The 57,671-nt window shown below is 57.8% G+C and carries 50 protein-coding genes and 3 pseudogenes (2 of these 53 cut by a window edge); 32 read left to right on the plus strand and 21 right to left on the minus strand.

The genetic code is table 11. The annotated features are described in order from the left end of the window. The 6 genes in view from TU86_RS16700 to pelG are tightly spaced (at most 34 nt apart) and all read left to right on the plus strand, a layout consistent with a single transcriptional unit that may run on beyond the window. Positions 1-3,362 carry the 3' portion of a tetratricopeptide repeat protein gene (locus tag TU86_RS16700; protein WP_048365430.1) on the plus strand. The gene continues 250 nt to the left of window position 1, outside the view, so only the last 3,362 of its 3,612 coding nucleotides appear in the window; its start codon lies beyond the left edge, outside the window; the stop codon is at positions 3,360-3,362. Between the two features lie 34 nt (positions 3,363-3,396). Continuing rightward, positions 3,397-3,915 (plus strand): hypothetical protein, encoded by a 519-nt coding sequence (locus tag TU86_RS16705; protein WP_048365431.1) that lies wholly within the window; start codon positions 3,397-3,399, stop codon positions 3,913-3,915. Positions 3,916-3,920: 5 nt separating this feature from the next. Beyond that, positions 3,921-5,285, plus strand: a complete 1,365-nt coding sequence (locus TU86_RS16710) for a PelD GGDEF domain-containing protein (RefSeq protein ID WP_048365546.1) — start codon at positions 3,921-3,923, stop codon at positions 5,283-5,285. Continuing rightward, positions 5,263-6,249: a transporter gene (locus TU86_RS16715; protein WP_048365432.1), complete on the plus strand. Its 987-nt coding sequence runs from the start codon at positions 5,263-5,265 to the stop codon at positions 6,247-6,249. The genes TU86_RS16710 and TU86_RS16715 overlap by 23 nt, the downstream gene beginning before the upstream one ends. Beyond that, positions 6,246-7,763, plus strand: a complete 1,518-nt coding sequence (pelF, locus tag TU86_RS16720) for a GT4 family glycosyltransferase PelF (RefSeq protein WP_048365433.1) — start codon at positions 6,246-6,248, stop codon at positions 7,761-7,763. The genes TU86_RS16715 and pelF overlap by 4 nt, the downstream gene beginning before the upstream one ends. Next, entirely contained in the window at positions 7,764-9,134 is a 1,371-nt protein-coding gene (gene pelG, locus TU86_RS16725; protein ID WP_048365434.1) for an exopolysaccharide Pel transporter PelG, read from the plus strand. It abuts the gene before it with no gap. A gap of 24 nt (positions 9,135-9,158) precedes the next feature. On the opposite strand, the gene TU86_RS16730 is transcribed toward pelG, so the two are convergent. The 4 genes from TU86_RS16730 to TU86_RS16745 form a co-directional block, all read right to left on the minus strand. Further along, complete coding sequence (locus TU86_RS16730; protein ID WP_048365435.1) at positions 9,159-10,256, minus strand: GGDEF domain-containing protein; 1,098 nt, start codon at positions 10,254-10,256, stop codon at positions 9,159-9,161. A gap of 167 nt (positions 10,257-10,423) precedes the next feature. Next, on the minus strand, positions 10,424-11,143 hold the full coding sequence (locus TU86_RS16735) for an HPP family protein (RefSeq protein WP_048365436.1): 720 nt from the start codon (positions 11,141-11,143) through the stop codon (positions 10,424-10,426). 203 nt (positions 11,144-11,346) lie between these two features. Continuing rightward, positions 11,347-11,643, minus strand: coding sequence for a type VI secretion system contractile sheath small subunit (locus TU86_RS16740; RefSeq protein ID WP_053076044.1), 297 nt, complete (start codon positions 11,641-11,643; stop codon positions 11,347-11,349). Between the two features lie 482 nt (positions 11,644-12,125). Beyond that, positions 12,126-13,046, minus strand: a complete 921-nt coding sequence (locus tag TU86_RS16745) for a MurR/RpiR family transcriptional regulator (protein ID WP_048365437.1) — start codon at positions 13,044-13,046, stop codon at positions 12,126-12,128. Positions 13,047-13,337: 291 nt separating this feature from the next. On the opposite strand from TU86_RS16745, the gene TU86_RS16750 reads away from it, so the two are divergent. From TU86_RS16750 to TU86_RS16795, 10 genes are all read left to right on the plus strand, one after another. Continuing rightward, positions 13,338-15,275: a bifunctional 5-dehydro-2-deoxygluconokinase/5-dehydro-2-deoxyphosphogluconate aldolase gene (locus TU86_RS16750; RefSeq protein WP_048365438.1), complete on the plus strand. Its 1,938-nt coding sequence runs from the start codon at positions 13,338-13,340 to the stop codon at positions 15,273-15,275. 79 nt (positions 15,276-15,354) lie between these two features. Beyond that, positions 15,355-16,248 carry a myo-inosose-2 dehydratase gene (gene iolE / locus TU86_RS16755; RefSeq protein ID WP_048365439.1) on the plus strand — a complete coding sequence of 298 codons (894 nt, stop codon included), beginning with the start codon at positions 15,355-15,357 and terminating at the stop codon, positions 16,246-16,248. After that, positions 16,245-17,054 carry a 5-deoxy-glucuronate isomerase gene (gene iolB / locus TU86_RS16760; RefSeq protein ID WP_048365440.1) on the plus strand — a complete coding sequence of 270 codons (810 nt, stop codon included), beginning with the start codon at positions 16,245-16,247 and terminating at the stop codon, positions 17,052-17,054. Before iolE ends, iolB begins: the two co-directional genes overlap by 4 nt. A 21-nt stretch (positions 17,055-17,075) precedes the next feature. Then, positions 17,076-18,578 carry a CoA-acylating methylmalonate-semialdehyde dehydrogenase gene (locus TU86_RS16765; RefSeq protein ID WP_048365441.1) on the plus strand — a complete coding sequence of 501 codons (1,503 nt, stop codon included), beginning with the start codon at positions 17,076-17,078 and terminating at the stop codon, positions 18,576-18,578. A gap of 48 nt (positions 18,579-18,626) precedes the next feature. After that, positions 18,627-20,564: a 3D-(3,5/4)-trihydroxycyclohexane-1,2-dione acylhydrolase (decyclizing) gene (gene iolD, locus TU86_RS16770; protein WP_048365442.1), complete on the plus strand. Its 1,938-nt coding sequence runs from the start codon at positions 18,627-18,629 to the stop codon at positions 20,562-20,564. A 38-nt stretch (positions 20,565-20,602) separates the two neighbouring features. Continuing rightward, positions 20,603-21,628: a bifunctional inositol 2-dehydrogenase/D-chiro-inositol 1-dehydrogenase gene (gene iolG, locus TU86_RS16775; protein ID WP_048365443.1), complete on the plus strand. Its 1,026-nt coding sequence runs from the start codon at positions 20,603-20,605 to the stop codon at positions 21,626-21,628. 81 nt (positions 21,629-21,709) lie between these two features. Then, entirely contained in the window at positions 21,710-22,744 is a 1,035-nt protein-coding gene (locus TU86_RS16780) for a Gfo/Idh/MocA family protein (protein WP_048365444.1), read from the plus strand. 125 nt (positions 22,745-22,869) lie between these two features. Then, a complete protein-coding gene (locus tag TU86_RS16785; protein ID WP_048365445.1) occupies positions 22,870-23,796 on the plus strand; it encodes a sugar ABC transporter substrate-binding protein in 927 nt (308 codons plus the stop codon). A gap of 92 nt (positions 23,797-23,888) precedes the next feature. Then, the gene (locus tag TU86_RS16790) at positions 23,889-25,454 is read left to right on the plus strand and encodes a sugar ABC transporter ATP-binding protein (protein ID WP_048365446.1); all 1,566 of its coding nucleotides are present in this window, start codon (positions 23,889-23,891) and stop codon (positions 25,452-25,454) included. Positions 25,455-25,516: 62 nt separating this feature from the next. Continuing rightward, positions 25,517-26,539, plus strand: a complete 1,023-nt coding sequence (locus tag TU86_RS16795) for an ABC transporter permease (RefSeq protein ID WP_048365447.1) — start codon at positions 25,517-25,519, stop codon at positions 26,537-26,539. Positions 26,540-26,593: 54 nt separating this feature from the next. Here TU86_RS16795 and TU86_RS16800 read toward each other — a convergent pair whose 3' ends face one another. Then, positions 26,594-30,448, minus strand: a complete 3,855-nt coding sequence (locus TU86_RS16800; RefSeq protein ID WP_157395915.1) for a hypothetical protein — start codon at positions 30,446-30,448, stop codon at positions 26,594-26,596. Between the two features lie 400 nt (positions 30,449-30,848). Here TU86_RS16800 and TU86_RS16805 point away from each other — a divergent pair, with 400 nt between their 5' ends. From TU86_RS16805 to TU86_RS16815, 3 genes are all read left to right on the plus strand, one after another. After that, positions 30,849-31,253, plus strand: coding sequence for a TraR/DksA family transcriptional regulator (locus TU86_RS16805; RefSeq protein WP_047274833.1), 405 nt, complete (start codon positions 30,849-30,851; stop codon positions 31,251-31,253). A gap of 182 nt (positions 31,254-31,435) precedes the next feature. Continuing rightward, on the plus strand, positions 31,436-32,782 hold the full coding sequence (locus TU86_RS16810) for a phospholipase effector Tle1 domain-containing protein (RefSeq protein ID WP_048365449.1): 1,347 nt from the start codon (positions 31,436-31,438) through the stop codon (positions 32,780-32,782). A gap of 126 nt (positions 32,783-32,908) precedes the next feature. Next, the gene (locus TU86_RS16815) at positions 32,909-33,118 is read left to right on the plus strand and encodes a hypothetical protein (protein ID WP_048365450.1); all 210 of its coding nucleotides are present in this window, start codon (positions 32,909-32,911) and stop codon (positions 33,116-33,118) included. On the opposite strand, the gene TU86_RS16820 is transcribed toward TU86_RS16815, so the two are convergent. The 4 genes from TU86_RS16820 to TU86_RS22935 form a co-directional block, all read right to left on the minus strand. Continuing rightward, positions 33,115-33,351 (minus strand): DUF2789 domain-containing protein, encoded by a 237-nt coding sequence (locus TU86_RS16820; RefSeq protein ID WP_048365451.1) that lies wholly within the window; start codon positions 33,349-33,351, stop codon positions 33,115-33,117. The genes TU86_RS16815 and TU86_RS16820 overlap by 4 nt on opposite strands. A 95-nt stretch (positions 33,352-33,446) precedes the next feature. After that, complete coding sequence (locus TU86_RS16825) at positions 33,447-33,836, minus strand: hypothetical protein (RefSeq protein ID WP_048365452.1); 390 nt, start codon at positions 33,834-33,836, stop codon at positions 33,447-33,449. Positions 33,837-33,915: 79 nt separating this feature from the next. Beyond that, on the minus strand, positions 33,916-34,146 hold the full coding sequence (locus TU86_RS16830) for a hypothetical protein (RefSeq protein WP_048365453.1): 231 nt from the start codon (positions 34,144-34,146) through the stop codon (positions 33,916-33,918). Between the two features lie 133 nt (positions 34,147-34,279). Then, a complete protein-coding gene (locus tag TU86_RS22935; RefSeq protein ID WP_125828527.1) occupies positions 34,280-34,555 on the minus strand; it encodes a hypothetical protein in 276 nt (91 codons plus the stop codon). Positions 34,556-34,951: 396 nt separating this feature from the next. On the opposite strand from TU86_RS22935, the gene TU86_RS16840 reads away from it, so the two are divergent. Beyond that, positions 34,952-35,422 carry a hypothetical protein gene (locus TU86_RS16840; RefSeq protein WP_048365548.1) on the plus strand — a complete coding sequence of 157 codons (471 nt, stop codon included), beginning with the start codon at positions 34,952-34,954 and terminating at the stop codon, positions 35,420-35,422. Further along, positions 35,419-35,640: a hypothetical protein gene (locus TU86_RS16845; protein ID WP_193387785.1), complete on the plus strand. Its 222-nt coding sequence runs from the start codon at positions 35,419-35,421 to the stop codon at positions 35,638-35,640. Before TU86_RS16840 ends, TU86_RS16845 begins: the two co-directional genes overlap by 4 nt. A 132-nt stretch (positions 35,641-35,772) precedes the next feature. Here the strand turns inward: TU86_RS16845 and TU86_RS16850 are convergent, their stop codons facing one another. The 5 genes from TU86_RS16850 to TU86_RS16870 all read right to left on the minus strand — a co-directional run bounded on the left by TU86_RS16850 (position 35,773) and on the right by TU86_RS16870 (position 41,477). Further along, positions 35,773-36,264 carry a CS1 type fimbrial major subunit gene (locus tag TU86_RS16850; RefSeq protein WP_048365456.1) on the minus strand — a complete coding sequence of 164 codons (492 nt, stop codon included), beginning with the start codon at positions 36,262-36,264 and terminating at the stop codon, positions 35,773-35,775. Then, a complete protein-coding gene (locus TU86_RS16855) occupies positions 36,264-37,004 on the minus strand; it encodes a pilus assembly protein (protein ID WP_048365457.1) in 741 nt (246 codons plus the stop codon). The genes TU86_RS16850 and TU86_RS16855 overlap by 1 nt, the downstream gene beginning before the upstream one ends. Before the next feature lie 35 nt (positions 37,005-37,039). After that, positions 37,040-38,353, minus strand: a complete 1,314-nt coding sequence (locus TU86_RS16860) for a hypothetical protein (RefSeq protein ID WP_239658806.1) — start codon at positions 38,351-38,353, stop codon at positions 37,040-37,042. A 5-nt stretch (positions 38,354-38,358) separates the two neighbouring features. After that, the gene (locus TU86_RS16865) at positions 38,359-40,884 is read right to left on the minus strand and encodes a TcfC E-set like domain-containing protein (RefSeq protein ID WP_048365458.1); all 2,526 of its coding nucleotides are present in this window, start codon (positions 40,882-40,884) and stop codon (positions 38,359-38,361) included. A 92-nt stretch (positions 40,885-40,976) separates the two neighbouring features. Continuing rightward, positions 40,977-41,477 carry a CS1 type fimbrial major subunit gene (locus TU86_RS16870; protein WP_048365459.1) on the minus strand — a complete coding sequence of 167 codons (501 nt, stop codon included), beginning with the start codon at positions 41,475-41,477 and terminating at the stop codon, positions 40,977-40,979. 556 nt (positions 41,478-42,033) lie between these two features. On the opposite strand from TU86_RS16870, the gene TU86_RS16875 reads away from it, so the two are divergent. The 6 genes and pseudogenes from TU86_RS16875 to TU86_RS16895 all read left to right on the plus strand — a co-directional run bounded on the left by TU86_RS16875 (position 42,034) and on the right by TU86_RS16895 (position 46,598). Continuing rightward, a complete protein-coding gene (locus TU86_RS16875; protein WP_048365460.1) occupies positions 42,034-42,567 on the plus strand; it encodes a PadR family transcriptional regulator in 534 nt (177 codons plus the stop codon). A 167-nt stretch (positions 42,568-42,734) separates the two neighbouring features. Further along, a pseudogene (locus tag TU86_RS23020) lies at positions 42,735-42,890 on the plus strand (enoyl-CoA hydratase family protein); the annotation flags it as partial. Next, positions 42,882-43,499: pseudogene (locus tag TU86_RS23160) on the plus strand (thiolase family protein); the annotation flags it as partial. The pseudogenes TU86_RS23020 and TU86_RS23160, both read left to right, overlap by 9 nt. A gap of 59 nt (positions 43,500-43,558) precedes the next feature. Next, positions 43,559-44,914, plus strand: coding sequence for an MATE family efflux transporter (locus TU86_RS16885; RefSeq protein WP_048365461.1), 1,356 nt, complete (start codon positions 43,559-43,561; stop codon positions 44,912-44,914). 407 nt (positions 44,915-45,321) lie between these two features. Continuing rightward, positions 45,322-45,510: pseudogene (locus TU86_RS23585) on the plus strand (3-ketosteroid-9-alpha-hydroxylase); the annotation flags it as partial. Positions 45,511-45,584: 74 nt separating this feature from the next. Beyond that, entirely contained in the window at positions 45,585-46,598 is a 1,014-nt protein-coding gene (locus TU86_RS16895; protein ID WP_048365463.1) for an AraC family transcriptional regulator, read from the plus strand. Between the two features lie 53 nt (positions 46,599-46,651). On the opposite strand, the gene TU86_RS16900 is transcribed toward TU86_RS16895, so the two are convergent. The 4 genes from TU86_RS16900 to TU86_RS16915 form a co-directional block, all read right to left on the minus strand. Further along, positions 46,652-48,193, minus strand: a complete 1,542-nt coding sequence (locus TU86_RS16900) for a SulP family inorganic anion transporter (RefSeq protein WP_048365464.1) — start codon at positions 48,191-48,193, stop codon at positions 46,652-46,654. An 83-nt stretch (positions 48,194-48,276) separates the two neighbouring features. Then, on the minus strand, positions 48,277-49,005 hold the full coding sequence (locus TU86_RS16905) for a carbonic anhydrase (RefSeq protein WP_048365550.1): 729 nt from the start codon (positions 49,003-49,005) through the stop codon (positions 48,277-48,279). A gap of 231 nt (positions 49,006-49,236) precedes the next feature. After that, complete coding sequence (locus TU86_RS16910) at positions 49,237-50,292, minus strand: permease (protein WP_048365465.1); 1,056 nt, start codon at positions 50,290-50,292, stop codon at positions 49,237-49,239. A gap of 110 nt (positions 50,293-50,402) precedes the next feature. Further along, complete coding sequence (locus tag TU86_RS16915; protein ID WP_048365466.1) at positions 50,403-51,179, minus strand: IclR family transcriptional regulator; 777 nt, start codon at positions 51,177-51,179, stop codon at positions 50,403-50,405. A gap of 173 nt (positions 51,180-51,352) precedes the next feature. Between TU86_RS16915 and TU86_RS16920 the strand changes: the two genes are divergently transcribed. From TU86_RS16920 to TU86_RS16935, 4 genes are read left to right on the plus strand one after another with little or no spacing between them, the layout of a single operon-like run. Further along, on the plus strand, positions 51,353-52,120 hold the full coding sequence (locus TU86_RS16920; RefSeq protein WP_048365467.1) for an ABC transporter substrate-binding protein: 768 nt from the start codon (positions 51,353-51,355) through the stop codon (positions 52,118-52,120). Between the two features lie 59 nt (positions 52,121-52,179). Continuing rightward, positions 52,180-52,836 carry an amino acid ABC transporter permease gene (locus tag TU86_RS16925; RefSeq protein ID WP_048365468.1) on the plus strand — a complete coding sequence of 219 codons (657 nt, stop codon included), beginning with the start codon at positions 52,180-52,182 and terminating at the stop codon, positions 52,834-52,836. Beyond that, entirely contained in the window at positions 52,833-53,579 is a 747-nt protein-coding gene (locus tag TU86_RS16930) for an amino acid ABC transporter ATP-binding protein (protein WP_048365469.1), read from the plus strand. The genes TU86_RS16925 and TU86_RS16930 overlap by 4 nt, the downstream gene beginning before the upstream one ends. Continuing rightward, on the plus strand, positions 53,576-54,865 hold the full coding sequence (locus TU86_RS16935; RefSeq protein ID WP_048365470.1) for an NAD(P)/FAD-dependent oxidoreductase: 1,290 nt from the start codon (positions 53,576-53,578) through the stop codon (positions 54,863-54,865). Before TU86_RS16930 ends, TU86_RS16935 begins: the two co-directional genes overlap by 4 nt. Positions 54,866-54,919: 54 nt before the next feature. On the opposite strand, the gene TU86_RS16940 is transcribed toward TU86_RS16935, so the two are convergent. Both TU86_RS16940 and TU86_RS16945 read right to left on the minus strand, forming a co-directional pair. Continuing rightward, positions 54,920-55,144, minus strand: coding sequence for a YgdI/YgdR family lipoprotein (locus TU86_RS16940; RefSeq protein ID WP_048365471.1), 225 nt, complete (start codon positions 55,142-55,144; stop codon positions 54,920-54,922). Between the two features lie 31 nt (positions 55,145-55,175). Beyond that, positions 55,176-56,078 carry a LysR substrate-binding domain-containing protein gene (locus TU86_RS16945; RefSeq protein ID WP_048365472.1) on the minus strand — a complete coding sequence of 301 codons (903 nt, stop codon included), beginning with the start codon at positions 56,076-56,078 and terminating at the stop codon, positions 55,176-55,178. 193 nt (positions 56,079-56,271) lie between these two features. Between TU86_RS16945 and TU86_RS16950 the strand changes: the two genes are divergently transcribed. Beyond that, positions 56,272-57,207: a DMT family transporter gene (locus TU86_RS16950; protein WP_048365473.1), complete on the plus strand. Its 936-nt coding sequence runs from the start codon at positions 56,272-56,274 to the stop codon at positions 57,205-57,207. Here the strand turns inward: TU86_RS16950 and TU86_RS16955 are convergent, their stop codons facing one another. Next, a protein-coding gene (locus tag TU86_RS16955; RefSeq protein WP_048365474.1) for a histidine phosphatase family protein crosses the window boundary here: on the minus strand, positions 57,208-57,671 show its 3' portion. It continues 202 nt past the right edge of the window; the window shows 464 of its 666 coding nt (coding positions 203-666); its start codon lies off the right edge, out of view; its stop codon occupies positions 57,208-57,210.

The raw sequence follows: 57,671 nt of genomic DNA on the forward strand, positions 1-57,671 counted from the left end.
CACGCAAACACCTCAACCAGTGGCCGCACCCCAATACGACCGTCGCGCAGCTCTATGCATTGCACCTCGATGCGCTGGACTTGCCCCAAGGCGGTGATCAGGCCGCGCGCACGGCGTTGGTCGAGCGCTTGAGCCTGCTGGACCGCAGTCAATTGACGGTGCCTGCACTGGAGCGCATGGCCGACTTGCTATTAGTGCTGCAAGCCCCGGCGTTGGCGGGCCAGTGTTATGCCGAGCTGGCCAGTCGCGACCCTGAGCAACGCCTTAAGTGGCTCAGCGCTGCTGCGCAGTGGTTGATGGCAGGCGAGCAACCTGGGCGGGCGGCGGACCTGTACCTGCAACTGGCAGCGGTCAGTAGCGCGCCCGAGCAGCATAAGCGCTACCTGCGCCAAGCCTTTGATGCCCTGATTGCGGCGGATCGGGGCGGCGAAGCGGCGGTGTTGCTGAGCAAGGCCGTGGCGCTACTCAACGACCCGCAAAGCGACCCGCAATGGCTGGAGCACGGCGTTGAAACGGCCATCGCCCACGACCAGCTGCACGAGGCAGAAACTCTGATCCAGCAGTGGCGCACCCTGCAACCGGGCAATCGTGAAGCGCTGCGCAAAGAGTTCAAATTACGCCTGGCCTTTGGTGATCAGGAGGGCGCTTGGGCGGTGGGCCAGGAGTTATTGCAGAGCGAAACCGGCGATGCGGCGTTTTTGGCGCAGATGGCCCAGCTTGGCGAGTGGAAGGGTGACACCTACCAGGCGCTGGACTATTGGATGGCCTATCTCGAACTGCAAGACGACCCCACGGCGTATGAGCATGCGTGGCGTTTGTCGATTCAGCTGTTTGATTTCGATCACGGCATTCCATTGCTCACCCGGCTGCTGGAGACGCGCCGCCTCAGCGATGGCGAACTGGATGCGCTGGTGTTCGCTCACGAGCAGCGCGGTACGCCGCAATTGGCCGAAGCGGTGTTGCGGGCGAGTTTGCAAAAATACCCCAAGCAACGTCTGGCCTGGATGCGTCTGAGTCAAAACCTGGAGAACACCGAACAATACCCGGCCAAGACGCGGGTCATGCAAGACATGGCGCGGCACTTTCCAATCACCGTCGCCGAGCGCGTGGACTGGGCCAGTACCCACTTGAGGTTCTTTGACAACCAAGGGGCATGGCAGGTGCTGGACATCGACAATCAACACATCGATGACGCCGAGTATTGGGACCTGCGCGCCGCCTTGGCCTGGGAGCTTGAGCGCGACGATGACTTGCAGCCCGCACTCGAAAGGCTGTTGGCGATCAAAGGCTCGTTGAGCTACGGCGAAGAAGAGCAATTGGCCAACCTGTACCGCAAGCGTGACCCGGTCAAGGCGCTGGCCTTGATGGTTGCCAGTTGGCACACCACCCACAACCCGCAACGACTGGTCGTGGCTTTGCAGGTGGCGCAAGAACTACAGGATTGGGCGCAAGTCAGTGCGTTACTCGACAGCGCCAAGGCATGGCCCAAGGCTGATGCTCAAGAGCAGGTGCTGGCCGCCCGGGCCGGGCTGGCCGTGCATGAAAAGCGCTTCGCTGATGCCGAGCGCCTGCTCAAACAAGGGCTGGCGCGCTACAACGATGACAACCTGTTTCGTGAGCGCCTGTTGTGGCTGTACATCGATCAGGGCCGCACGGCCGATATGGCGCCGTTGCTGCAACAGTGGCGGGCCCGGGCGCGCAACGACAACCTGCTGTGGCTGCCGTTTGCCAGTGCCAGCCAGATGGTCGGGCGTACCCGCGAGTCGCTGGCCTGGTACCGCCTGTACCTCAAAGCCAACCCGCAGGACTGGCTGGTGCAAGCCGGGTATGCCGATGCGTTGGAGGCCGCAGGTTCACTGGAAGCGGCTCAGCGGTTGCGCCTGAAGCTGACGCGCACCGCCGACCTGCAACCGGGCGTGGAATCTACCCAGCGTTACGCGATGTGGCTACGGCTGTTGGCCAGCAGCTATTCATCACGGCTGGCACAAAGTCAGGCTTTGCAGTGGCAAGACGGTTCGCCAGCCATGTTGCAGCTGTGGTTCGAACGCCTGCTGGCGCGCCTGGACGAAACCAATCAAGGCGCACAGAAAAACGACTGGCTGGCCTGGGCCCGTCGCCAAGGCTTGAAGGTCGACCGTTTTGAGTTGATCCAACAAGCGCTGCGTGACCGCAATCGCGACATGCTCAAGCAACTGCTGGCCAGCGGCGAGCTGGACCCGGCGCAGCAGGTCGAAGCCCTCAGCCAATTGGGCCAGGGCGCTCGTGCCTTGGGCGTGAGCCTGTCGGCGCTGGGCGATCAACAACCCGCGGTGATTGGCGAGCAGTTGCGCCGTCAGGCCGTTGAAATGCTCGACCGCACGCCGCAGGGCATTCAGTTGGCGTGGGAGGGCAAGGATTTCGGCGGGCTGGACGTGTCGGGGCCGCAACTGACGGTTGCGCGCCACCTCAATGACGACTGGTACGCCAGCCTGGTGCTCGGTCAGGGACGCTACAACAGCGATCAGTTGCGCGACGGTGAATTGGGTCAGGAACGTAATGCGTTGCTGACCTTGCAACGCCAACTCGATAACGGGCGCTACAGCCTGATTGCCGACATCAGTACCCGCAAGGACCACAACCGTAACGGGTTGGGCTTGAGCCGTGCCTGGCAGTTGAGTGCCACCGATGAGATCGAAACCGGCGTCGACTGGCATCGTCAGAGTGACGACACCGGGCTGATGCGCGCACTGGGCCAGCATGATGGCGTTTGGCTCAAAGGCCAGCACGGCTTTTCGGCCCGCGACCAATTGAGCTGGACACTGTCGCACAACCGCTTCTCGACCCGTGCGGGCGATGCGCTGGGGTCGGGGCAGGAAGCCAAGCTTGAGTTCGCCCACACCCTTGAGTTTGAAGGGCCGAACTGGGTGGTGCGCGCGGGCGCCGATTATCAACGCAACGCCCTTAAAAGCGGCGAGCTGAATGACCTCAATGCCTTCCTCAAACCGGTTTATGAGCAAGAGCCGGTCGAGGATGACGATGGCCGGGTGATCGGTGCTCAGGCTGTCGATGTGACAGCGCCGCTGACCGCCAGCGATTTGCTGCAAGCGCGCTATGGCCAAGTGTATGTGGGCAGTTCGTGGCGGCGTGGCATGCCGGGCGCACTGAACCGCACCCAACCGCAATACACCTGGCTGGTGGACGTGACGGCCGGTTGGCAGTGGGTCGATAAAACCTTCAATTACGGCATCGACACCGGGATCGGCATGGTGCTGTTGGGCGATGACGAGTTGGCACTCAAAGTCGGATACCAGTCCTCACCGCAAGGTGGCGCGGGGGCGGGCGGCACGCTGGGCGTGAGCTACGGCTTGCGTTTTGGACGCTGAACAATCAATGACAACGAATACGTGGAGAAACACTATGCAAGCAATCCGTAACCTGACGCTGGTACTGAGTGTGATGCTCATGGCCGGGTGCAGCAGCTTCACCGGCAAAACCAGCCCGGCACTTTCACGCGATGCGCAGTGGGGCATCGTGCCGTTAGTTAACTATTCGCAAACCCCGCAAGCCGGGGAGCGCAGCGAGCAAATCCTGCTCAGCGTATTGAGCAGCAAAGGCTTGCAGCCTCAGGTGTACCCGGCCAGCGTGCAGGGCGAACAGGCGTTGCTGGATGACAATGAGCGGTTGAACAGCGCGTTGGAATGGGCGCGTCAGCAAAAACTCGATTATGTGGTCGCGGGCAGCGTCGAGGAGTGGCAGTACAAGAACGGTCTGGATGGCGAGCCAGCGGTGGGCATCAGCCTGCGCGTGATCGAACCCGCCACCGGCCGTGTGCTGTGGAGCAAAAGCGGCGCGCGTGCGGGTTGGTCGCGTGAAAGCCTGGCCGGTTCAGCACAGAAAGTGCTGAACAAACTGGTCGGTGGCCTGCGGGTCGAGTAACGATGATGAATTCCCCCCATATGGATTTCAGCCTGGCGCCCCGGGCCAAGGGTCCGGCCTCGTGGATCGAAACCGTGCTGGTCAGTGCGCTGGCCCTTGGCCTTGGCCTGTGGCTGACGCCTGATGACCCGCTGCAATTGCGCGGCGATTTTCCCTGGCCGTTGCTCGCGCCGCTGCTGATCGGTGTGCGCTATGGCTTTGTGCGCGGGCTGGTCAGCGCGTGTTTGGTGGTGATGACGTTTTTTGTCCTGCGCCAACAAGGCTGGCCGGTATACGCCGACATTTCGCCGTCATTCATTGTCGGCATTCTGGTGTGCACGATGGTAGTGGGCGAGGTGCGCGACTTGTGGGACCGGCGCCTGCAACGCTTGCAAATGGCCAACAATTACCGGCAATACCGGCTCGACGAGTTCACTCGCCATCATCAGGTGCTGCGCGTGTCCCATGACCGTCTGGAACAGCGCGTGGCGGGTAGCGATCAAAGCCTGCGCAGTTCGCTGCTGGGCCTGCGTGAACGCCTGCGCAGCTTGCAAGGCACGCACGACCCGTTGACGGCCATGGCCGAGCCGATCCTGGCAATCGCGGGGCAGTACGGTTCGTTGCGCGTGGCGGGCCTGTATCGGGTTGACGCGCAACGTTTGGTCATCGACCAGCCGCTGGCGACCCTGGGGGTGATGGGGCACTTGCCGATCCATGACCCGTTGATCACGTTATGCCTGGCGCGCAACGAGTTGGTCAGCGTGCGCAGCAACCTCACCGATAACGGTGAGCAGAGTGAGTTCTCCTCGTTGCAGGTGTGTGTGCCGCTGATGGACACCGAAGGTCGGCTGCTGGCTATTTTGGCGGTGCGCCAAATGCCGTTCTTTGCGTTTCAGGAGCGCACGCTCAGCCTGTTGGCGCTTTTGGCAGGGCACATTGCCGATTTGTTGAGCAGTGATGCGCACAGCTTGAAACTGCCCGATGCCGATGCGCAGCATTTCGCGCAGCAACTCAAACGTTCCTTGATCGATGTGCAACAGCATGACCTGTCGGCCTGTTTGTACTTTTTCGAATGGAGCGAACCCAATCCTGAACTGCTCGGGCTGTTCGAGCGTAGCCAGCGCGGGCTTGACCTGCAATTGAGCGTGCGTAATCAGCGCGATCACGAGGGGTTGCTGGTGTTGCTGCCGTTGACCAGCAGCGACGGTGCGCAAGGCTATCTGAGCCGCCTGGGTACGTTGGTGCATGAACACTTTGGTCAAGAGCACACCCTGCACAGTCTGGGCGTGCGCGTGTTGCCGTACACCCTGACGCCTGTCAGCGAGCGTGGCGGTTTGCGTAATTTCCTGTTCAACGAGTGTGGTCTGAATGATCAGCAAATGGCTATTTAGCCTTGGCGTAATACTGGAGGCCAGCGGCTGGTCCAGCCTGTGGCTTGACTTGCCGGCGGGGCAGGCGTTTGCGTTGTATACGCTGGTGCACGCAACGGCCAGCGGTCTGCTGTGTGCCGGGGTGTGGATGCTGTTACCGGCGCGCTATCGCAGCCCATTGCCCTGGAGCCCGTTGTTTCTGTTTTCACTGGTGTTTTTTATCCCGGTGATCGGGGCGCTGGGCGTCGCCTGTGTGATATTCCCGGCGCTGTACTTGCCGCGCCCGCGTGATCAGCAAGCGTGGCAGGCGTTGGGTATCCCGAAGCTGCCGTTTCGCTCGCAGCCGCTGCATTCGCCGATTTTTCGCGACGGCGGGCTACAGGATGTCCTGCGCCATGCACCGGACCCGGACCTGCGGCTGTCCGCCTTGCTGACCACGCGGCGGATGCCGGGTAAAGAGGCCATTCCAATGCTCAAATTGGCGCTGGCCGATCCCAGCGATGATGTGCGCTTGTTGGCGTACTCGATGCTCGACAAGCAGGAAAACGACATCAACCAGCGGATTCAGGCCGACCTCAAACAGTTAGCTGGCGCCAAACCTCCAGCGACTGGCGCCTTGCACGCCACGCTGGCGCGCTGGTATTGGGAACTGGCGTATCTGGGGCTGGCGCAGGGCAGTGTGCTGGAGCACGTATTGCGCCAAGCCTGCGAGCATGCCGAACAAGGCTTGCGCGAAGGTGAGGGGGGCGAGTTGCACCTGCTGGCGGGGCGTATCGCGCTGGAAATGGACTTGCTGACCCCTGCGCAGGCCCACCTGGATGCGGCTGAGAAAGCAGGCATCGATGCCACCTTGTTGATTCCTTTTCACGCCGAAATTGCTTTCAGGGCCGGGCACTACCACCAAATACCCCCGCTGCTGGCCGCGTTGCCCGCCGACGTGTTGCGTCGTCCCCCGTTTGCCGATTTGGCCAGGTGCTGGTTATGAACCCCTCTCAAAACGAAACGCCAGTGGCGGATGTCTGCTTGCTGCTTGAAGGCACTTGGCCGTATGTGCGCGGCGGGGTCTCAAGCTGGATTCATCAGATGTTGTTGGGTTTGCCCGACGTGACCTTTTCAGTGCTGTTCATCGGTGGGCAGCGCACGGCGTACAGCCGCCGCAATTACGACATTCCGCCCAACGTGGTGTACATCAAAGAAGTTTTTCTGGAAGAGGCGTGGCAAGGCCGCCCTGCGGGTAAAACTGACCACCAGGACATCGCCCCCGAGCTGGCCAATCTGTACCGGTTTTTACATCATCCCGACCCACCCACTGTCGCCCAAGGTGAGCAATTGCTCGATGCGTTGGCGCAAGACCGTCTGAGCCTGGCTGACGTGCTGCGCAGTCGCGCCAGTTGGGAGACCTTGAGCGCGGGTTATCTCAAGCACTGTGGCGACCCTTCGTTCGTGAACTACTTCTGGACCCTGCGCTCGATGCAGTCACCGTTGTTGATGCTGGCTGAAGCCGCACGCGACATGCCGCGCGCCAAGGTGTTGCACGCTATCTCAACCGGCTACGCGGGGCTGGTGGGCTGCATCCTCAAGCAACGCTGGGGGTGCCGTTATTTGCTCAGCGAGCACGGCATTTACACCAAGGAACGCAAGATCGATCTGGCGCAGGCCAGCTGGATCGCCGAAAGCAGCGAGCAGGCGCTCAATGGCAGCCTGGAAGCGGGTACCGGCTATATGCGTACGTTGTGGATTCGTTTTTTCGAACGCATCGGTCGGTTGGTGTATGACCATGCCGACAACATCATCGCGCTGTATGACGGCAACCGTCAGCGCCAGATCAAAGACGGGGCGCAAGCCGTGCGCACGCAGGTGATCCCCAACGGCATCGACCTGCCCAAGTGGACCGCCGCGCTGCAAGCCCGCCCAGAAGGGATGCTGCCGGTGGTGGGGTTAATCGGCCGTGTGGTGCCGATCAAAGACGTGAAAACCTTTATCCGCGCCATGCGCGGCGTAGTCAGCGCGATGCCTGATGTACAGGGCTGGATCGTCGGTCCCGAAGAAGAAGACCCGACCTACGTCAGTGAGTGCCGCAGCCTGGTGGCCAGCTTGGGGCTGGAAGACAACGTTCTTTTTCTGGGTTTTCAAAGCATTCAAAACATCCTGCCGCAGTTGGGGCTGATGGTGCTGACCTCGATCAGTGAAGCGCAACCGCTGGTGATCCTGGAAGCATGGGCAGCAGGCATTCCGGTGATTTCCAGCGACGTGGGGTCGTGCCGTGAGCTGATCGAAGGCGGTGTGGCTGAGGACCGCGATCTGGGGCTGGGTGGGGAAGTGGTGGCGATTGCCGATCCGCAGGCTACCTCGCAGGCCATTCTGGGCCTGTTGCGCAGCCCCGGGCGTTGGCAGGCGGCGCAGGCCAGCGGCTTGCAGCGGGTGCATCGCTATTACGGAGAAAACCTGATGTTCGAACGTTATCGCGCGCTGTATCGCGCAGCTATGGAGGCGGTGTAAATGGCCGGTATCGGTTTTGAACTGCGCAAAATACTGTCGCGCGACTCCTACACCGCGACCTTGCACGCCTATGTCTACGCCGGGTTGATCAGCTCCGGGCCGTGGGTGCTGTCGATTGTCAGCGTGATGTTGGTGGGGGTGTTGAGCCTGGGGTTGCTCATGCCCGAGATGCTGGTCAGGCAATTTCTGATTACCGTGACCTACCTGATGGCCACCTCATTGATTCTCACGGGCGGCTTGCAGCTGTTTTTCACCCGGTTCGTGTCGGATCGCCTATTTGAACGCAAGTTTTCACGCATCCTGCCCAATCTGGTCGGGGTGCTTCTGCTGGTGACGGTGAGCGCGGGCCTGCTCGGCACGCTGTTGCTGTGGGTGCTGTTTGACGAGCCGTTGATCTATCGCCTGCTGGTGCTCGCCAACTTCGTAACGCTCTGCAATTTGTGGCTGGTGATCATCTTTTTGTCCGGGATGAAGGCCTACAACCGCATCTTGCTGGTGATGCTGGTGGGCTATTCGCTGATGGTGCTGAGTGCGTACCTGCTGAGCTTCATGGGCATCAACGGTTTGCTGTTGGCGCTGTTGATTGGCCACGGCTCACTGTTGTTTTTGTACCTGTACGACATCTTGCGCGAGTACCGCGCCGACACGCTGGTGGCCTTCGACTTTCTGGACCGGCGCCACGTGTTCCCTAGCCTGTTGCTGACCGGACTTTGCTACAACCTGGGGATCTGGATCGACAAGTTCATCTTCTGGTTTAACCCGGCGACGTCCAGCGCGGTGATTGGGCCGATGCGCTCTTCGGTGCTTTACGATTTGCCGATTTTTCTTGCGTACCTGGCGATCATTCCCGGCATGGCGGTATTTCTGGTGCGTATCGAAACCGATTTTGCACAGTGGTACGACCGCTTGTTCCGGGCCATCCGCGAAGGTGAAACCTTGCAACACATCGGCCAGATAAAAGCCGAAATGACCCTGTCGATTCAGCAGGGCCTGTTGGAAATCTGCAAGGTGCAAGGCTTGACGGCCGTGTTGCTGTTTTTGTTTGCACCGCAGTTGCTGGGATGGCTGGGGATTTCCAGTTATTACCTGCCGCTGTTCTACATTGATCTGGTGGGGGTGAGCATTCAGGTGGTGTTCATGGCGTTGCTCAACGTGTTCTTTTACCTCGACAAACGCGCCATTGTGCTCAAGTTGTGCGTGATGTTCGTGTTGCTCAACGGCGCCTTGACCCTACTCAGCCTGTATTTGGGTCCAAGCTTCTTTGGCTACGGGTTTACGTTGTCGTTGCTGGCCTGTGTGCTGGTGGCCCTGCATCAATTGTCCTCGGCACTGGATGACCTGGAGTACCACACGTTCATGCACAGCCATTAAGCACGCATTGCTCGGGTCAAGCCGTCATTCGCGCCCGGTGAGGGTTGAGCGATAGAACGTAAACCGGTCTTTGCCGGCGTGTTTAGAGGCGTACAACGCTTTATCCGCTTTGGCCAGTGCCTGGTTCAGGCTGTCCTGATCATCCACTCTGGCCAGGCCGATGCTGACAGTCACAGGGTGGGCTGCCGGGTCATTGCGCACCTGGCTGCACAGCGTCGCCATCAGGCGTTCGACGTCGGCGCGTCGAACGCCTGACACGTACACGGCAAACTCTTCGCCCCCCAGGCGCGCAAATTCATAACCGTTCATCACCGCCTTGATGCTGGCCGCCGTGCGCTTGAGTACTTCATCGCCGATGTCATGCCCGTACAGGTCATTCACCCGTTTGAAATTGTCGATGTCGATCATTGCCAGGTAGTGGTCGTGCATGCGCGGGCTTTGCGCCAACACGCTGGTGGCGCGGGACATGAATGAGCGGCGATTGGGGATCTCGGTCAATGTGTCGATGTACGCCTGGGTCAGCAACAATTTGGACATGGTGTAGTTGTACAGTTTGACCCTGCGCAGCTTGAAGAAGCTGTAGATGGTCAGGCAACTGAGAAAGGCGAAATAACACAGGATCAAACTGCCGCGCAGGTCAAACAGTTGCACTCCGGTCATCAAGAACGGGTTAAGAACCACCCAGGTCACCCCGACCACCGCCAGAAACCCCCAGCGGCTCAACGGCAAGACCGAAGCGTTATAGAGAATGCTTGAGGTGGCAAGGATCAGCCAGATGGGCTGTGTGTCGGCGGGCAGGCCGAAAATGATCAAGCGAATGCCCAGGGTAATCACCAGCACGAAGATCAGGTTCAACACGTCAAAATGGCGGGCCTTGCGGATAAAACCCAGAGCAATGGTCAGCCCCGCCATCGCGCTGACAAACACGACCGATAACACCGTGAAGCCTTGACCGCCCTTGAAGCTGACGATCAGGTCAAACAGCAGCCAGATGACAATGCTGGCGGCGTAGGTCAGACGGCAAAAGTTGCGCAGTTTTTCAAAGTCGTGCTGGGCAAACTCAGCTTGAACGGCAGGCGGGGCGGCGTATTTTGAGATTTCATGGTCAATGGTTTTGAGCATTGCAAGCCTTGATCACGGTCGGCGAAGTGGGCACTCAGCAGTCGTGAATCCGGGACATCAATGGCAGCAAAACAACGTCCGCGGGCACGTATGGGTAACCCTAGCAGGACTTTGACGGTTAACAGGCCGGATCATTCAAGGGGTCTGCCTCCTAGGTGAGCATCTGCTCAATTGGCCTGTGACAAGACCTCGCCAATGCTGCGCCGCCGGGCATAGTGCTCGCTGGTGCGAATCAGCTCTTCGAGGTCTTCAGGGGTGACGTCGATAAAAGCGTCCATCTTGGCCAGTGCATGTTGCAAGTCCTCAGCGGTAATGCCGGGGTCGCCGGGTGCGGTGGGGGCAACCACGGCGGCGGGGGCCGGTTCGGTGTGTTTTTTGGGATAGCGCACACGGGTCAGGTTGTTGTAGGCCAAAGCGGCCAGCAGCATGCACAGCGCACTGAGCATGACGGGGGCCAGTAATTCCCAGCCAAGGCGCGCACTGTCCGGGTCTGCCAGCACCACCAGCAAGGCCAGCGCCCCGGCGGGCGGGTGCAGGCAACGCAACAGGCACATGATGATCAATGCGGCTCCGACGGCCAGGCAGGCACTGGCCAGGTCACGTCCCAAAAAGTGAACCACCAGTAATGACACCACGGTGGCGCACAGATAACCGCCCAGGATTGACCACGGCTGCGCCAAAGCGCCGGAGGACACGGCGAACAATAAAATCGCCGAAGCGCCGAGTGGGCCGATCAAATGCATGGCAACGGGCAGGCCGAAAAACACGCTGCACAGCCATACGCTGAACAAAGTGCCAAGGGACACCCCAATCGCGGCACGGCTCCACTCAATCGGTCGGGTGTTTGTGGCCGCGGGCAATAGGCGGCGGATCCAGCGGGTTTGCATGGTGGCGAAGGTCCGGTTTTGGTCAGGCTGAGGCCAAAAAAAGGCTTGGCGGGGTAACCGGCAAGCCCTTGAAATGTTCCTTCATGGGGGAGGAACCGGTGCAGTCTGCCTACAGCGTATTAATTCCGCAAATTCATAATAATGATGGTTAACTTCATTATTAATGAGCTTTGTGCTGCGGGCCGCCGAGGTCGTGGCAGTGTTTAGCCACTGCTTACAGGGGGTAACGGTTTTGTGACCACCAATTTGCCCAGTATCCGTTCATGGGCATCATTGCTCAGTAATTGCTGCTCGAGGAGGTTGCGCCAATCAGCGCTGCTGCTCAGCGGGCTTTTGAGTACCAGCAGTGCATCGCGAAGTCTGACCAGCCTGCTCAACTCGGGGACGCAGTTCATGTCCCGGTTGTGTGGGGGTGATTGCCTGACGCTGGCAGTGGGTGCAAGCAGCAGCGGGCTTTGCTCTGGCGGGTCCTGGTCGTTAGCAATTACGGCATGACTCATCACGTTGTACTCCATCTATGAAGGTGGGTGGGCGGGGGGCGAGCGCATCCTCGAAAACCATTTAACGGTCGCACACCGCACGTGGGCGCCATCAAAACAACAGTTCTGGGGTGATGTGTTTTGCGAGTTGACTGACAGGTGAGTGGTAACAGGTTGTGTGTGGCAGAGGTCGGCAGCGCGTGCTCGATACAAGTGGTGACACAAGCGCTGTTTACTCGGGTCGGGATATTGGATTGGTGGGAGCGATTGTAAGGCCGGGGGCAGGGGACATGTTGTCAGGCAGTGAGTAGCTGACGGTAAGATTTACGGAGAAACTCGTAAGATTTTTCAAACGGCGGGGAGGAAGTTTTGCCCCAGAAACGCTTACGATTTTTTAGCTAAGGGTTTACGGGAGTCGATGTAAAAGTCTTACAGCGAAAGACACCGATATAACCCCACGCTGCCTTTAAACGCTTGAGGTGCAATTGATTGAGCGACCTGCCTTAGTCATCGAACCCCGCCTGTTCATGTATCTCGTCGACTTTGAGTTCCAGCCGGTAAGCCACTGCAATGAACAGCGCCTGACACAGGCACAACGTGGCACTGAGCGAGCGGAACGCGAAAGAACTGCCTTCATTGACCAGCAACACACTGTTGGCGCGTTTGGCCAGTGGCGACAGGTTGCTGTCCGTGATGATCAGGGTTTTGGCTTGATGCAACTGCGCAATGCGTAGGCAGTGCTGGGTTTCTTTGCCATAGGGCGTAAAGCTGATAGCGATCACCAGGTCATTGGCGCGCACGCTGCGCATTTGTTCGCGGTAGCTGCCACCCAGGCCGGAGATCAGATGGATGCGCTTGTTGGTGTGCTGCAAGTTGTACACCAGGTAATCCGCCACGGCGAATGAGCGGCGCACGCCCACAACGTAGATGTTGTCTGCGTTGACCACCAGATCCACGGCCTTTTCGAACGACTGATCGTCGAGCTCCAGGCCCAGGCGTTCGATGCCAGACAGCGTGGCGTTGATACATTCACGGGCCAGATCACCGCCGCTGGCTTTCTGCGATTTGTTGGCAATCATGCTGCGAATGCGTTGCTGGTAGTTCTGAACCGGGGTGGCCTTGTGCGTATAGGCCTCGCGGAACAGCGCCTGCATTTCGCTGAACCCACTGAAACCGAAACGCTGCGAGAAGCGCACGATGGCTGAAGGGTGTACTTCGCATTCGCGAGCAATATCGCTGATACGGTCGACCATGATGCGGTCGCTCTGTTGGCTCATGTAGCTGGCAATGCGCTTGAGCTGACGGGGCAGGCTCTCGTATTGCTCAGTAATGAGGTGCAGCAGGCGCTCGGCATTCACCGGCGGGCTGGTCAATTCGCTCTCTGACACTTGCTCGACGGACGCCGGCTGATCGGTGGAGGGCATAGAGGAATCCTTATAGAGGGCGCTGGGTTGTATCGGGCAGCCTGTTGGTTGCGCAGTTTACAGGGTCGGTGCACATAAAATCCTGACCAGCGACTCAAACCGCGAAGCGCTGAATCGATGCACGCGTGAAAAAAAACAAGGCAGGAGCAATCTGGAACAAAAATTCTACATTAAAATTATATGGAATAAATATTGTTTATTGCGCGGCGACGTTTTAGTCTTCGATTCACGAAGAGCGCTCGGGCCGTGTGAGGTGATGAGCGCAGGCTGATAAAAATAACAGGAGCCACCATGGGACAGACTCGTTTTGCCACAGGGCGTGATTTGGATCTGATCTGCCTTGGACGCCTGGGCGTCGACCTCTACGCGCAACAAGTCGGAGCGCGGCTCGAAGACGTCAGCAGTTTTGCCAAGTACCTAGGTGGCTCTTCAGCCAATATTGCTTTTGGCACGGCGCGCCTGGGGTTGCGTTCAGCGATGTTGAGCCGGGTGGGTGACGACCACATGGGGCGCTTCCTGCTTGAATCATTGACCCGCGAGGGCTGTGACGTCAGCGCCGTCAAAGTCGATGCGCAACGCCTCACGGCCCTGGTGCTGCTGGGCCTAAAAGACCGCGAAACCTTCCCCCTGGTGTTCTACCGTGAGAACTGTGCCGACATGGCCTTGCGCGCAGATGACATTGACCCCGCCTTTATAGGCGCCAGCAAAGCGTTGCTGATTACCGGCACCCATTTTTCTACTGAAGGCGTGTATCAGGCCAGTCTCAAGGCGCTCGAATACGCCGAGCAACACAACGTCCGGCGTGTCCTCGACATCGACTATCGCCCGGTGCTGTGGGGCTTGGCCGGCAAGGCGGATGGCGAAACCCGTTTTGTCGCGAATGAGACTGTCAGCGCCCATGTACAGTCGATTCTGCCGCGCTTTGACTTGATCGTCGGCACCGAAGAAGAGTTTCTGATTGCAGGTGGCGGTACAGACTTGCTGGCGGCCCTGCGTAAAGTACGTTCGCTGACGGCAGCGGCGCTGGTGGTCAAGTTGGGGCCGCAAGGTTGCACGGTGATTCACGGCCCGATCCCGGCCCGTCTGGAAGACGGCGCCATTCACCCCGGCGTACGTGTCGACGTGCTCAATGTGCTGGGGGCAGGCGATGCTTTCATGTCGGGCTTCCTGAGTGGCTGGCTGGAAGATGCCACCGACGAGCGCTGCTGCCAGCTTGCCAATGCCTGCGGTGCGCTGGTGGTATCGCGCCATGCGTGCGCCCCCGCCATGCCGACCCGCGCCGAACTCGATTACCTGTTTAATAGCCCGGTGCCCATTACCCGGCCAGACCAAGACCAAGCCTTGCAGCGTTTGCATCAAGTCAGCGTGCCGCGCAAACAGTGGCAACAGCTGTTTGTGTTCGCGTTCGACCATCGCTGGCAGTTGCTGGAAATGGCGCAGCAATATGGCCGGGATCACGCCAGCATTTGCGCGTTGAAGCAGTTGTTCATCAACGCCGTGGAGCAGGTTGAAACCGACGTGCGCCAACGAGGCATCGACGCCGATGTCGGCTTGCTGGCTGACCAGCGTTTCGGTCAGGACTCGCTCAATGCGGCCACCGGTCGAGGCTGGTGGATCGCGCGCCCGGTTGAAGTGCAAGGCTCCAGGCCGTTGGCGTTTGAGCACGGGCGCTCGATTGGCAGCAACCTGATTGCCTGGCCGCAAGAACACATCATCAAATGCCTGGTGCAATTCCATCCCGACGATGAGCCAATGCTGCGACTGGAGCAGGAGGCACAAATCAAAGGGCTGTATCAGGCGTCATTGGCCAGCGGTCACGAACTGCTGCTGGAAATCATCCCGCCCAAAGACCACCCCTCGACCTTCCCCGATGTGATGTACCGCGCCATCAAGCGCTTGTACAACCTGGGGATCTACCCGGCGTGGTGGAAAATCGAGGCGCAAACCCCTGCGGTCTGGCAACAACTCGATGCGCTGATTCAAGCGCGAGATCCGTATTGCCGTGGCGTGCTGCTGCTGGGGTTGAATGCTCCGGCGGCGGCGCTGGCTGAAGGGTTTCGCCAAGCTCGCAACAGCACCACCTGCCGGGGCTTTGCCGTGGGACGCACGATTTTTCAGGAGCCCGGTCGCGCCTGGCTGGCCGGTGAAATCGACGATGCGACGCTGATTGAGCACGTGCAGCGCACCTTTGTGCAGTTGATTGACGCCTGGCAAGCCGCTCGCCGCTGAGCCTGTGCCGCAAGGCCCGCTCGCGCTGGCGGGCGGTCACTGCCAGGGACTTACTTACACAACAATAATAGGTGCAGCCATGCCCGCTATCCGTATTGGCATCAACCCGATTTCCTGGAGTAACGATGACTTGCCGTCGCTGGGCGGCGAGACCCCATTGAGCACCGCCCTCAGTGAGGGTAAGCAAATCGGTTACGAAGGCTTTGAACTCAACGGCAAGTTCCCCAAAGACGCCAAGGGCGTGGCCGACGTGCTGCGCCCCTATGATTTGGCGCTGGTGTCGGGCTGGTACTCCAGCCGTCTGGCACAACGTTCGGCCGCGCAAGAAATCGACGCCATTGCCAGCCATGTGCAACTGCTGGCGCAAAACGGTGCCACGGTGCTGGTGTATGGCGAGGTCGCCGACTCGATTCAGGGCCAGCGCATTCCCTTGATCGAGCGCCCGCGTTTTCACACCGAACAGGCCTGGCAGGCATACGCCGACAAGCTCAACGAATTGGCGCGCTTCACCCTGTCGCAGGGCATTCGTCTGGCGTATCACCATCACATGGGCGCTTACGTTGAATCCCCGTCCGATATCGACACCTTGATGCGTCTGACCGACCCTGAAGTCGGCCTGCTATTCGACGCGGGCCACTGCTACATGGGCGGCGGCGAACCGGTGGAGGTACTGCGCAAGCACATCGACCGTGTTTGCCATGTGCACTTCAAAGACGTGCGCAAACCGGTGGTGCAACTGGCGCGCAACCACCTGTGGAGCTTCCCGGACTGCATCATCAACGGCACTTTTACGGTGCCGGGCGATGGCGACATTGATTTTGCCGAGCTGCTGGACGTGTTGCTGGCGGCCGATTACCACGGCTGGCTGGTGGTTGAAGCCGAGCAGGACCCGGCCGTCGCACCGAGTTTTGCCTATGCGCAAAAAGGCTATCAAACCTTGCGCGCGTTGCTGGACGCGAGGGTGAGTTCATGAGTTTGCTGATCAAAAGCCAGGCTGCTGGTCAAACGGTGGTGCAACTGCCGCCGGGTGCATTGCAATACGTGGGGTTCAGCGCTTACCGGCTGAAGGCAGGTGAAACCTTGCCGGTGGCGGCCGGGGACCAGGAGCTGTGCCTGGTGCTGCTCAGCGGTCGGGCCAGTATCGGTGGCGAAGCACCGGAGCAGGGCGCTTTCAACTGGCCCGACATTGGCGATCGCCTGTCGGTGTTCGACGATAAGTCCCCGTTTGCCGTGTATTTACCGCCCGGCAGTCAAGCCAGCGTGCAGGCCCTGAGCGACGTGCAAATCGCGGTGTGCGCAGCCCCTGGCTCGGCCAGTGCAGGCCTCGGCCCGCGACTGATCAGCCCCCAGAGCATGAAGCGCAGCGTGCGTGGTAAAGGCGCCAATACCCGTTATGTGTGCGACATCCTGCCGGACACCGAGCCGGCGCACTCGCTGCTGGTGGTCGAGGTGCGCACCCCGTCGGGGCATTCATCCAGCTATCCGCCGCACAAGCACGACACTGACGACCTGCCACACCAAAGCTTTCTCGAAGAAACCTATTACCACCAGATCAACCCGGCGCAAGGCTTTGTGTTCCAGCGGGTGTACACCGACGATCGCAGCCTTGACCAGGCAATGGCGGTGGAAAACAGCGACCTGGTGGTCGTGCCCAAGGGCTATCACCCGGTGAGCGTGCCTTACGGTTACGAGTCCTATTACTTAAACGTGATGGCAGGTCCCAAGCGGGTCTGGCAATTTCACAACGACCCGCAGCACAGCTGGCTGATGGATCTTTGACCTTTTGGGAGCACAACAACAATGAGCACGACCCCGATTATTGGCCATTACCTTGACGGCCACGTTCAAGACGCAGGCAGCGAGCGTTTGCGCGAGGTGTTCAACCCGGCCACCGGCAGCGTGCAAGCGCACGTGGCGCTGGCCAGCCAGCAAACCGTGGATGCCGCCGTGGCCAGCGCACTCAAGGCATTTCCGGCCTGGGCCGAGCAGTCGTCGCTGCGGCGTGCGCGGGTCATGTTCAAATTCAAGCAACTGCTGGACGAACATCACGACGCGTTGGCGCAGATCATTTGCCGCGAACACGGCAAGGTGTTTTCCGATGCCAAGGGCGAAGTGACCCGTGGTATTGAAATCGTTGAGTACGCGTGCGGTGCGCCGACGCTGCTCAAAACGGATTTCAGCGACAACATTGGCGGCGGTATCGACAATTGGAACCTGCGCCAGCCATTGGGTGTATGCGCAGGCGTCACGCCCTTCAACTTCCCGGTGATGGTGCCGCTGTGGATGATTCCGCTGGCACTGGTCACGGGTAATTGCTTCATTCTCAAACCGTCCGAGCGAGACCCGTCTGCCAGCCTGTTGATGGCGCGCCTGTTGACCGAGGCGGGTTTGCCCGATGGCGTGTTCAATGTGGTGCAAGGCGATAAAAGCGCGGTCGACGCGCTGTTACAGCACCCGGACATCGAAGCCATTTCCTTTGTAGGTTCGACCCCGATTGCCGAGTACATCTACCAGCAAGGCACCGCACGCGGCAAACGGGTTCAGGCACTGGGCGGGGCCAAAAACCACATGATCGTGATGCCCGATGCCGACCTCGATCAGGCCGCCGACGCGCTGATGGGCGCCGCCTACGGTTCTGCCGGGGAACGCTGCATGGCGATATCAGTTGCCGTGGCCGTGGGCGAGGTGGCTGATCAACTGATCGAGAAGCTGCTGCCGCGCATTGACCGGCTCAAAGTGGGCAACGGCCTGCACCCCGAGAGTGAAATGGGGCCGTTGGTAACGGCCGAACACAAAGCCAAGGTCATTGGCTTTATCGATCAGGGCGTAGCACAGGGCGCACACCTGATCGTGGATGGGCGCGGGCTTGAAGTACCGGGCGCCGAGCGAGGTTTTTTTGTGGGAGCCACGCTGTTTGACCGGGTCACCCCGGCAATGAGCATCTACCAGCAGGAAATATTCGGCCCAGTGCTGGGGATCGTCCGGGTGCCTGACTTTGCCAGCGCGGTGGCACTGATCAATGCCCACGAATTTGGCAATGGCGTGTCCTGTTTCACCCGTGATGGCGGTGTGGCCCGGGCGTTTGCACGCACGATCAAGGTCGGGATGGTGGGGATTAACGTACCGATTCCGGTGCCGATGGCCTGGCACTCATTTGGTGGCTGGAAGCGCTCACTGTTTGGCGACCACCATGCCTACGGCGAAGAGGGCATCCGCTTTTACAGCCGTTACAAAAGCGTGATGCAGCGCTGGCCGGACAGCATCGCCAAAGGCGCCGAGTTCAGCATGCCCACCGCCAAATAATTCCAGACACAGCGCGTGTAGCGGCTGTGCATGTTCAAGGGTGCAGACATGAGTACGACACGACTGACCATGGCCCAGGCTCTGGTGAAATTTCTCGACAACCAATACGTGGAGGTCGATGGGGTCCAGAGCAAATTTGTGGCTGGGGTGTTTACGATTTTTGGTCACGGCAATGTGCTGGGGCTGGGCCAGGCGCTGGAACAGGACAGCGGTGATCTGCAGGTGCATCAGGGCCGTAACGAACAAGGCATGGCTCACGCCGCCATCGGGTTTGCCAAGCAACACCTGCGGCGCAAGATTTACGCCTGCACCGCCTCCGTCGGACCGGGGGCGGCCAACCTGATCACCGCGGCTGCCACGGCCACCGCTAACCGGATTCCGCTGCTATTGCTGCCGGGCGATGTGTACGCCAGCCGTCAGCCTGACCCGGTGTTGCAACAGATCGAGCAGTTCCACGACCTGAGCATCAGCACCAACGATGCGTTCAAGGCGGTGAGTAAGTACTGGGACCGGATCAACCGCCCCGAGCAATTGATGAGCGCCGCGATTCACGCCATGCGCGTATTGACCGACCCTGCCGAAACCGGCGCCGTGACCTTGGCTTTGCCCCAAGACGTGCAGGCTGAGGCTTACGATTACCCCGATTACTTCTTGCAAAAACGCGTGCACCGCATCGACCGGCGTTTGCCGACACCCGCGATGCTGGGAGATGCGCAGGCACTGATACAGCGCAAGCGCACGCCGTTGATCATCTGCGGCGGCGGGGTCAAATACGCGGGCGCCAACGCGGCCTTGCAGGCGTTTGCTGAACGTTTTGCTATCCCGTTCGCCGAAACCCAGGCCGGCAAGAGTGCCATCGTCTCGGCGCACCCGCTGAACATGGGCGGCGTGGGGGAGACCGGTTGTCTGGCGGCCAACCTGCTGGCGCCCCAGGCGGACCTGATCATTGGCATCGGCACCCGTTACACCGATTTCACCACGTCATCCAAGTCGCTGTTCCAACACCCCGATGTGGAGTTTCTCAACCTCAACGTCAGCCCCTGCGACGCGCTCAAGCTCGATGGCGTGCAACTGATTGCCGATGCGCTGGCGGGGCTTGAAGCATTGGGCCAGGCGCTGTCCGCGAGCGACTATCGGTCTGGCTGGGGCGACGCGCCGCAACAGGCCAAGGCGCAATTGCAGGCCGAAGTCGACCGGGTGTATCAGGTCGACTATCAGCAACCGGACTTCACCCCTGAAATCAGTGACCACATGGACCCGGCCGTGCTGCGCGAGTTTATCGAGCTGACCGGTTCCTGCCTGACCCAGAGCCAGGTGCTGGGGGTGCTCAACCGCACGCTGGCAGACGACGCAATTATTGTGGCGGCCGCTGGCAGCTTGCCCGGTGACTTGCAGCGGGCATGGCGCAGCAAAGGGGTGAATACCTATCACGTGGAATATGGCTACTCGTGCATGGGCTATGAAGTGAACGCGGCGCTGGGGGTCAAGCTGGCCGAGCCTAAGCGCGAGGTGTACGCCTTTGTCGGCGATGGCTCTTACATGATGCTGCACTCCGAGTTGGCAACGTCGATTCAGGAACGGCAAAAAATCAACGTGGTGCTGCTCGATAACATGGCCTTCGGCTGTATCAACAACCTGCAAATGGGTAACGGCATGGACAGCTTCGGCACCGAGTTCCGGTTCCGTAACCCCAAAACCGGCAAGCTCGATGGCGCCCTGGTGCCCGTGGACTTCGCCATGAGCGCGGCCGCGTATGGCTGCAAGACCTACAAGGTCAGCACCCTTGAACAGCTGGATGCGGCGCTGGCCGATGCGCGCTTGCAGACGGTATCGACGCTGATCGACATCAAAGTGCTGCCCAAAACCATGATCCACGGCTATCTGTCGTGGTGGCGCGTGGGCGTGGCGCAAGTGTCAACCAGCGCCCGTACGGCCCTGGCCGCTGAGCACCTCAACCGTCAGCTCGCCAACGCGCGGCAGTATTGATTGCAACGCGCGCTCATCCATCCAACAGGAGTCTGCACATGTCGTTGAACACCCAAGCGTTGAAGTTAGGCGTCATTGGTACGGGCGCAATCGGTCGCGATCACATTCGCCGTTGCAGCCAGACCTTGCTCAATAGCCAGGTAGTTGCGGTCACGGATATCAACCTGCAACAGGCCGCCGACGTGGTGGCTGAACTGGGGCTGACCGCCGAGGTGTACCCGGATGGTCACGCCCTGATCAATGCCCCCGAAGTGGACGCGGTGTTAGTGACGTCCTGGGGGCCGAGTCACGAAGAGTTTGTGCTGGCGGCGATCAAGGCCGGCAAGCCGGTGTTTTGCGAAAAACCCTTGGCGGTCACCGCAGCAGGTTGCCGCAACATCGTCGACGCTGAAATCGCGCAGGGCAGACGTCTGGTGCAAGTGGGCTTCATGCGCCCGTACGACGCCGGTTATCTGGCACTCAAAGCCGTGATCGACAGCGGGCAGATTGGCGAACCGCTGATGCTGCACTGCGCGCACCGCAACCCGCGCGTGGGTGAACACTACAAAACCGACATGGCCATCACGGACACGCTGATCCATGAACTGGATGTGTTGCGCTGGCTGCTCGACGACGACTTTGTGTCGGTGCAAGTGGTCTTCCCGCGTAAAACCAGCAAAGCCCTGGCCCATTTGCGCGACCCGCAAATCGTGTTGCTTGAAACCGCCAAAGGCACGCGCATTGATGTGGAAGTGTTCGTCAATTGCCAGTACGGCTACGACATTCAATGCGAAGTGGTGGGCGAGACCGGGATCGCCAAATTGCCGGAGCCTTCGCAGGTGCAATTGCGCAGCGGCGCCAAGCTGTCGAATGCGATTTTGATGGACTGGAAAGACCGCTTTATCGCGGCCTACGACGTCGAGTTGCAAGCCTTTATTGATGGCGTGCGCGCAGGCCGGGTGGGTGGGCCGTCGGCCTGGGACGGCTTTGCGGCTGCCGTTGCAGCGGATGCGTGCATTGAAGCGCAGGGCAGCGGGGCGATTGTGAACGTTGAACTGGCGCCACGCCCGCATTTTTACGGCTAACAAACCCTCTCCCGCAGGCGCTGGTGCAGGTTGCGCCAGCGCCTGCGGGTGGCATGTACCGTTTTTTAAGGAGAGGTTGCCATGCGCATAGGGCTTGTCGGTTTTGGCCACGGTGGCCGTTTTTTTCATGCCCCTTTGATCGCCAGCGTGGCGGGTGTGACGTTTGCTGGCGTGGTCACGCGTTCAGCCGAGCGACGCCAACGGCTGGCCCGCGATTACCCAGGCGTCAAGGCGTTCGACACACTGGCGCAGTTGGTCGAGGCGGGGGTTGATCTGTTAGTCATTTCCACGCCGTTGCAAGGGCGTCCCGAGCTGGTCATGCAAGCCATCGAGCTGGGTATCGCGGTGGTCAGTGACAAGCCTTTTGCCGCCGACACGCGGCACGCTAAACCGATGGTAGATGCCGCCCAGCGTCAGGGTGTGCTGTTGAGCGTGTATCAAAACCGGCGCTGGGACTCGGACTTTCTCACGGTGCGCAAATTACTTGAGGCGGGTGCATTGGGCGTCGTCACACGCTTTGAGTCGTTCATCGAGCGCTTTTCTCCAGAGTCGGTGGGCAATGCCAGTGGCGGGGGGTTGCTGCGCGATCTGGGCAGTCACCAAGTTGATCAGGCGCTGCAATTGTTTGGCCCGGTGACCTCGGTGTATGCCGAGCTGGCATACAGTCCTGAGCATCCAGAGGTCGATCACAGCTTTTTTATGGCGTTGACCCATGACAATGGCGTGATCTCCCACCTTGGCGCCAGTGTGCTGCAAAACAGTCCGCGCCCGCGTTTTCGCGTCAGTGGCTCTTTGGGTAGTTATAGCGTTGAAGGGCTGGATGGTCAGGAGGCTGCGGTGCTCGCCGGGCGCACCCCCAAAACCGAAGGCGAACGCTGGGGCGCCGAAGAGCATCGACGCTGGGGGTGGTTCGAGCACGGTGATGAACGCGAGCGCGTGCCCACCGAGCACGGTGGCTGGCAGCGCTTTTACCAACTCATGATCGACGCCGTGCAAGGCTCGGGCCGGGTGCCGGTTGCGCCGCAACAGGTGTTGCAGGCTTTGCGTGTGCTGGACGCGGCGCGAACCAGCGCACACACCTGCGAAGTGATCACGTTGGGCGCGGAAGAAAAATAGAAATGTTGTGTTTTAAAATTCTAAAACAGGTTGATATGGAAATTATTTTCCAATAGAGTCGATTTCAGTGAATCGACACCAAGTACCGCATCTATAAAACCAACAAGAATGTGGAGACTGCCGCAATGAAACACAGCCTACGTATCGCTTCCCTCGCCCTGTCCGTGATGTTCGCCAGCGGCGCTGCCCTGGCGGACATCAAGATCGGCGTGAGCATGTCGCAGTTTGATGACACCTACCTCACGTACTTGCGTGAGTCGATGAACGAAAAAGCCAAAACCTACCCCGAAAGCGTGCAGTTGCAGTTTGAAGACGCGCGCGCTGATGTGGTCAAGCAACTGAGCCAGGTTGAAAGCTTCATCGGTCAAAAGGTCGATGCCATTGTGGTTAACCCGGTCGACACCGCTGCCACCAAACGCATCACCGAGGCGGCCGTTAAAGCCGGTATCCCGCTGGTATACGTCAACCGTCGCCCGGACGATCAGAACTTGCCCCAGGGCGTTGCCACTGTCGCCTCCGATGATTTTGAAGCCGGAAGAATGCAGATGCAGTACCTGGCCGACAAGCTGGGCGGTAAGGGCAATATCGTGATTCTGCTCGGGGATCTGGCCAATAACTCCACCACCAACCGCACCAAAGGTGTGAAAGAAGTACTGGCCAAGTACCCGGATATCAAAGTCGATCAGGAGCAAACCGGTATCTGGTTGCGCGACAAGGCCATGACCCTGACCAATGACTGGATCACCCAGGGCCGTCAGTTTGACGCGGTGGTTTCCAACAACGACGAAATGGCCATCGGTGCCGCCATGGCACTCAAACAGGCGGGCGTCGCGAAAGGCAGTGTGCTGATCGCGGGCGTCGATGGCACACCGGACGGCGTACGCGCCGTGGAGAAGGGCGAGCTGGTGCTGTCGGTGTTTCAGGACGCTAAAGGGCAAGCCTACGGCTCAGTCGACACGGCGATGAAAATGATCAACAAAGAACCGGTAGAACAAGCCGTCTGGGTGCCGTTCCAGCTCATCACCCGAGACAACGCCAAAGACTTCAAGTAGTCGGCCACTCACCCATAACAACAATAAGTGGCGAGGCATGCGCCTTGCCCACTGTCTCGGCCACTGACCGGGGCATCTGAGGAGTACTGGCTATGCTCGCGTCAGCGACTGTATCAAGCACCCTGGCTGTAACACCTGCTCCCACCGCCTTTACGGCCGCTGCGCCGTATCTGTTGGAAGTGGTCAATGTCAGCAAGGGGTTTCCCGGTGTCATTGCACTGGATGACGTGCAACTGCGCGTGCGTCCAGGCTCCGTGCTGGCGCTGATGGGTGAAAACGGCGCGGGTAAATCCACGCTGATGAAAATCATCGCAGGCATTTATCAGCCTGATGCGGGCGAGTTAAGGTTGCGCGGTAAGCCTGTGACGTTCAGCGGTCCGCTGGCCGCGTTGCAAGCCGGCATTGCAATGATCCATCAGGAACTCAACCTGATGCCGCACATGAACATTGCTGAGAACATCTGGATCGGTCGCGAGCAGCTCAATGGCCTGCGCATGATTGACCACAAGCAAATGTTCCACTGCACCGCGCAATTGCTCGAACGCTTGCGCATCAACCTCGACCCGCAAGAGCTGGTCGGCAACCTGAGCATCGCCGAACGTCAGATGGTCGAGATTGCCAAGGCGGTGTCGTACAACTCAGACATCCTGATCATGGACGAGCCGACGTCTGCGATTACCGACAAAGAAGTCACGCACCTGTTTTCGATCATTGCCGACCTCAAGGCGCAGGGCAAAGGCATCATTTACATCACCCACAAAATGAACGAGGTGTTTGCCATCGCTGATGAGGTCGCGGTGTTTCGGGACGGCGCCTACATCGGCCTGCAACGCGCCGACAGCATGGACAGCGACAGCTTGATTTCGATGATGGTCGGCCGTGAGCTGACCCAGTTGTTTCCGGTGCGTGAAAACCCGGTGGGCGAGTTGCTGCTGTCGGTGCGTGATTTGCGTCTGGACGGTGTGTTCAAAGGCGTGTCATTCGACTTGCATGCGGGTGAGATCCTGGGCATCGCCGGGCTTATGGGGTCGGGGCGCACCAATGTGGCTGAAACGCTTTTTGGCATCACCCCCAGTGATGGCGGTGACATTCAACTCGACGGTCAGCCAGTGCGGGTCTCCAGCCCCCAAATGGCGATTGAAAAGGGCTTTGCGCTGCTGACTGAAGACCGCAAGTTGACCGGACTGTTCCCGTGCCTGTCGGTGCTGGAGAACATGGAAATGGCGATCCTGCCGCACTACGTCGGCAAGGGCTTCATCCAGCAGAAAGCCCTGCGTGCCCTGTGCGAAGACATGTGCAAAAAGCTACGGGTCAAAACCCCTTCACTCGAACAATGCATCGACACGCTCTCGGGCGGCAACCAGCAAAAAGCCCTGCTTGCGCGGTGGCTGATGACCCACCCGCGTTTGCTGATTCTCGATGAGCCGACCCGGGGTATCGACGTCGGCGCCAAGGTCGAGATTTACCGGCTGATCTCCTTTCTCGCCAGCGAAGGCATGGCCGTGATCATGATTTCCTCGGAGCTGCCTGAGGTGCTGGGCATGAGTGACCGGGTCATGGTCATGCATGAAGGTGAGCAGATGGGCACGTTGGACCGCAGCGAGGCGACTCAGGAGCGGGTGATGCAACTGGCGTCGGGCATTGGCGCAATTCATTAACCATTTCGGCGCGCTGGCTGTAACCGGGCCGGTAGCACAGCAGAGTGAGAGGGTACCTGTCCATGAACGCAATAACCGAAAACAAACCCGCCATAGCCCCGACCAAGCCCCGTCGCCGGTTTCCGACAGAGCTGAGCATTTTTCTGGTGCTGATCGGCATTGGTCTGGTGTTTGAAGTGTTTGGCTGGATCGTGCGCGATCAGAGCTTTTTGATGAACTCTCAGCGTCTGGTGCTGATGATTTTGCAAGTGTCGGTGATCGGGCTACTGGCGATTGGTGTGACCCAGGTCATTATTACCACCGGCATTGACCTGTCATCCGGCTCGGTGTTGGCACTTTCGGCGATGGTGGCCGCGAGCCTGGCGCAGACTTCGGACTTCAGCCGTGCGGTGTTCCCGTCATTGACCGACTTGCCGGTGTGGATACCCGTCGTCGCGGGGCTGGGTGTGGGGCTACTGGCGGGCGCGATCAACGGCAGCATCATTGCTATCACTGGCATTCCGCCGTTTATCGCCACCCTCGGCATGATGGTGTCGGCCCGTGGTCTGGCGCGTTACTACACCGAAGGCCAGCCGGTGAGCATGCTTTCAGATTCCTACACGGCCATCGGCCACGGCGCGATGCCGGTGATTATTTTCCTGGTGGTGGCGCTGATCTTCCACATCGCCCTGCGTTACACCAAATACGGCAAATACACCTACGCCATCGGCGGCAACATGCAGGCGGCGCGCACCTCGGGGATCAATGTCAAACGGCACTTGATCATCGTCTACAGCATTGCGGGTTTGTTGGCAGGGCTGGCGGGCGTTGTGGCCTCCGCACGGGCTGCCACCGGGCAGGCGGGCATGGGCATGTCGTATGAACTGGACGCAATCGCCGCAGCGGTAATCGGCGGCACCAGTCTGGCGGGCGGGGTCGGCCGGATCACCGGCACGGTGATCGGCGCATTGATCCTGGGCGTTATGGCCAGCGGCTTCACCTTTGTGGGTGTCGACGCCTACATTCAGGACATCATCAAAGGCCTGATTATTGTGGTGGCGGTGGTGATCGATCAGTACCGCAACAAGCGCAAACTCAAGCGCTGAAGGGGTGCATAATTTGGGGGCTTCATCAAACGATGGCGACCCCAGTGGTGGGTGTTAGTGATAACGATTGAAATAGCGGGGCCTGTAATTGATCGCCCTGTCTTCATATCTGGCAGGTTCCCCGAGAGCCGACACTTTGAAGCTGATGATTCGCCCGTGGTCTTTCTTGACCTCGGGATCAAGGAGGCTGGCAAATTGCTGCTGCAATGATTTTTCAGCCGCTGATTCTGCTGTTTGCAGGCTGTTGCCTGGATGGGCGTTTAAGTGTGATTTGATCAAGTTATTTTTATATTCGGTGACTCTTGTTGACCCCCAATCCAGTGCGACGGGACCTTTGAATGCTTTGACCGGTTTTCTGATGGCTTTCTGGAAGCGATCTGCAAACGAGAAACCTTTATAACCTTCTCCTGCGTGACATATCAGCAGTCGGACATTGTCGAAGGTCGCAGGGTCAACACCTTTACTTTTCAGCAGTTGTATAAAACTGTTTACGCCGTAAGGTTTGCTATCGACCCACACTTTAGTGCCTTCGCCCAAAAATCTGTCGAGCGTAGACGCGCCGTTGCCATGGGCCACGATGTTAAGCCGCTGCGTCCCTTTGTAGGTATCCGTAAAGGTATGCACTTCATCAGCAATGAGCTGTAACTCTTTCATGCCGCCCCCCATACGGATGACGTTATCTTGGGCCAATCCCGTATCAAGCAGGGAGGGTTTTGACGATGACAATGTGCTGATCGAGGAGGTTTGCGGTTGAAAATTTTCGAGTGGGGGCCCGTAGGCTTTTTGACCTGGCACGTCATAGGCGTACCATTTTCCCGTGTTGATATCGTGTTTCGCGGTAATAGGTATTACGTGGTCGCCACCGTTCGCTATTTTTAAACTGCCGTGAGCGATATCACTGTGCTTGGCCAGTTTGAAAAAGTCCACGCTGTTCTCTACCCCCCGCAGGGTTTCGATTGCACGGGCCGTTATGCGCGAAGCTGTATTTGCGGTGGTGGTCACTGAACGTCCCAAGCCGGTCAAGATGTCTGTCGGTGAGGCCGTCACTATCAGCGCTTTGGCCACTTTGCTGGCGAGAGTGATATAGCGTGAAGTCGTGGAAGCACCTTTGGCCAAGCCGCCTGCCGCTTTGCCGGCTTTGACGCCCGGCACAATAAAACCAAAAATATCCAGGGTCAGATCAGTCACTCCCCCCGCGATATCACCTTTGGCGAAACTCTTGATACTGCTGACTAACGGGATGCTATTGACGGCTAAATTCAGGATCTGCCTTGTGACCGGGTGCTCGGTGTCGAACGTCGTGATGCCACCTTGCACATCCCTGCTGGCCTCTTTAATGCCAGCGTTCGTTGTTACGGCATGGGCGATAAGTTGGGTTCGGTCGCTGTCAAAACTATTGAGTGGCGCTTCACTATTACCTTCCTGAAGGGGCATCAGGCCGGGTGTATCAGGCGCCGGTATAACCTGTTCAATATCGGTCGCTTTTAGCGCAATGATGGCGAAACCGCCCGGTGGTACGAGCGTCACAGGCTTTAGTTTTTCCTGGCCTGGCCGCCGTGTGATGCAGCCTTTCATAAAGTCTATTTCGTAAGTGGTATAGGCGCCCTTGTGATGAATGTTGAGCAGTAGCGGTTTATCCGGGGCGGGCTCGCGAGCAATTATTTTGGCGTTGTTCGTCGTGACGTCCATATGACGAAACAGGCTGATTTCTCCATGTTCTATTATTTTCCGATCGGCTAATGGCAGGTTCGAAATGAGCAGTTTGAGGTGAGTTGTAATACTGAGATTAATGGCAGAGGTGTGCGCAGAGAGTTTGTTTTCATACACGGTTGCGTTAGTGGCTTGGGTCGAGGAGACCATAGGGGCGACGCCAATGGCGGGATCCGTTGACTGCCAGGTTTTAAAGGACGAGGCGTACTCGCCGGATACCCACAAATCGAGCAATGAATAAGGTCCGGCATCGGCGAAGTCTTTCGCCAGCCCACCCCCGCCTAGGGAAGGGTTGATATGCCGCTGGTAAATGACTTTTCTTTCGAAGTCGGTGCTGCGCCCGTATATGTTTTCCAGCTGTTCAAGTGCTATTTTTTTTCTGTCCGGGGGCACTTGAGTACGGGTGTGAGCTGCTTCAATCAACACGTTCAAGCGCGTGTTATAGGCCTGTTTGGCAGTCAGGGCTTCTTCAGGCGTGTACAGATCTTTTTTACTGAGGTATCCGTTGCAAACCCCCCACGTGATAACCGCCTCTTCTTTAGCAATGTGCTCAATGCGCTCACCGGCTTCAGTGATGGGCGCTTTATCAGCATGCAACATGACTTGCGCAAAATTCATCGTCGAGGTTTTACCCGGCGCTTGGGCTTCGATCCGGTCGACGGCTGTTTTGAAATCAACCCAGGTGTGCGAGCCGTAGGTCAAAGAGTCAGGGATATCCTTAACCAATACTTCGGGCGCTTTGCGCGATAAAAGCATAAAAGCTGCGACAGGGGCCAGGTTTGGCTTATGCAGTGACTGAGTGTCAATCAAGTGTTGGGTCAGGCCTTCTTGTATTGACGACAGGGGTTTACCCCAATGCTGCGACTGGCTTAAATCGTACCCGGCGACCGTATGCCTGCCCGGTGAAGGGTCATTGGCTTTTTCCTCAAGCGCCAGGGCCATTGAGGTTAAGAGCCAATCATCAGCACTGGTGGCGCTCTCGGCCCCTTCGAGTTTGTCTCGCAGGGCGGCGCCATGGGCCTGGGCTGCTGGCATTTTGATCAACTGTTCTAGCACGCTGCGAGGATCACTCACATCGGCTTGTAGCCAGCGATCGTCATCCGTCACGTAATCAAAGACGTTAAGGTTTACAAGCTCCCTTTCAAAACCCGGCAACGGGTTTTTTAAGATCTCTTTTGCCGCGACCCTGACCGCATTTTGTTGCTGCGTGTTTAGCGCAATAGGCCAAGTCAGGCCACCGCCGAAGTTGCCATGGGGAGGGCTTTGTAACGGCGGTTCTTTAAGTACCGAGGTCAGGTTGGCTAACTCTTCATGGGTGGTAGGCAGTTTCCAGCCATGAGCGGTAATGAACTGAGCAACGCTCACCGTTTCGCCCTCTATGTGTTCACCTGTGAGGCTGAAACGGGAGTTGGGCGCAATGGACAGGGTTGTGTTCAGATCGAGTGACTTGGCATTAACCCTGCTGGTTAATTCAGCCAGCAGGGTGCGATGGTTGAGCAACTCTCCAAACGGAACATTTTGCGCGCTCAAGATGTCTACGGCTTTGTATTCAATACCGTTGATGTTCACCGTTTTACCCAGCGGTTCCTGAAAGCTTTTATGCTTGGCAATCGTTTCTGCGCGTTGCTTGTTAACCTCTGAATTGTCACTAATGGTTTCGCCATAGAATTGGGCGATTTCATCCATTGAGGCCGAATCTGGCGTGTAGGTATACGGGCTGACACCACCTTGAGTGGCAGGGTGGGTTTTCAAGGCGTTCACGATAGGCAACGCCTGAACAATATTGTTGAGCAGTGACTGATTGATTCCTGCCGCTCCCACTCGATCCCGGATGATGACTTTGCCGTCGGATCTCATACTGATTTTTGGATCTCGGGTAAGCCTTTTTTCCTGTAACCACTCCCTGAACACCGCATTTCTCAAAGCCGTGGAAAGCTGATGGCGTAAATGCCCAAACTTTGAGTCTGGCGGCACATTCAGTGTGATGGGTTTACCGTCCACAGTCCGGCCCGAACCATTGGATCGCAGTGTCTGGCTGTAGGCTAACGCCAACATTAAATCGGGGTCGGTGTCATGTGGGGAGGTACCGCTTTGCGCAGCAATCGGCTTTTGTTGAAGCGGCGTTGTGTTACCTGAAGGTTCAGTAGTGTTGGACGGGGTGGGCTGAATCGAATTTGCTTGGCTTTGTACAAAAGTCATTCACGGTTACTCACGGGGGGATTCGTCCATCTCAAGTAAAAATCTGTACTTGAGTTCTGAATCCTTTAGTCGTCCGTGCTGTAGGTGCTGTTCCAAGGGAGTGGTTGTGGACTTGTGTCGTACCGTGTTTCGTGCTTTTTCCGTGCTTGTGTGGAATTTCTTGCTACAAACGCACTCCATTAGCCCCTGCGTGACAAGTTTTTCGTCTTTTTCCAGGTTTTACTGGACAAATAGCTGTCATTTCAGTTGCTGAGTCGATAAGTCGGCCGTAGACTGCCGCCCCTCGTAAATTGAGTGCCGGGTGGCGCTTGAAATAGATGGCACCTAACTGGTTGGGATGAAGATCGGTCAGGACGCTCCCTAATTCGCCTTAATGCACGTATTTTTTATAGAGAAATCAATGACAAAGGATAAGTTGCTGGCCATGCCGGCGGATGACTACATGAATGCCGAGCAACATGCTTTTTTCACTGAGCTGTTGCAAAACATGAAGGTCGAAACCCACGAGCGTATTGAGCAGAATCGCATCGCAATCGAGAGCCTGGACACCCCGGCCGACCCTGCGGATGCGGCGTCGGTTGAAGAAGAGCGTACCTGGCTGGTTAACGCGATTGATCGCGACCAACGCATGCTGCCGCAATTGGAGCAAGCGCTGGAACGTATCAAGGACGACAGCTTTGGCTGGTGTGATGACAGTGGCGATGCGATTGGCCTCAAGCGTTTGCTGATCAGCCCTACCACCAAGTACTGCATCGAAGCTCAAGAGCGTCACGAGCAAATCGACAAGCATCAGCGTCAGGCCTAACCTGACCTTGCCGGGCCGCGCAAAGCGGTCCCGGTAGCTTTTCACACGCAGGTTTACTCCTTATTCCTGACGTGCTTACCCCTGAATAATCCTGACCGACGTTGCGCTGGTTTCAGCGTTTGCACGCCCTTATATTGGTGCGTGGATTTGGCATGAGGCCGATTTTTTTGAGGGCAGGATGAATGAACAATTTCAGCAACACGGGACGTGTGTTGCGTGTCGGTGTGTTTTTTGATGGAACAGCCAATAACCAGTTCAACAGCCTGACAGGTCAGGCACGACAGGCTCAGGGCTTGCCGGTTGACTCCGCCAGCAGTTATGCCGGCGTCCCGACCAACATCGCCAGGCTTTACCAGCTTTACCCGGTGCAACCGGTTTTTAATGCGCTGGGCCACGCGGTCACTGCGCTCTATATCGGCGGGATAGGTACCACGACAGGGCAGGCGGATACGCGTTTTCCGGCTCAAACTTATGGCCGTGGTCGAACCGGAGTGATAGGCAAAGCGCAAGAAGCGCATGCGCGGTTGCGCCAGTGCCTGCACAGTGTGCTGCTGAATGTGCCACCCCGTTCCCTGAGGGGTTTGCAGTTGGATATTTTCGGCTTTAGCCGTGGCGCAGCAGCGGCGCGACACTTTGCCAATCTCGTCAACGCCACACGCTTCGATACGTTGTTGGAGCTGGCGGCGGACTTTACCTGCGAAATCCGTTTTATCGGGTTGTTTGACACGGTAGCGGCCATGGGCGGGATGAAGGACTTGGGTGACATCAGTGATGACATCAATCCTGGACTTAACCTTTATCTGGGGCCGGACAGCGCCAAACAGGTGGTGCAACTCAGCGCTCGGGATGAGCAACGACGCAATTTTGCCCTGAGCCGCATTGCCCCGCAGTGGCCCTTGGACATTGCTGTACCCGGGGTGCATGCCGATGTGGGGGGAGGTTACCCGATTGAGATGCAAGAGCAGGTTTACCTGACGCGCTGGGAGACTAACCGGGTTAGCCCCAGCACGCCGCTGACGCTCACCCATGCATGGAAGAGCACCGCCGCTCAACTGCCGGGCTGGCAGGCGCGCGACCTGTTGGACCACTCAGACCCCCAGGCGTTACTGGAGGTCCATACGGTCTCCGGTCAGGCAGGCAGTCGCGATGACCCGATCACACGCGTACAGGCGGCGGTTTATATGCAGCGTCGGGTGTATGGGCATCTGTCGCGGGTGTATTTGCACCTTATGCATCAATTGGCATGCGAGCAGGGCGTACCTTTCAACCCGCTTTTAAGTATCGCCGACACGCAACTGCCTGATGAGCTTTTGCCCATCGCCACAAAGATCCGTGCTCAGGCAATGGCCGGACACATCGAGTTGAGGAGCGATGAAGAGCGTTTGCTGCGCCAACGCTACATCCATCAGTCCGCTAACTGGAATGCGGCGATTGGCGAGGGGTTGGGGGTGGTAGACAAGGTTTTTTTCAACCTGCCACAAGAAGGCGGGCGACCGGTTTACGATCAGCAGGCACCTGTTTTGGTGTGACCACGCGTTGATATTGTTACCGCTCATGCAATTGAGCTATGCAGGGTATAGCTTTTTCCTGCGGCATTTAGTCACTATGATGGCCGGCATCGTTAGCAGGCTAACTAAGTGCCAGGAGTGATCCTCATGAGTTATCAAGTCGATGTTGCAGTGATGATCGGTAGCGGTGTGCCACAGGGTATGCGCGAAGCCGGGCAGAAGGCGTGCTGGGTGGTATTGGTTAACGGGGAACAGCGCGGTACGGCGTTTTCCACTCGTCTGCAAGCACAAGAATGTCAGACGGCCTGGTTGGCGCAATTAAGCGCCAACCCTTTGGCAATGCGACGTCGGGCTTAGCGCAACGTGTGCAAGCGCACATTCAGTTCGTCGACAACCAGCGCCCAGGGACCGTCTTCAAGAAGTTTCTCTTTCAAGAGGCTGGCTTGGGAGGGTGACCAGAAAGGCGCTTCGACCAATTTCACACCTTCGGCCAGCGGATGGTCTGCGATGAAGGTCTCAATTGATTGTTCGTCACTCTTCAGGCCAAGCTGACTGAACAGGTTTTCCAGCGTCTTGGGTGTCTCGTCCATGCTCATCTCCAAAGGTAAATGCGGGTTACAGGCTATCTGAGGCTACAGAACCTCAAGAGTTCGCTCCGATAAGCGTTATCACTGTAGACCACAGATCAAATTGAGAGGTTGATACTGCCAATCAGTGCCTTTTCGGCTTGAAAGAGCGAGCTCAGTGCGATGGAAACTGCGCTGTTCAGGGCGACCACCTGACCTTTTGCACTCATGATGGCCGACATTCTGGCCTCTTCACTGCGGTAGCGCACGGATTTGACCGCCGCCATGCGTGCATTGGCTTCACGCAACTGCTGGTGGAGTTGATCTAGGCGTTTTTTAAGTTGCTTGATGCGTTTTTTGAGGGCTTCAACCGGATCGTCGCTTGAGCGTGGGGTGGGCTCGGTTTCGTTTTGCGACATCAGTTGCGCCAGGCTTGAGTCGCTGGCGGGTTTACCGGTCGTCAGCGTGGGGCTGACCGCAAGGCGAGTGTCAATATTCAAGGTAATCATCAGTGATGCTCTTAAACAGTTACTCACCTTGGTATCGGCCCGGCGCTCTGATCCTTGAGGCGCGAAAGCCGACAAGGATTCAAGCGTTAAGGGCACCGGCGTCTACGGCCGCTTTGAGGGCGAGTGCGGCCTCTTTACCTGCGATGGCTGCAACATCAGCAGTCTTGAACCAGCGATCCTTTTCGACCTGATGGTAGGTGACGGTTTTGAGAGGCGGTTTGGCTCGCATCACAATCACTGCCTGAAATTCGCCATCGATTTCTCTGGCCTCACCGCGGATGAAAAACTCGCCAATATCAAATTCCGTCACGTGTCACTTTCCCTTGGAGGTAATGGAGCCGAGACAACCCGGCGACATGGGCCGGGTCGGTTTTTGCGCGAGTATGGCAGTTGTTGGGAGGTAGTGGCGCAGTAAAGTCATCGACCTGACGAAAGCCCTCAATTCAAGGTTGTGCGGTGCGAGTACAGTCGAGCTGTTTGTTTTCGAGATGGATGGCCAGTTTGCACGCATCGTTATGGCTGCATCTGAAGCCTTTTATCTGACCCGTACCGGCTTCGCGCACATGAAAAAAGCCATGACTGATCGCAATCACTTGATAGAGCGGATGATGTGTATACCCAAGATCGGGCTTGAGCCGGTAGAATGGCCCCCCAGTCGAGACCTCAGGCAGGCTATCGGTGTGGCAGGTAGCGATTGGACGTTCATCTGTTGTGTCCATGCAGAGTCTTCCTCATACGATTCTGTTGCGCAGATGGTTGTTTGAGTCAGGTCAAGGCGGTGAGTGCTGTCGCATTCAATGCGTTTTCGTTTATGTATTTGTAAGGTTTATTTTAAAAACGCTGCGTAAGGCTTTTCGCCTTTACGTGCAGGATTTTCCTTTAAATGTCTTGGGCCGTTGCGTTTCATGTAATAAATGGCCGGTGTTCTTCACACATTGAGCCTGCAACGTTGTGCCTGAGGTACAAGCATCCTAATCTGCATCCAGCCACTGTTCCTGGCCCAAGCGCTCCGGGCTTTGCTGAACGCAGATTTTATAATCTTGGTGGTCAGTGCCTCTTTTGTGCTGCCGGTCTGTTGTGTGGCAGTTTTACTTCATGTTTTCGAGGGTTTTTCGTTGGCAGTCAGCAATTTGGAGATGCATGCGTTGTTCGTGTTGGGTGACCTGCGGGCGCGTTTGGTCAAACTGTTTCAATCGCATTTTGTGTACGTCACCGAGCAAACGTCTGAAGGTATCTACATTGCCGAGATTGATACCGCCGCCGCGTTAGTGGTGGATGACAAACCTGGGCTTCAGTTGAAGGTCGGGGATCACTTTCGCGCAGCGGTACTTCCCAGCCGTGAAGGTGGCAAGTTAGAGATCAAATTTCGAGAAATCAAAATGACGGTGTACGGCATTGGCGACTATGCCTATGTCAGCTCGCCGCAAGGTGAAGGCATTGTGTTTAAAGAAGGTCAGACAGTGGTGTTGGTCTTTGCCGCTAATGAGCAATTGGCCACTGGCTTGAGCAAAACCCTGAAAACCGTCACTGCCAAAGCAGCCAAATGGCCCAAAGGTGAACTGACCTTCAAGGCCAGTAAAGAGTGACAGTGTCGCGCAGCACGTTTCATCAGCAATACGCTGTGCAAGCCAGAGCCAAGGCGCTTGAGTTGTTTGCCCAAAAGCCCACGATGAAGGGTGCCTGGCTCAGTTGGGTGGCAGGGCAGTTGTATGGTTCAGGTCCCGCTGAATACGCAAGCATGGTGCGCCGTGAACTGGAACAGCTTCAGGCGCACGCGCAAAGAGGCGACCGTACGCCTGAATAAGTCTCTCCATACCCCGTGTCATCGTGCGCTTCAACGCGATTCGCGAGGCATGCAACCCCCCGCTCAGATGCTGTTGCATCCAGTGCGCGACGGGCTGACCTTGTGCCGGACTAGTCCGCTTGGCCCAGAGGGTCAGGGCGCTGCGGCATCGAAGGTGATTTGCACGCTGCCGTAATATTCGCCAGCGCGAAAACCTTCTTCTGGCTTCAGCGCCTCGATACGCAAGGCCACCCGTTTACCCGGCCATGCCTCATCAGCCCGTACGATCACGGTGTCTTGCTGGGTCAGCGGTTGCTGATTGAACGTCACGTTCAATGCGATCGTATCGCGGCCGTTGAACAGCACCGGTTCGTACCCAAGCCGCGCGGTTACGCTACCGGTGGCGCTGACCACATCAAATTCGGCGCGTAACGGTTGCAGGGTGTCGTTGACCAGGTTCCAGTGCATGCGCTGCTCTTGCTCCAGAAAGCTGGGGTCGACGGGTATCACAAACAGCGAGTAAGTCGGAATGCTGACCGAAACCTCAAACGTGTGCTCATCACGTGCGCCGGGGGCGTGCGAAGCCCACACCAGCAATGCCAGCGTTGCGGCCAGTTGCGAAGGGGTTTTGCGCCAACCCCGCATCAGCCTTTAACCTCAATAGTCTTTTGCGTATGACCTTCTACCAGCGTCAGGCGATACAGTCGCCCCGCGAGCTTGTCAAAACCGTACGCCTTACCCGGTAACACATGGGTCTTGGTGGTGGGTTTACAGTCCAGTGGCGCATCGCTCGCGCAGTCTTTGAATTCGTCGACCACCACCACCGTGTTGCCCTCATTGCGCAACGTGTAACGATGACTCGTGTTCTCAATCCGGGTATCGAAGCGCGCCTCTCTGGGCCGTACAAAAAAGACCGTGCCGTAACCCGCCAGCACATTGATACCGGCCGTGAGGGTTTTTTTGTAGGCGTCGTTGTCTTCATCGCTCTGACCGAATTCATCTTCTTTTTCGGGCACCACCGGGACAAACCTGACCCGAAAGTAGCGCTCTGCGTCGCGTTCGCCCATAAACAACAGGCGCGTTCCCTGGGTGCCGTTTACCGGTACGATCAGGCGCGCCGGGCTGGCCATCAAGCCGTCACGGGTTGAATGGTTGGCTTGGGTTTTAAGTGTCGTCTCCTCAAAGGTGCCATCGTTTTTTAAGCGCATTTCCATGACTTGAACCCGGACAAAAGCGGTGCTGGTTCCCCCATTGAATACCCGCTTCAAATACGTGCTTTTATCGCTGTCCAAATAGTCGTAGACCAGGCCCACATTAATGTTGGGACCTGCCAGTGCGCCCAGCGACACACCCCACAATGCAACTGCTGCATAGACCGCTTTCATATTTAAACCCCACTGACGAGAGACCGCTGGCGCGGCTAGACTTCTGAATCCCAAATAACCACGACATTCCCGGCATACGTGCCTTCCTGAAAGAGCATGTCCTTGACGTGTTGTTTCTGTATTTCGAAGTGCAGGGTTGCCTGGCGCTTGTCCACGTAATAGTTGGGCTGAAACAACTGCGTGCCTGCACCGCTCAATAACAGGGGTTGACGATTGACGGCAGAACCGTCTTCACGGCCCAGGCCGTTGGGTAGCGTGACCAATAGGTCCAGGGGCACCCGGTGGCTCTTTTTGTTATCCAGCGCGCAGGTATCGCCTATGACGTATTGGCATTGCAGGTTCATCTTGAAGCGCGAGCTGGCGGAAATAAGAAAGGTTTGGTCGCGGTATAACTTCTCAGGGGCGCGACCTTGAAACATCCATTGATGCCAGCCACCTTTTGGCACCAGCTCAACGTGATTGCCGCCGGGCGGAACATCAACTTTCAGGGTGTGTGACACGCCCAGTGAGAAATTGAGCGTCAGTAGGGTGTCCCTGGGAACCATGACGTCTCCCATATCAAAGTCTTGATAAGGGCCGAGCGTGTACGTTATGCGCCCCGTGTATTCGCCCGATGACATTTGCAGCGGGTTCGGCGTTTGCAGTTCATATGCAAAATCAAGTGACCTAAATATCAGGTAGGGGATGTCGTAGAGCGCTTGTTTGCCGCAGGCCGTGGTGACCGACGGTGTTTCCCAAAAAAAGATAAATTGCTTGCCGTCAAAAAGCGCTGTGGACTTTCCAATGCAGGGGGGTGGGGCCACAGACCATCGTTGGCCATTCCATAACTTGTTGTAAGCATCGAGCCAACTACTGGCATTGGGCACAAGATCATGGATTGTGTGCGGCGAGGTATCCATGGTCGTACCAAAGCCAATAATGCGGACTCTGACTTCTTCTGTTTCTTGAGTTTGCGCATGGGTTACGGTCAGTGTCCGCCATTCGCCAGGCACGGTGATCATGGCACCCTGGCGCGGGTCGGCATGGTGAGCGAAGATGGTCGCCACATTGTTGAAATACACCGGTGCACTGATGCTGTAGATGCCTCTGCGTTCGCAGTCAGCCGGGTAGTAACGACAATAACCGCTGTTATTGGGGGTTTTGTTAACGAACGTGTTGTGATTCGGCCGTGAGGAGTCCGGTTGAAACTCTGCCCGTATGTTCATCTTGGCGGCGAAGGTGCCGGGTGAAAGGCTGATTGCCAATGCACCGCTCAATGCAACCCGGCCGCCTGTCAGCTGTAGATCGCGCGCGGCGCAACGTAGCCACTTGAGGCAACGTAAGCCCTTATTTACGACGTGAGCATTCATCCGTTTCATCCTGCCACCTCTGCATCATGACCCGACTCCGCCAGCGTGTCGGGGTGGCAACGCAAGTCACCGAGTTCCAACACATGGTTTTGCAACCTGGCTTTGTCCATATCTATTCGGAACTGACACAGCAGCGCCTCTCCCTTGCGCACTTGCAAGGTGGGTGCATTGGCGTTCATTTCCATCGAGAAAAAGCCGTCGACTTCGCTGATCCCGCGGCTGGCGTGATTAATGATGTGATGGCCCTTGAGCGGGTTGCCCTGGGGGTCGATCAAGCGAGCGAGGACGGTGACGGTCTGCACCACATTGATCTTGCGATAGTCCACGCCGCCCTTGTTGAGGTGGTAACGGGTTCGGGCAGGCTGGATTGCAGCGGCCGGAACGTGGTTGCCTTCAAAGTCAAAACTCACTGCGCTGTTTTTGTAGGCCGTCACGGGAATAAAGTTGCGGCCCGCATGCAGCCTCGTGCTGCTGCCACTCAGGTCGTCAGCGCGTAATACGATGTCGCTCACATCAGACTCAACGTCAATGATCATGCCGGCGCCGCGACCCTGGTGCTGGCTGGTTAGCACGATGTTGTTGCCGCCCACGGCCAGGCTGCTGTCCAGATTCAGGCCGCCGCTCAGGTTGCCGTTAAAGGAGGAACGCTGAGCAAAGCTGTCGCCGTTTATGTGCTGGGTGGCAAAGGTGGTCCGGCCAGACAAACCCACACCATAGGTGTCGGTGGTGGCGCTGGCCGAGACGTTTTGCAGTACATGACCTTCCAGGTCGCGGCTGTACGTCAGTGAGGCGTTGTTGTCGCGCCCGCCATCGCGGTCGGTGCGTGAGCCGAGGCTGGCAGACCAGCTTTCGCCGGGGCCGCCGAGTGCCAGGCTGAGGGTCACATCCACCCCGCGATTGCGTGTGTAGGCCGAACTCAGGCTGCCCGGGCGATCAAACAGCGATAAACGCCAGTTGCCATCGCTGCCGAACAGGTAAGTGCGCCGGGTCCAGCCCAGATCAATGCCATAACCTTGGGTATAACCATCGCTGTGCGACAGGCGCGCACTGAGGCTACTCACAGGACTGAGGCGGTGAGTGATCGACAGGGACGAGTTGCGGGTTTGTCCGATAAACACCGAACGTTGTCGCACGCGTGTCCCGTCCGGCAACGTCTCGTAGGTATTGCGCGTATCCAGCCAACTGCGCGTGTGGTTAAACACCAGGCTGCCATGACCGTAGTTGTACAGGCCGTTCAGGTCGATCCCGGTGCCATAGTTTTCGGTTTCATACACGTTGGCGTAAACGCTGGCGTTGTGGGCTAACGTCCAGTCGATCGACGTGCCGTATTGCATGTCGCCTTTGACCTGTCTGCCCGACACGCCCACCACGACCCGCGGGTGCAGCAGGTAATTAATCGACGCACCGGCGGTCATGTCGCCACTGGCCTGTTCCGCCCAGTTGCTCCACAACTTGCTTTCTCGCCCGGCAAATACGTTGTAACGCCAGCGTTGATCGTGGTTGCGCCAGTTGTTGGGCTTGTAGATCAGTTCCGGGGAGGTGCTGGTGATTTGGCCGTCTTCGATCAGCCTCACCTCCACGTCATAAATCCCTCCGGGTAGTGGTCGAGTGTCGAGGCTCTGCAAGCCGGCGTTGACCATTTGGGTATTGATCAGCAAGCCGTTGCGATAGATCTCGACCGTGGCCTGACGGTTGGCGGTGACATAAACAGGGTAAACGCTGGGCTTGGACTGGTTGATTGCCAAGCTGTCGGAGCTGGCGTACATCGCCCCCAGCACGGTGTCGGGGTTTGCACCAAAGGTGCGTACTTGCCGGCTCAAACCTTCGGCGCTGGGGGTGAAATACCCCAGACGCCAAAAACTGCCGGCCCACTCACGCTGGGTATAGGCGTCATAAATGGCGTGATACAACGTCGTGTCATCCGGCCCTCCCACACGGGACAGTTGCAGGTTAAAGCTCTGGCTCCAGTTACCCAGGCTGCTGCTGGCCTCAAGGCCAAAGCGTGCGGCCAATGCCTCATCCTGCCCGCCGCTGAGATTGAGCTGATTGCGCATCATCAGACCGTGACTGCCTTGCTCCGGCAACGTGTAGTACTGAGGGGCCTGATGCTCACGCTCGGCATGTTCCGTCAGCAAAGAAACCAGTGAGTTTTGCAGGTTGTAATGCACGGCCAGCAACTGTTCCGGGCATTGGCTGTGACAACTGCCCAGTGGCACGCCTTGTTTCAGATAATCGGCCCATGCTTCGCGTTCGTTGATGGACAGCGCGCGGGTGTCATGGTCGGTGAATTCAAGCAGGGTCAAGCGATCATCGCGTGATAGCACAATCATCGCTTCACCGATCAGTTGTTGATTGAGTTCTACTTGCACGGCCAAAGGCACATCAAAAAAGTGCTCTTCGAAGTCCGAAGGCAGCCCCTTGGCTTGTGCGAGCAAGCTACGCGGCGTCGTGCCAATTGCCGTGGCGGCGCCAAGGGCGCTTGCACTGAATATCAAGGCGAGCGCTGCCGCGATGGGCGTCATCGGTAACATTCACGAAATACTCTGATAGCGGGTATTAAAGTGCGCAGGTAGCGCCCGGACGTGGTTACCCAGACCGGGCGCCTGGCATCACGTGTGAGGCGTTACCGGGTGACGCGCGGCACGTTGTCGAACACTACGGTGTAGGAGGCGGTGTAGGACCCCGCGGCACTATCGGCAGGTTTGGCGGCCGTAATCACCATGTCGGCCTGAGTACCCGGCGTTGAGCTGGCATCGTTCACCACCTCCAGGGGGGAGGCGGTCAAGGTGGTGCCGTTGAACGTGGTGGTCAGGGCGATATTTTGGTCCAGGTTGCCGTTGAACAGGCTGGTGGGGCCGCCCTCGATATAAGCATGGATAGAACCGTCGGTATTCTTCACGTTAAACACCTGGTGCAGGCTGCTTAGGGTGCCGTTGACCGGGTCATAGTTCATGGTTTCGTCTTTACCGAACTCCGGATCTTGCGGCATGACATGGAACACTTTGGTGGGAATGGACGCCTTGATATTGATCAGGCTGCTGGCTTCTCCGGCAGCCAAAGCGTGGCTAGACACGAGTGTCAGCATCAGCAGTGAACCCGTAATAACAACCGTTTTTTTAAACATGATAGAGACCCTGAAAGTAAGGAATATGAAGTGCATGAAAGCCCTCACGTCATAAACGCATGCGGCCAGTCTGACAGCGGCCGTATAAACAAATGAGCACGGACTAATTAAGTTTGTGCAGGAGGTGGTGAACTTTCGATGCCGGGAAAGTATTAACTAAGTTGTTTGAAGTGCCTATAAATCTTTGCGTAGCTCTGATCCTTTCGTTGTGTAGTACATATCCTTCAGTTGTCGAAGGAATATTCCGAAGCCTGCTTTTTTGACTATAAGCGAGAAAATAAAACCTATTTATATCAATTACATGGCTTTTTAATATCGCTTGGTATCTTTCTCGAGGCTGAAGGCGTGCATTTGTAGGGGGTTGAGCGGTTAGTTGGGCGTTTTTTTTACGTTATGTCGCAGTGTTGCGCGCAAGTAATAAAGCGGTCTGTGCGTGAGTTATATCACTCTGTGTGCAGTAAGTTATGTCGTGGAGTTGGGGAGTAATAGTGACTTGAGTTGTGTTTTAAGTTGTGCTTTAAGTTGTGTTTTGTTAGGGCATGAGGAGTACGCGTGAATGGTCATTCAACACACCTTTGAACGGGGGCAAGAACGCCATGACGGGTTTGAAAAGCGGGCAGCACGTATACGCAGTCCACGGGTCTTCGCGCCCGGCGATTTAAAACTGTTGTTATTAGCCTTGATTGCGGAACAACCGTGCCATGGCTATGACCTGATTTTGCAAATTGAAGGGTTATTCGACGGGGCTTACAGCCCCAGCCCTGGGGTGATTTACCCCACGCTGGCGTTTCTTGAAGCGGGGCTGCTGGTTGAAGTGAGCGTGCAGGGTGACAAAAAACGCTACGCGATCACGGAGGCGGGACGCTTGTCCCTGAGTCAACAGGCGGTTGCGCTCAATGGCGTGCGCATGCGCATTGAAGTCAGTCGTTCTTCGTTACGCGGGCAGGATCGGCCTGCCGAAATTCATGAGGCCGTGCACAACTTGCGCCACGCCCTGCAATTGCATCATGGTCATTGGAGCCCGCAAGAAATCCAGCGCGTGCATAACCTGCTCAATAACACGGCCAAAGCTATTGTCGACGGGCAATAACCTCCATCGCGGGGGCAGGTTTAAGGGGCGCGGTTTGGCTTCGAACACAGGCTGGCCCCGCGCTGAAAAGCCCCGATCGTGCACCGTATCGGGCCTGCATCCGCTCCAGGGTTTTAGTCTCAACGGACGATGATCTGGCCCTTGCGCCTTCCCATACTGCTCCCATGGAGCTGGATACCAATCCCGAGCTGATCGATGAGGTCAACGCAGGTCACTACGCGACCTTCAAAGCGGTACATCGCAACCCGGTGCCCGTGATTGTCGCCGTGCATGGCGTTGTGTTGGGGGGCGGGATTGGTATTACCGGTGCCGCTGAAATCGTGCCGCTGGCAGCGCGCAAACTGCTGTTTGACAAAGAAGGCAAGGCAGGCGGCCATCAAGACGTGATTGCCGAGCGTGACGAGTGCAAACGTGCGTCCACCACGCGGACGATTTGGCTGCCCTCAAGCCGGTCTGCAAAGAGGGCAAGTGGGTGCAGCAGGGCGAATTCATCACCGCGGGCAACGCCTCGCAGTTCTCTGACGGCGCGGCGGCGGTGTTGTTAATGAGTCGCGCCCAGGCCAACCAGCGCGCAATTGAACCGCTCGGTGTGTATCGCGGGCTGGCCGTGAGTGGCTGCGCCCCTGAAGTAATGGGCATAGGCCCGGTGGGAAATCAACGAGGCGTTTGCCTGCCAAGTGGTCTACTGCCGCGACTTTTTGCACATTCCCAACGAGCGCTTGAACGTCAATGGCGGAGCCATCGCCATCGGGCACCCGTTTGGCATGTCGGGCACACGCAGGGTGGGCCATGCCTTGTTGGAAGGCCGTCGGCGTGGTGCGCGTTTTGTGGTGGTAGCGATGTGCATTGGCGGCGGCATGGGGGCGGCCGGGCTGTTTGAACTCAACTCACCGCCAATCCCTGGCAGGCGCGTTGGATTGGGTCACTGGTAGCCCTTTTGGATCCAGGTACGGTATAAACCTTCACTGCTTTGTTTTGAGGTGTTCAGGTTATGCAAAAACCGTCGCAACGGCCGCTGTGGCAGATCTACCTGATCTTTCTGGCGCCGATGGTGCTGTTCAACTTTCTGCAAAACGTCTCCGGCACGCTGAATGGCATTTACATCGGGCAGATGCTGGGTACGCAGGCGCTGGCGGCGGTGTCGGGCATGTTTCCCATTGTGTTTTTCTTTATCGCGCTGGTGATCGGCCTGGGCGCGGGTGCCTCGGTGCTGATCGGGCAAGCGTGGGGCGCCCGTGAAACCACAATGGTCAAGCAAATTACCGGTGCCACCCTGACCTTGGGCCTGTTGATCGGGTTGATTGCCGCCGTGGTGGGCAGCGTGTTCGCGCGTCCTGCGTTGCAAGGGTTGGGCACGCCCGCCGATGTGCTGGACGATGCCGTGGCCTACGCGCGGATCATGATGCTGATCATGCCGCTGCTGCTGGTGTTCATCTTGTTTACGCAGTTGCTGCGTGGCGTCAGTGACACGGTCACGCCGTTGTTGGCACTGATGGTGTCCACCGTTGTGGGCTTGTTACTGACGCCGGCGCTGATTCTGGGTTGGGTCGGTTTACCGCCGCTGGGGATTGAAAGCGCCGCGTATGCCGGACTGGTGGGCAACGTACTGGCCTTGCTGTTTCTGGGCCTGCGTTTGCGCCATAAAAAAAACGTCATGGCGCCGGACCGTGAGCTGTGGGCAGCGCTGCGCCTGGACCGTGCCATTTTGGCAAAAGTGCTGCGCATCGGCTTACCGACCGGGGTGCAGATGGTGGTGCTGTCGTTGTCGGAGCTGGTGATTCTGGCATTGGTCAACAGCCACGGCTCGCAAGCCACGGCGGCCTATGGCGCAGTGACGCAAATCGTCAATTACGTGCAGTTCCCGGCGCTGTCGATTGCCATCACCGCATCGATTCTCGGCGCCCAGGCCATCGGCGCCGGGCACATCGAGCGTATCGGCCCGATTCTGCGCACCGGCCTGATGATCAACCTGTGGCTGACCGGCGCTCTGGTGCTGTTGGGCTATGTGCTGTCGCATTGGTTGCTGGGCTTGTTTATCACCGACATCGAAGCACGGGTACGGGCTGAGCACCTGTTGCACATCATGCTCTGGAGCATTCTGTTCTTTGGTTTTCAGGCGGTGGTGGGCGGGATCATGCGCGCCAGTGGCGTGGTGCTGGTGCCGATGGGTATCACCCTCTTCTGCGTATTGGCGGTTGAATTGCCGGTGGCCTATGCGTTGGATGCGCATTTCGGCCTGCAAGGGGTGTGGATGGCCTTTCCGGTGACCTACCTGACCATGTTGGCTTTGCAAACCGCCTACTACCGTCTGGTGTGGCGTCATAAACCGATCCAGCGCCTGATCTGAAACGGGCAATCGCTGGCCGTTACCTGCGCGGTAACGGCCACGCGAGAGCCTTGATCTACCCCCTCACGCCCAGCTAGGCCATTTGGACGATGTGCCTGTGACTGCCCGGTCTGATTATCGAGGCCAGGTTACTGCGACCTCGCCGCTGAGTTCGTCAGCGCCTCCACGGCTATAAAAAAAGAGGACTGGCCGTATGCAATTCGCCCTTCTACTGCCGCGTGCCGCAAGGTATCGATCATGCGTTCGCTAAACGGTTATCTGGTGTGCCTGATCGTTGCCGTCACCATCGCATTCACCTTCACCCCCCCCGGACAATACTGGACGTCGCCGCCCAATCGCTGCGCGCCGACCGCTTGCAAATCAACGGCATGGTCTACCTCAACCAGCGCGTGGTGGCGGTGGGCGAGCGCGACTCGTTTTATCAGGACGTGGACATCGGGACCCACAATATTCGGGTCAACAACCCGGTACTGGCCGAAGGTGATGGCCCGTTGTATCAAGTGCGCGAGTGGTATCAGCCGTTCTTTACTGACGAGGCCAGCGTAGCCGCAAGCATGGCCCAAAACCGTGCCTTCACCCCGGTGGACAATCGCTGATCAACACTGGCTTTTTGATCCACGCTGCTTAAGATGGCCCACACATAAAAATCAGCGGGCGTGGATCAAGGCCAATGTTGAGCAAAGACACGATCTCTATCCACTTGGTGCGTGAGGCGCTGTTGCAAAGCTGTGCCACACCTGCGGCGATGCGCGAGGTGCTGCACAAAGCTGGCATCGACCCCGCCCTTGCGGATCAGGCCGAAGGGCGCGTGCCTGCGCATCTGTATGCTCGCCTGTGGCGTTTATTGGCGCGGCGCCTGGACGATGAGTTCTTCGGCATGGACCCGCGTAAATTGCGCGCCGGCAGCCTGGCCTTCATGTGCCGCTCGGCGATGGCACAGCCAACCCTGGCGCAGGGGCTGGAACTGGTGCTGGGCTTTTTGTCCCTGATGCTTGAGCGCCTGCCGGCCACGTTGGTGCGCCAACAAAGCCTGGCCGAAATTGCTTTGCACGAGCCGCAAGAGACCCCGAGCCGCGCCTTCACCTACTTTACCTATTGGATGATGGTGCACGGTGTGGCGTGTTGGCTTGCCGGGCGGCGCATTCCCATCCTGACCATCGAGTTACGCTGTGCAGCGCCCGATTACTGCGAAGACTATGCGGTGATGTTTTCTGACAACCTGCGCTTTGAGCGGCCCCGTACGCGCATGATTTTCGCGGCCGATGGCCTGGACGCGCCGATCAAGCGCACAGAGCAAGAGTTACAGCGTTTTCTGGCGCAGGCACCGGCCAATATTCTGGTTAAATATCGCGACCCACAAAGCCTGGCCAGCCAGATCAAGCAGAACTTGCGGTTTGTAGAGGCTGCGCAATGGCCCGATACCGAGGGGCTGGCGCAGACCTTGTGCATGTCCGCCTCTACCTTGCGTCGTCGTTTGGCTGAAGAAGGGCAGACCTATCAAGGCCTCAAGGACGGCGTGCGCAAAGAGCTGGCCATCGGCTGGCTGGCAGAGCCGCAGTTGAGCTTTGCTGACATTGCGCTGAACCTGGGGTTCGCCGACACCAGTTCGTTCTATAAAGCCTTTCGCAAATGGACGGGGAGTAACCCTGGCCACTATCGCAGTTTGATTCTGGGCGTTAATTGACTGAGCCTGTCGCTGCAGTGCAGCGCGCAACGACAGGCGTGCAGGCAAAACGGCTACGCAGGCGCCGAACCCAAGCCTGCGGTGGTGCGGGTACTTCCCTCCAGACGACGTTTCAAACCGCGTGGCTCGATCATCAGTGTTGAGCCGCTGGCCGCATTGGCTCGCTGCCACTCCTCAAACAACTCCAGGCAGGAATGGTCGATGTAACTCAGGTTACCCAGCGGTACATGCACGGTGCTGCCTGCAGGCACACGCGCTAACGTGCGGGTAAGGGCCGGAACTTTGAGAAACGTCGCTGCACCGGTGAGGCGCAGTTCCAGTTCGTTGGGTTGAGGCAGCTCGATCAGGCTTATTTTCAGGCGCGCGGCCTTCCAGGCCAGGTTGGCCAGGGTCAGGGCAAAACCGATCAGCACCCCGCTCAGCAAGTCCGTGAAAATGATCGCCAGCGCGGTGGCCGCGTAGGTGAACATCGGCATGCGGCCATAGCGCGCCAAACCGCGAAAGGCTTTGAGGTCCACTAATTTGAAGCCGGTATACACCAACACCCCCGCCAGGCTGGCCACCGGAATGCTTTGCAACACACTGGACAGCAGCATTACAAATGCCAGCAACCACACGCCGTGCAGCATGGCAGAAAGCCGCGTGGTGGCACCTGCCTGCACGTTGGCGGAGCTGCGCACAATCACGCCGGTCATGGGCAGTGCACCGAGCAGACCGCAAAGCATGTTGCCGACGCCTTGGGCGGACAGCTCTTTGTCAAAGTCCGAGCGCTGACCATTGTGCATGCGGTCTACGGCGGCGGCGGATAACAGCGTTTCGGCACTGGCGATGAACGCGACTGTGAACGCAGCCAGCAGCAGTGTCGGGTCGGCGAGGTTCAACAGGTCGGCCGGACGCAGCCAGTCGATGGCATCGGCAAGGTTTTCCGGGACCTCAACACGTTTGACGGGCAAGCTCAGCAGCAAGCTGAACCCGGTAGTCAGCCCTACGCCTAGCAAGGCGCCGGGCACAAAGCGCAGGCGCTGCGGGCGAAACTTGTCCCACAGCCACATCACCAGAATGGTGCTCAACCCCAGTAAACCGGCTTGCCAGCCCAGCCCGCCGCCCAAGGTCGGGATCGCGGCCATGAGCGCTTGCGCAAAGCCGCTGAGGTTGTCCAGCCCGGAAGGCTTGGGTACGCCGTCCAACATGACATGCACTTGCGATAACACGATGAGTACGCCGATCCCGGCGAGCATGCCGTACACCACCGCCGGTGCCGTCACCCGGAACCAGCAACCCAGACGCAAACGCCCGGCCAGCAGTTGCACAAGACCCGCCAACAGCAGGATAGGGCCGAGCATGGCAATGCCATGTTGACGGACGATTTCGAACACCAGCACCGCCAGCCCCGCTGCCGGCCCGCTGACTTGCAACGGTGAGCCGGCCATCCAGCCGACCACCAGCCCGCCGATGATGCCTGTGATCAACCCTTTGGCGGGCGGCATGCCCGATGCGATGGCGATGCCCATGCACAAGGGCAACGCCACCAGAAAAACCACCACCGAAGCCAATAACTCCCGCGGCAAGACTGCTTTTAATTGTTCAGCACGCATGGCAACTTTCCCCTGCATATTTTTAGACGCAGCAAGGCCTGACTGGGTATGCGCCCGTCACTGCTTTGCAAGGTCGGGAATGGTTAGAAGCGCGCTTTGGGCGTCGCCGATGGAATGGCCTGCACGTCGTTCAAAGGCAGAAAAGCCTCTTGCTGCGCGTCGTAGGCTTTGATCCGGCCTGTTTCGATGTCGTAGATCCAGCCGTGGATGAACAATTGACCGTTGGCCATGCGCGACGCAACGCTGGGGTGAGTGCGCAGGTGCTGCAGTTGTGCGATCACGTTTTCTTCCGTGAGGCGGTGCATGCTTTCGGCTTCATCGACGCAGCCGCAGTTTTCATGAACCATGGTCTTGGCCACTTCTGCATGGCGCAACCAGGCTTTGACGGTGGGCATGGCGTGCAGGGTGTCGGGGTTGAGCACGCCGCGCATGGCCCCACAATCGGAATGTCCGCACACGATGATGTGCTGCACGCCCAGGACCAGGCTGGCGTATTCGATGGCGGTTGAAACACCACCGTTCATTTGCCCGTAAGGAGGCACGACGTTACCGACATTTCGGGTGACAAATAAATCGCCGGGTGCGCTTTGAGTGATGAGTTCGGGCACGATTCTGGAATCGGCGCAGGCAATGAACATGGCGCGGGGACGTTGGGCGGTGGCGAGTTTTTTGAACAGGTCTTTCTGTTGCGGAAAGACCTCGTGCTGAAAGTGCAGTAACCCTTCGACTATGAGCTGTAGCGCTGCATCGGCGTGTTCGGCCGGGTGGGGGGCAGTAGCTACAGCTAACGGCTGATTATCCTTGGTACTCATCATTCATCCTCTTTGGCAAAGCGGAGAGATTTCCGCTTGTGTCCAGAAAAAAGTCATCAGCGACTCGAATGAAAAAAGTACCGTTTGAAGCTTAACTCAAACTGAATTAACCGCTCTGGCACAAGGCTTTCATGATGGCATTGAGCAATCTCGATGGGCCGTGAACAGCGGTGTGCAGGGGCAATTCAGGTTCGCTCCTGCACACCGGTTGAGCTGGACGTTAGGCCGGTTTCAAAGCAACCACATGCCTACCAGTCCACTGACCACACCCACTAGCATGGTCATCAATGCGACGCTGACCAGCACGCGGGCATCAAAGTCTTTGCGCAGCATCAACAGCGACGGCAAGCTCACGCTCGGCAAGGTCATCAGCAGGGCCACGGCAGGTGCGGTGCCCATGCCCAGCGCCATCATGGTTTGCACGATCGGAATTTCAGCCGCGGTCGGGATCACAAACAAGGTGCCGACAATTGCCAATGGCACCAGCCACATCAGGCTGTCGCTCATGGCGCCATCGACGTGAGGGAACAGCCACACACGGGCCGCGCCCAGCAGCAATACCGCCAGCAGGTACACCGGGATAGTGTTCCAGAACAGCTGCCACAATGTTTGGCCCCAACGCACAAAGAAATGTTGCTGATCAATCTGGCTGGCTTGGGACACCGCCTCCAGCGCGGCGTCGGGGATGTTTTCGGGGCGTGAGATGCGTTGCGCAATCATCGACACTCCGAGTACCAATACAATGCCGGCTACCAAACGCAGCGCGCTAAACCCCCAACCCAGGACAAAGCCCATAAACACTAGCGTGGCCGGATTAAGCACCGGGTTGGCGATCCAGAACGCGAGCGCCGCGCCGACCGATACTTTTTGTCGGCGCATGCCTGCCGCCACAGGGGCTGCACAGCACGTACACATCATGCCTGGCAACGCGAACAGCCCGCCGCGCAAGGTTGAGCCGAACCCGGCTTTACCGAACAGGCGCAGTAGCCAGTCGCGAGGGATCAACACCTGGATCAGTGAGCCGAGAATGACCGCCAGCACGGCGGCTTTCCAGATCGCCAGAAAATACACCTTGGCGTAGGCCAGGGCCGCTGCAACGGGTTCGCCCTGATTGTCGTTGAGGATTGAAGCGCCGATGCTGTGATTGTCAGCAGCGACAAAGGCTTTGAAGTAGTACGGCGACCACTTGACGTAGTACAGGCCAATGCCTGCGATCAGCAGGAATAACAGCGGTTTCCACCAGAATGACCAGCCTCTGGAAGGTTGGGCTGAGGAGATACTGGGCATAAACAGTTACCGGACATGAGGAAATAGCGGCGCATCATACGCCAAACCTGCGTGCGGTTTACGCCAGCGAGCAGGCCGATCCCCCTGCGGTGCGGGGTCGGCCTGCGCGCTTACAAGGTTCGGATCGAAGTGCTGATGGCCCGCGCGCACTGAATGATCGCCGAGCTCATTTTGTCCTCGGCCTCTTCCATGCTCCAGCGACTGCAGGGGGCGACCACGTGCACCGCGGCCACAGGCGTGCCATTGCTGCCATAAATCGGCGCTGCCAGGGTCATGTCGCCCAGGAACATTTCTTCCTTGTTGGTGGCATAGCCTTTGATACGGGCGGTGAGAATGCGCTCAAAAATGGCCGCCGGGTCAGTGAGGGTGTAGTGAGTGAAGGCAGTGATCTCACTGGCGTTGAGAATGGCATGAACGTCTTCATCGGCCAGCCCACTTAAATAGGCACGGCCACCGCCGCTTAGGTACATCGGTATCCGGCTGCCAATCGGCATGTGAATGGGGATGAACTTGGGGGCCGCAAAGCGCGCCACAAACACCATGGACACTCCGTCGGGTTCAGTCAGGTTGACCGTCTCGCCAGTGAGCTGATTGAGTTCAGCTAGGTAGGGATTTGCAACATCGACCAGTATGTCGGCGGCTAAATAGTTGTAGCCGATCTCCATAACTTTGGGCGTTAACTGGAAACGCCTGCTCTGCGGGTTTTTGCGCACATAGCCAAGTTCTTCCAGGGTGTGCACCATGCGTTGTGCCGAGCTTTTACTGATACCGGCGACCAGTGCAATGTCCGCTAGGCTCATGGTGCGTCGAGCTGCGCCAAAGCCTCTCAAAACCGCGAGGCCCTTCTCCAAAGATTGATTGAAAAGGGGGTTGTTATGATCGCTCATGGCGCTTCCTTGGCGTTTATCAAAGCTATAGATATCGATATGCGATACCTATAATTCTCTTTACGATTTATATAAATTGTTTATAGTCGATGGCGGCTTTTTACACCAGAGGGTGAATCAGCTGTTTTGAATGCGTTATCAGGATAGTAAAAGCGACCACAGGGAGATTCGCTATGCATAAAAAATTTCAAGTGCTCACGCTCGTGTGCGCAATCACCGCGGGCCTGATGGGATCAGCCAGTGTTGTTGCAGAGCCGGTGTATAAAGTGGGAGCCACGGCAACTGGCATTCCCTTCACCTTTCTCAACGTCAAGACGGGTGTCACTGAGGGCATGATGATCGATGCCATCCAGGCCATCGGTAAAGCGGGCGGGTTCGAGACCGATATACAACAAAGCGTATTTGCCGCGCTGATCCCTTCGCTAACGTCCAACAAGATCGACCTGATTTCCGCTGCCATGCTCAAAACGCCTGTGCGTGAGAAAGTGGTGCAGTTCTCTGACCCAATCTACAGCTACGGTGAAGGTCTGATCCTGCGTGAAGACGACAACACCGTCTACAAAAGCATGGATGACCTGGCGGGTGAAGTGGTCGGCGCGCAGGTGGGTTCGGTGTTTATTGAAGCGCTGAACAAGCATGGCGGCTTCAAGGAAGTACGCAGTTATGACTCGGTTGCCGACATGATGAGTGACCTGAGACTGGGTCGTATCAAGGCCGCTTTCGGTGATCACCCTATCGTTGCCTACCAAATGGCAACCAATCCTCGCGCTACCAAGGGCCTGAAGCTGTCGAGCACGTATGTGCCGGTCGTCGTGGGTGATGTCTGTATCGTGTTGCGTAAAGACGATCCCGAGACCCTCGCTCAGGTGAACAAAGGTATTGCCGCAATCAAGGCCGATGGCTCGCTTGAACGCATCATCAAGCAGTGGAAGCTCAACTGATGGTTCCTCGGCCCGCCACTGATTGCGGGCCGTTTCATGTGTTGTTTTGCGGGTAGCTTATGTTTCTCCAGGACGCGTTGGACTTCCTCCCCATTTTGTTGAAAGGGGCGGTGGTCACTGTGCAAGTCACTGCGGGATCGTTCGTGCTGAGTTCACTGATCGGTCTTGTATTCGCGCTGATGATGGTTTCCAAAATACGGGCCGTTGCGTTGTTCGCCATTGGCGTGGTCAACGTGATCCGTGGTCTGCCCATCATCGTGCAGTTGTTTTACATCTACTTCGTTTTACCTGACTTCGGCATCCAGCTCAGTGCCATGCAGGCCGGTGTCATTGGTTTGGGTATCGCCTACTCGGCGTACCAGGCAGAAAACTTCCGGGCCGGCATTCAAGCCATTGATCACGGCCAGATCGAAGCGGCCGAGTCGATTGGTATGCGTGGGCTGATGATCATGCGCCGCGTGGTGTTGCCCCAGGCCTTTCGCATTGCCTTGCCGCCTTATGGCAACACCTTGGTGATGATGCTCAAAGACTCCTCATTGGTGTCGACCATCACCGTGGCGGAAATGACCCGCCAGGGCCAACTGATCGCCTCTTCGACCTTTGAAAACATGACCGTGTACACCTTGGTGGCGCTGCTTTACCTGTCGATGAGCCTGCCGTTGTCTTATGGCTTACGCCGTATAGAAGCGCGCTTTGCAACGCGGAGAGCCTCATGATCGAACTCAAGGGTGTGCACAAGAGTTTTAGCGGTGTGCCGGTGCTTGAAGGCGTTGACCTGTGCGTTGATCAAGGTGAAGTGGTGTGTTTGATCGGTCCTTCGGGATCGGGTAAGTCGACCTTGCTGCGCTGTATCAATGGCCTTGAGAGTTACAGTCAGGGCGACATTCTGGTCAGCGGTCAACGGGTCGACCGTCACGATAAAAGCATTCATTTGTTGCGCACGCGCGTGGCGATGGTCTTCCAGCGCTTCAATCTGTTTCCGCACCGTACGGCGCTGGAAAACGTGATGGAGGGGCCGATTTACGTCTTGAAAAAATCACCGCAAGAGGCGCGTGAGCAGGCGCAAGCCCTGATGGAGAAAGTTGGTCTTGCGCATCGGATGAATGCTTACCCGGATGCACTGTCCGGCGGGCAGCAACAGCGTGTGGCGATTGCCCGGGCGTTGGCAATGAACCCGCAAGCGATTTTATTCGATGAGCCGACCTCGGCCCTCGATCCAGAATTGGTGGGTGAGGTGCTGGCTGTCATGCGGCGCCTGGCCGATGAAGGCATGACCATGATTGTCGTGACCCATGAAATGGGCTTTGCCCGTGACGTCGCCGATAAAGTGTGCTTTTTGCACAGCGGACAGATCGTGGAGTCAGGCCCTGCGCAAACCGTTCTCAGTGCCCCGCAACATCCGCGCACTCAGGATTTCCTGCGGCGCTTGCTCAATCAGACGGGTGAGGTGCAACCATGAAGTCCTCTGCTAGCGGGCAATTGCCGCCCTCACTTTGGTCCTCCACAGCCCGCCCTGGCGCATCAACGCCACCCTTGTGTGAAAACAAACACGTCGATGTCGCGATTGTCGGTGCCGGTTATACCGGTCTGGTTACGGCACTGCGGTTGGCCGAAGCGGGCGTGAGCGTCTGTGTGCTTGATGCCGGTGAGCCGGGTTGGGGAGCATCGGGGCGCAACGGCGGCCAAGTGATTCCCGGGCTCAAATACGACCCTGAGGAGCTGATTCAACGCTTCGGTGAAGAGCGCGGTGAACGAATTATCGAGACCTGCGGGGGGGCTGCTGATGAAGTGTTTTCATTGATCCGCGAATACAGCATTGCCTGTGAAGCCAGTCGCAAAGGCTGGATTCAACCCGCTGTGTCTGCGGTGTCGATGAAAGCCCTGGAACATCGGGCCAAACAGTGGCAGCAGCGTGGCGTTGCCGCCCAAATACTGGATCACGCCGAGGTCAGTCAGCGGCTGGGCACGCAAAATTATTTGGGCGGCTGGGTCGACCCGCGCGCGGGCAGCTTGCACCCGTTGAACTATGTGCGGGGGTTGGCCAAGTCTGCATTGGGTCGCGGCGTCACGATTCACAGCCAGAGCCGGGTGACTGATTTGCGTCGAATCGGTGCGCAGTGGCAGTTGACCACCGCTCAAGGCAGTACCGTGAACGCCGAGCGTGTGGTGCTGGCCACCAACGGTTATACCGATGGTTTATGGCCGGGGTTGCGTCAGACCGTGCTGGCGGCCAACAGTTTTATCATCGCCACCCGTCCGCTGCCGCTTGAGCTGCGCAAAACCATCTTGCCCGGTGGAGAGGTGTGCTCGGATGCGCGGCGTTTGTTGTTGTATTTCAAGATGGACGCGCAAGGCCGTTTATTGCTCGGCGGTCGTGGACCGTTCGCCGAGCCGACTCGCGCCGGTGACTGGGGGCATTTGGAGCGCTCGTTGGTTATGCTGTTCCCGCAATTGGCCGGGGTGCCTATCGAGTACCGCTGGAGCGGGCGTATTGCTCTGAACCAGAGCGTGTTGCCACAGTTGCATGAGCCACAACCGGGGTTGTCAATTTTGCTGGGTTACAACGGGCGCGGGATCGCCATGTCGACCATGCTCGGCAAGCACCTCGCCGCGCGTGTAGCGGGGGCTGAAAGCGACTTCCCGTTCCCGGTCACGCCGATCCGCACCATTCCGTTTCACAGCTTGCAGCGTTTGTACGTGGCAGCAGGAATCACCTACTACCGGATGCTCGACGCCTTGAATTGATGATCACGCCTCTGCAAGCCCGCGTGTACACCGGGGCTTGCAGGTGCGGGCTGATCAATCGTCGGTCTTGATGGTGGCCACGTCATCGGCTTTGACTTTGATGTGCTTGCCGGCGATGTCGACGAATTCGTAAAAGCCATCCTTGGTTTTGGTTTTCGGCATGTCTTTAGTCAGGTATTGCGTACCGTTTTGCAGCGTGACCACGCTCGGTGAGGCACAACCGGCCAGAGTTAGCATTGCCACTATGACCATGGGTAAGCCGATAACGTTGATCTTCATGCAAGCTCCTTGAACATCCGAAAGTAAAGGGTTAAGCGCGCCGGGCATCGTGCAACAGCCAGCGCTGGAAAATAACTGCTGCCTCTGACAACGTTTTATGCCGAGAGTGCACCAAATAGTCAGCATTGCCGCTGATATATTCGTACGCCGCGACCCGCCGCAGTTCGCCGGTATCGATTTTGTCCCGCACCATGAAATCCCACCCCAGGCCAACCCCCATTCCTTGCACGATGGCTTGGTACGCCAAGGTGATTTGGTTGAAGGTTGGCCGCTGGGGCGCAGGTGTGTGTTCAATTGCGAAGTGGCGAAACCAGTCGCGCCAATCTATGCAATTCCAGCCTGATGAGTCCAACTCAATCAGGGGCAGGGCCTGCAAGTCTGACGGTTGCTTGATCTCGGGCAAGTGGACGGCGGGGCTGACCACCGGGTACACGCATTCGGCAAACAACGGTTGGGCATTCAATGATGACCAATTGCCATTGCCGTACAGAATCGAGAAATCGTAATCCGCTGTGCTGGATTCGTCCAGACCATTGTTGGCGTGGATGTTGACGGTGATGCCAGGGTGCGCCGTGTTAAATGCCAACAGCCGTGGAAACAACCAAAACTGTGCCACCGCGTGGGTGCACAACACGGTCACCGCATTGGGTGCATGTTGCACTTTAATGCGATTAACGCTGTGTTGCAGGCGTTCGAGCAGGGTGCTGACCTCGCCGAACAGGCTGGCCCCGGCGCGGGTCAAACTGACCCCTCGGGGCTGGCGTTCGAACAGCGCCAACTTGAGATGATCCTCAAGGGCACGCATTTGTTTGCTCACCGCGCTTTGGGTCAGGCACAGCTCGCTGGCGGCTCGGGTAAAGCTGCCATTGCGCCCGACGGCTTCAAAGGTGATGAGCGTGTCCAGCGGCGGTAAGTGTTTGAGGTATCGGCTCAAGCAAGCTCCTGAGTGACGTAGCCGCTGCCACCGGCAGCGTTCGATGCCGAAGCGATGGTAAGGGGTTCTACAGTTGTGGATGGCGTCGTTGTAACGCATTCCGCTAGGGAATGCCAGCATGCCGAATGATCCTTTGTGCATGACGGCGTGCCTGCTTAATCTCCCAACATATTGAACGGTATGAGAGAGCGACATGAAACGCGGGATAGTCTATGCGGGCATGGCAGGTGCTGTGTGGGGGCTGGTGTTTCTGGTGCCAAAAATACTTCCTGAGTTCAGTCCGCTTTTGCTCAGTTGCGGGCGCTTTATCGTGTATGGCGCAGTCTCGCTCCTGCTCATCCTGCCTGATGTCCGCCGTTTGATCACGCAACTGAGCGGGCGGGATGTGCTGACGCTGCTCAAGCTAGCCCTGTTAGGGAATCTGATTTATTACATGCTGCTGTCAGCTTCGATTCAGGGCGTGGGTATCGCAGTGGCCTCATTGATTGTCGGGGTGTTGCCCTTGAGCATTACCTGGATGGGGCGCACCGATACCGGGGCAGTGCCGCTTGCGCGGTTGATCTGGCCTTTGCTGTTGGTTGTGGGCGGCATGTTGTGCATCAACCTTGAGGCATTGTTTGGTGCCGGTGTGCAGCAGCCTTTGGCGGACAACGTGTTGGGGATTGCGTGCGGTATCGGCGCGTTGGTCTGCTGGACCTGGTTCGCCACCGAGAATGCACGTTTTCTGAAGTGCAGTGCGTTCAGTAGTGGTGAATGGTCGAGCTTGTGGGGCGTTGTGACCGGCGTGCTGGGCGCCGTGATCTGGGGCATGGCGAACGCGCTGTCGCTGGACGCCGCACACATCGAGGTCAGCGATCAGCGCTGGCAGATGTTCTGGCTGATCAACCTGGCGAGCGCGGTGCTGGGCTCCTGGTTTGGCAACAGGATGTGGAACGCCTCTACAAGGCGTCTTCCATTGACGTTAAGCGGGCAACTGATTGTGTTTGAAACGGTGTTTGCGCTGTTGTATGGCTTTGTCTACCTGCAACGCTGGCCTACGTTACTTGAGGCGCTGGCGGTGACGCTGCTGCTGGGAGGCGTCAGTTGGGCCGTGCGCTGCCATGCGCCGACCCGCGCGGCTCTGGCGTAATCAGGTGGGGCAGGCTTTGGCACCGTTATTCAGGCCTTGATGGTCAACACGGCTCACCAACGTGGCGTTGCCGTTATGCCAGGTCAGGGTCAGCACATATAAAGAGTCAAAGTCGTTGTTTGCCCAGTCTTCAGTCAGCGACATTTTTTTACCCGTTGCCTTGGCTGCAACCGTGTTGATCAATTCGGGCAGGTAGCCATGGGACCAGGCCGTGTAGATGGTTGCGTTGTGGTACTTGTCATCGGTCAGTTCATCGGCCAGTTGACGGGTGTCATTGGCTGAAAAGGCCAGGTTGATCGGCAAGCCCAATTTAATCGCGCTGGGGTTGATGGTCATCATCGGGCGCACGTAGCTGTAGGCATCATCGTCGATGCCTTCTTCAACCTGGCGTGAAGGGTTGGCTGCAAACACATAATCCGCTTTGCCATATTTTTGCGGCAGTACCGTGGCCAGATCGATGGCGC

The sequence above is a fragment of the Pseudomonas weihenstephanensis genome (assembly GCF_001043055.1).
Lineage (GTDB): Bacteria > Pseudomonadota > Gammaproteobacteria > Pseudomonadales > Pseudomonadaceae > Aquipseudomonas > Aquipseudomonas weihenstephanensis.

Coding starts and splice junctions, on each gene's coding strand:
- TU86_RS16705 (WP_048365431.1), top strand. CDS start 3,397: ATGCAAGCAATCCGTAACCTGACGCTGGTACTGAGTGTGATGCTCATG.
- TU86_RS16710 (WP_048365546.1), top strand. CDS start 3,921: ATGAATTCCCCCCATATGGATTTCAGCCTGGCGCCCCGGGCCAAGGGT.
- TU86_RS16715 (WP_048365432.1), top strand. CDS start 5,263: ATGATCAGCAAATGGCTATTTAGCCTTGGCGTAATACTGGAGGCCAGC.
- pelF (WP_048365433.1), top strand. CDS start 6,246: ATGAACCCCTCTCAAAACGAAACGCCAGTGGCGGATGTCTGCTTGCTG.
- pelG (WP_048365434.1), top strand. CDS start 7,764: ATGGCCGGTATCGGTTTTGAACTGCGCAAAATACTGTCGCGCGACTCC.
- TU86_RS16730 (WP_048365435.1), bottom strand. CDS start 10,256: ATGCTCAAAACCATTGACCATGAAATCTCAAAATACGCCGCCCCGCCT.
- TU86_RS16735 (WP_048365436.1), bottom strand. CDS start 11,143: ATGCAAACCCGCTGGATCCGCCGCCTATTGCCCGCGGCCACAAACACC.
- TU86_RS16740 (WP_053076044.1), bottom strand. CDS start 11,643: ATGAGTCATGCCGTAATTGCTAACGACCAGGACCCGCCAGAGCAAAGC.
- TU86_RS16745 (WP_048365437.1), bottom strand. CDS start 13,046: ATGCCCTCCACCGATCAGCCGGCGTCCGTCGAGCAAGTGTCAGAGAGC.
- TU86_RS16750 (WP_048365438.1), top strand. CDS start 13,338: ATGGGACAGACTCGTTTTGCCACAGGGCGTGATTTGGATCTGATCTGC.
- iolE (WP_048365439.1), top strand. CDS start 15,355: ATGCCCGCTATCCGTATTGGCATCAACCCGATTTCCTGGAGTAACGAT.
- iolB (WP_048365440.1), top strand. CDS start 16,245: ATGAGTTTGCTGATCAAAAGCCAGGCTGCTGGTCAAACGGTGGTGCAA.
- TU86_RS16765 (WP_048365441.1), top strand. CDS start 17,076: ATGAGCACGACCCCGATTATTGGCCATTACCTTGACGGCCACGTTCAA.
- iolD (WP_048365442.1), top strand. CDS start 18,627: ATGAGTACGACACGACTGACCATGGCCCAGGCTCTGGTGAAATTTCTC.
- iolG (WP_048365443.1), top strand. CDS start 20,603: ATGTCGTTGAACACCCAAGCGTTGAAGTTAGGCGTCATTGGTACGGGC.
- TU86_RS16780 (WP_048365444.1), top strand. CDS start 21,710: ATGCGCATAGGGCTTGTCGGTTTTGGCCACGGTGGCCGTTTTTTTCAT.
- TU86_RS16785 (WP_048365445.1), top strand. CDS start 22,870: ATGAAACACAGCCTACGTATCGCTTCCCTCGCCCTGTCCGTGATGTTC.
- TU86_RS16790 (WP_048365446.1), top strand. CDS start 23,889: ATGCTCGCGTCAGCGACTGTATCAAGCACCCTGGCTGTAACACCTGCT.
- TU86_RS16795 (WP_048365447.1), top strand. CDS start 25,517: ATGAACGCAATAACCGAAAACAAACCCGCCATAGCCCCGACCAAGCCC.
- TU86_RS16800 (WP_157395915.1), bottom strand. CDS start 30,448: ATGACTTTTGTACAAAGCCAAGCAAATTCGATTCAGCCCACCCCGTCC.
- TU86_RS16805 (WP_047274833.1), top strand. CDS start 30,849: ATGACAAAGGATAAGTTGCTGGCCATGCCGGCGGATGACTACATGAAT.
- TU86_RS16810 (WP_048365449.1), top strand. CDS start 31,436: ATGAACAATTTCAGCAACACGGGACGTGTGTTGCGTGTCGGTGTGTTT.
- TU86_RS16815 (WP_048365450.1), top strand. CDS start 32,909: ATGAGTTATCAAGTCGATGTTGCAGTGATGATCGGTAGCGGTGTGCCA.
- TU86_RS16820 (WP_048365451.1), bottom strand. CDS start 33,351: ATGGACGAGACACCCAAGACGCTGGAAAACCTGTTCAGTCAGCTTGGC.
- TU86_RS16825 (WP_048365452.1), bottom strand. CDS start 33,836: ATGATTACCTTGAATATTGACACTCGCCTTGCGGTCAGCCCCACGCTG.
- TU86_RS22935 (WP_125828527.1), bottom strand. CDS start 34,555: ATGGACACAACAGATGAACGTCCAATCGCTACCTGCCACACCGATAGC.
- TU86_RS16850 (WP_048365456.1), bottom strand. CDS start 36,264: ATGCGGGGTTGGCGCAAAACCCCTTCGCAACTGGCCGCAACGCTGGCA.
- TU86_RS16855 (WP_048365457.1), bottom strand. CDS start 37,004: ATGAAAGCGGTCTATGCAGCAGTTGCATTGTGGGGTGTGTCGCTGGGC.
- TU86_RS16860 (WP_239658806.1), bottom strand. CDS start 38,353: ATGAATGCTCACGTCGTAAATAAGGGCTTACGTTGCCTCAAGTGGCTA.
- TU86_RS16865 (WP_048365458.1), bottom strand. CDS start 40,884: ATGTTACCGATGACGCCCATCGCGGCAGCGCTCGCCTTGATATTCAGT.
- TU86_RS16870 (WP_048365459.1), bottom strand. CDS start 41,477: ATGTTTAAAAAAACGGTTGTTATTACGGGTTCACTGCTGATGCTGACA.
- TU86_RS16875 (WP_048365460.1), top strand. CDS start 42,034: ATGGTCATTCAACACACCTTTGAACGGGGGCAAGAACGCCATGACGGG.
- TU86_RS16885 (WP_048365461.1), top strand. CDS start 43,559: ATGCAAAAACCGTCGCAACGGCCGCTGTGGCAGATCTACCTGATCTTT.
- TU86_RS16895 (WP_048365463.1), top strand. CDS start 45,585: ATGTTGAGCAAAGACACGATCTCTATCCACTTGGTGCGTGAGGCGCTG.
- TU86_RS16900 (WP_048365464.1), bottom strand. CDS start 48,193: ATGCGTGCTGAACAATTAAAAGCAGTCTTGCCGCGGGAGTTATTGGCT.
- TU86_RS16905 (WP_048365550.1), bottom strand. CDS start 49,005: ATGAGTACCAAGGATAATCAGCCGTTAGCTGTAGCTACTGCCCCCCAC.
- TU86_RS16910 (WP_048365465.1), bottom strand. CDS start 50,292: ATGCCCAGTATCTCCTCAGCCCAACCTTCCAGAGGCTGGTCATTCTGG.
- TU86_RS16915 (WP_048365466.1), bottom strand. CDS start 51,179: ATGAGCGATCATAACAACCCCCTTTTCAATCAATCTTTGGAGAAGGGC.
- TU86_RS16920 (WP_048365467.1), top strand. CDS start 51,353: ATGCATAAAAAATTTCAAGTGCTCACGCTCGTGTGCGCAATCACCGCG.
- TU86_RS16925 (WP_048365468.1), top strand. CDS start 52,180: ATGTTTCTCCAGGACGCGTTGGACTTCCTCCCCATTTTGTTGAAAGGG.
- TU86_RS16930 (WP_048365469.1), top strand. CDS start 52,833: ATGATCGAACTCAAGGGTGTGCACAAGAGTTTTAGCGGTGTGCCGGTG.
- TU86_RS16935 (WP_048365470.1), top strand. CDS start 53,576: ATGAAGTCCTCTGCTAGCGGGCAATTGCCGCCCTCACTTTGGTCCTCC.
- TU86_RS16940 (WP_048365471.1), bottom strand. CDS start 55,144: ATGAAGATCAACGTTATCGGCTTACCCATGGTCATAGTGGCAATGCTA.
- TU86_RS16950 (WP_048365473.1), top strand. CDS start 56,272: ATGAAACGCGGGATAGTCTATGCGGGCATGGCAGGTGCTGTGTGGGGG.